Origin of the sequence: Zhengella mangrovi (assembly GCF_002727065.1) — a bacterium.
GTDB lineage: Bacteria > Pseudomonadota > Alphaproteobacteria > Rhizobiales > Rhizobiaceae > Zhengella > Zhengella mangrovi.
In genome coordinates, this window is sequence record NZ_PDVP01000015.1 from 56,339 (window position 1) to 112,507 (window position 56,169).

The 56,169-nt window shown below is 66.2% G+C and carries 52 protein-coding genes, 2 tRNA genes and 1 riboswitch (2 of these 55 only partly in view); of the genes, 18 read left to right on the forward strand and 36 right to left on the reverse strand.

What is annotated here, in order from left to right:
- The 6 genes from CSC94_RS19045 to CSC94_RS19070 form a co-directional block, all read right to left on the reverse strand.
- Positions 1–423 carry the 5' portion of an arsenate-mycothiol transferase ArsC gene (locus CSC94_RS19045; protein WP_099307964.1) on the reverse strand. The gene continues 27 nt to the left of window position 1, outside the view, so 423 of the gene's 450 nt are visible here — the first part of the coding sequence; its start codon is at positions 421–423; its stop codon lies beyond the left edge, outside the window.
- 12 nt (positions 424–435) lie between these two features.
- Positions 436–918 carry a UPF0262 family protein gene (locus CSC94_RS19050; RefSeq protein WP_099307965.1) on the reverse strand — a complete coding sequence of 161 codons (483 nt, stop codon included), beginning with the start codon at positions 916–918 and terminating at the stop codon, positions 436–438.
- Positions 918–2,222: a histidinol dehydrogenase gene (gene hisD / locus CSC94_RS19055; RefSeq protein WP_099307966.1), complete on the reverse strand. Its 1,305-nt coding sequence runs from the start codon at positions 2,220–2,222 to the stop codon at positions 918–920. The genes CSC94_RS19050 and hisD overlap by 1 nt, the downstream gene beginning before the upstream one ends.
- A 13-nt stretch (positions 2,223–2,235) precedes the next feature.
- Positions 2,236–2,685 carry a DUF2948 family protein gene (locus CSC94_RS19060; protein WP_099307967.1) on the reverse strand — a complete coding sequence of 150 codons (450 nt, stop codon included), beginning with the start codon at positions 2,683–2,685 and terminating at the stop codon, positions 2,236–2,238.
- Between the two features lie 103 nt (positions 2,686–2,788).
- Positions 2,789–4,078: a UDP-N-acetylglucosamine 1-carboxyvinyltransferase gene (gene murA, locus CSC94_RS19065; RefSeq protein WP_099307968.1), complete on the reverse strand. Its 1,290-nt coding sequence runs from the start codon at positions 4,076–4,078 to the stop codon at positions 2,789–2,791.
- A gap of 139 nt (positions 4,079–4,217) precedes the next feature.
- Entirely contained in the window at positions 4,218–4,406 is a 189-nt protein-coding gene (locus CSC94_RS19070; protein WP_099307969.1) for a hypothetical protein, read from the reverse strand.
- Positions 4,407–4,550: 144 nt separating this feature from the next.
- Here CSC94_RS19070 and CSC94_RS19075 point away from each other — a divergent pair.
- Both CSC94_RS19075 and CSC94_RS19085 read left to right on the forward strand, forming a co-directional pair.
- Positions 4,551–4,625, forward strand: a tRNA-Thr gene (locus CSC94_RS19075).
- A 491-nt stretch (positions 4,626–5,116) separates the two neighbouring features.
- A complete protein-coding gene (locus CSC94_RS19085; protein WP_099307971.1) occupies positions 5,117–5,602 on the forward strand; it encodes a hypothetical protein in 486 nt (161 codons plus the stop codon).
- A 231-nt stretch (positions 5,603–5,833) separates the two neighbouring features.
- Here the strand turns inward: CSC94_RS19085 and galE are convergent, their stop codons facing one another.
- Together galE and mscL are read right to left on the reverse strand one after the other, a co-directional pair.
- Positions 5,834–6,898 carry a UDP-glucose 4-epimerase GalE gene (gene galE / locus CSC94_RS19090; RefSeq protein ID WP_099307972.1) on the reverse strand — a complete coding sequence of 355 codons (1,065 nt, stop codon included), beginning with the start codon at positions 6,896–6,898 and terminating at the stop codon, positions 5,834–5,836.
- Between the two features lie 194 nt (positions 6,899–7,092).
- Complete coding sequence (mscL, locus tag CSC94_RS19095) at positions 7,093–7,515, reverse strand: large conductance mechanosensitive channel protein MscL (protein ID WP_099307973.1); 423 nt, start codon at positions 7,513–7,515, stop codon at positions 7,093–7,095.
- A 226-nt stretch (positions 7,516–7,741) separates the two neighbouring features.
- Between mscL and CSC94_RS19100 the strand changes: the two genes are divergently transcribed.
- Positions 7,742–11,233: a hybrid sensor histidine kinase/response regulator gene (locus CSC94_RS19100; RefSeq protein ID WP_099307974.1), complete on the forward strand. Its 3,492-nt coding sequence runs from the start codon at positions 7,742–7,744 to the stop codon at positions 11,231–11,233.
- Between the two features lie 34 nt (positions 11,234–11,267).
- Here CSC94_RS19100 and CSC94_RS19105 read toward each other — a convergent pair whose 3' ends face one another.
- Complete coding sequence (locus tag CSC94_RS19105) at positions 11,268–11,927, reverse strand: response regulator (RefSeq protein ID WP_425356535.1); 660 nt, start codon at positions 11,925–11,927, stop codon at positions 11,268–11,270.
- Between the two features lie 197 nt (positions 11,928–12,124).
- On the opposite strand from CSC94_RS19105, the gene CSC94_RS19110 reads away from it, so the two are divergent.
- From CSC94_RS19110 to CSC94_RS19120, 3 genes are read left to right on the forward strand one after another with little or no spacing between them, the layout of a single operon-like run.
- Positions 12,125–13,966: a hypothetical protein gene (locus CSC94_RS19110; protein WP_099307976.1), complete on the forward strand. Its 1,842-nt coding sequence runs from the start codon at positions 12,125–12,127 to the stop codon at positions 13,964–13,966.
- A complete protein-coding gene (locus tag CSC94_RS19115) occupies positions 13,932–14,918 on the forward strand; it encodes an alpha/beta hydrolase (RefSeq protein ID WP_099307977.1) in 987 nt (328 codons plus the stop codon). The genes CSC94_RS19110 and CSC94_RS19115 overlap by 35 nt, the downstream gene beginning before the upstream one ends.
- Positions 14,915–15,733, forward strand: coding sequence for a thioesterase family protein (locus CSC94_RS19120; RefSeq protein WP_099307978.1), 819 nt, complete (start codon positions 14,915–14,917; stop codon positions 15,731–15,733). Before CSC94_RS19115 ends, CSC94_RS19120 begins: the two co-directional genes overlap by 4 nt.
- Before the next feature lie 20 nt (positions 15,734–15,753).
- Here CSC94_RS19120 and CSC94_RS19125 read toward each other — a convergent pair whose 3' ends face one another.
- Positions 15,754–16,179 (reverse strand): hypothetical protein, encoded by a 426-nt coding sequence (locus tag CSC94_RS19125; RefSeq protein ID WP_245408412.1) that lies wholly within the window; start codon positions 16,177–16,179, stop codon positions 15,754–15,756.
- A gap of 143 nt (positions 16,180–16,322) precedes the next feature.
- Between CSC94_RS19125 and CSC94_RS19130 the strand changes: the two genes are divergently transcribed.
- Both CSC94_RS19130 and CSC94_RS19135 read left to right on the forward strand, forming a co-directional pair.
- Entirely contained in the window at positions 16,323–16,673 is a 351-nt protein-coding gene (locus CSC94_RS19130; protein WP_099307979.1) for a DUF952 domain-containing protein, read from the forward strand.
- A gap of 3 nt (positions 16,674–16,676) precedes the next feature.
- A complete protein-coding gene (locus tag CSC94_RS19135) occupies positions 16,677–17,762 on the forward strand; it encodes a quinone-dependent dihydroorotate dehydrogenase (protein WP_099307980.1) in 1,086 nt (361 codons plus the stop codon).
- Between the two features lie 4 nt (positions 17,763–17,766).
- Here the strand turns inward: CSC94_RS19135 and CSC94_RS19140 are convergent, their stop codons facing one another.
- Positions 17,767–19,104, reverse strand: a complete 1,338-nt coding sequence (locus tag CSC94_RS19140; protein WP_425356536.1) for an MATE family efflux transporter — start codon at positions 19,102–19,104, stop codon at positions 17,767–17,769.
- A gap of 191 nt (positions 19,105–19,295) precedes the next feature.
- On the opposite strand from CSC94_RS19140, the gene CSC94_RS19145 reads away from it, so the two are divergent.
- Entirely contained in the window at positions 19,296–20,222 is a 927-nt protein-coding gene (locus CSC94_RS19145; protein ID WP_099307981.1) for a histone deacetylase family protein, read from the forward strand.
- Here CSC94_RS19145 and CSC94_RS19150 read toward each other — a convergent pair.
- Positions 20,207–20,476, reverse strand: a complete 270-nt coding sequence (locus CSC94_RS19150; protein ID WP_099307982.1) for a DUF6460 domain-containing protein — start codon at positions 20,474–20,476, stop codon at positions 20,207–20,209. The two genes, CSC94_RS19145 and CSC94_RS19150, sit on opposite strands and share 16 nt — an antisense overlap.
- Positions 20,477–20,549: 73 nt before the next feature.
- On the opposite strand from CSC94_RS19150, the gene CSC94_RS19155 reads away from it, so the two are divergent.
- A complete protein-coding gene (locus tag CSC94_RS19155; protein WP_099307983.1) occupies positions 20,550–21,059 on the forward strand; it encodes a hypothetical protein in 510 nt (169 codons plus the stop codon).
- A 10-nt stretch (positions 21,060–21,069) separates the two neighbouring features.
- On the opposite strand, the gene CSC94_RS19160 is transcribed toward CSC94_RS19155, so the two are convergent.
- A tRNA-Gly gene (locus CSC94_RS19160) sits at positions 21,070–21,144 on the reverse strand.
- A 157-nt stretch (positions 21,145–21,301) separates the two neighbouring features.
- On the opposite strand from CSC94_RS19160, the gene CSC94_RS19165 reads away from it, so the two are divergent.
- A complete protein-coding gene (locus CSC94_RS19165; protein WP_099307984.1) occupies positions 21,302–21,889 on the forward strand; it encodes a YdeI/OmpD-associated family protein in 588 nt (195 codons plus the stop codon).
- 50 nt (positions 21,890–21,939) lie between these two features.
- Here the strand turns inward: CSC94_RS19165 and CSC94_RS19170 are convergent, their stop codons facing one another.
- From CSC94_RS19170 to CSC94_RS19180, 3 genes are all read right to left on the reverse strand, one after another.
- Complete coding sequence (locus tag CSC94_RS19170) at positions 21,940–22,833, reverse strand: FkbM family methyltransferase (RefSeq protein ID WP_099307985.1); 894 nt, start codon at positions 22,831–22,833, stop codon at positions 21,940–21,942.
- Positions 22,834–23,123: 290 nt separating this feature from the next.
- Positions 23,124–23,714, reverse strand: a complete 591-nt coding sequence (locus CSC94_RS19175) for a hypothetical protein (RefSeq protein WP_205853362.1) — start codon at positions 23,712–23,714, stop codon at positions 23,124–23,126.
- Positions 23,715–23,796: 82 nt separating this feature from the next.
- Positions 23,797–24,882, reverse strand: coding sequence for a 2'-deoxycytidine 5'-triphosphate deaminase (locus CSC94_RS19180; protein WP_099307986.1), 1,086 nt, complete (start codon positions 24,880–24,882; stop codon positions 23,797–23,799).
- Between the two features lie 78 nt (positions 24,883–24,960).
- A riboswitch (SAM riboswitch) is annotated at positions 24,961–25,038 on the forward strand.
- Between the two features lie 46 nt (positions 25,039–25,084).
- Here CSC94_RS19180 and CSC94_RS19185 point away from each other — a divergent pair.
- Positions 25,085–26,272: an O-succinylhomoserine sulfhydrylase gene (locus CSC94_RS19185; RefSeq protein WP_099307987.1), complete on the forward strand. Its 1,188-nt coding sequence runs from the start codon at positions 25,085–25,087 to the stop codon at positions 26,270–26,272.
- A gap of 5 nt (positions 26,273–26,277) precedes the next feature.
- On the opposite strand, the gene CSC94_RS19190 is transcribed toward CSC94_RS19185, so the two are convergent.
- Positions 26,278–26,892 (reverse strand): CDP-alcohol phosphatidyltransferase family protein, encoded by a 615-nt coding sequence (locus CSC94_RS19190; RefSeq protein WP_099307988.1) that lies wholly within the window; start codon positions 26,890–26,892, stop codon positions 26,278–26,280.
- A 276-nt stretch (positions 26,893–27,168) separates the two neighbouring features.
- On the opposite strand from CSC94_RS19190, the gene apaG reads away from it, so the two are divergent.
- Positions 27,169–27,561: a Co2+/Mg2+ efflux protein ApaG gene (gene apaG / locus CSC94_RS19195; protein WP_099307989.1), complete on the forward strand. Its 393-nt coding sequence runs from the start codon at positions 27,169–27,171 to the stop codon at positions 27,559–27,561.
- Positions 27,562–27,584: 23 nt separating this feature from the next.
- Here apaG and CSC94_RS19200 read toward each other — a convergent pair whose 3' ends face one another.
- The 3 genes from CSC94_RS19200 to CSC94_RS19210 are packed head-to-tail and all read right to left on the reverse strand — an operon-like array spanning position 27,585 to position 30,700.
- Positions 27,585–28,562 carry an Hsp33 family molecular chaperone gene (locus CSC94_RS19200; RefSeq protein WP_099308025.1) on the reverse strand — a complete coding sequence of 326 codons (978 nt, stop codon included), beginning with the start codon at positions 28,560–28,562 and terminating at the stop codon, positions 27,585–27,587.
- A gap of 2 nt (positions 28,563–28,564) precedes the next feature.
- Positions 28,565–29,488: an ornithine carbamoyltransferase gene (argF, locus tag CSC94_RS19205; RefSeq protein ID WP_099307990.1), complete on the reverse strand. Its 924-nt coding sequence runs from the start codon at positions 29,486–29,488 to the stop codon at positions 28,565–28,567.
- A gap of 33 nt (positions 29,489–29,521) precedes the next feature.
- Positions 29,522–30,700 carry an aspartate aminotransferase family protein gene (locus CSC94_RS19210; RefSeq protein WP_099307991.1) on the reverse strand — a complete coding sequence of 393 codons (1,179 nt, stop codon included), beginning with the start codon at positions 30,698–30,700 and terminating at the stop codon, positions 29,522–29,524.
- A gap of 410 nt (positions 30,701–31,110) precedes the next feature.
- Here CSC94_RS19210 and CSC94_RS19215 point away from each other — a divergent pair, with 410 nt between their 5' ends.
- Entirely contained in the window at positions 31,111–31,644 is a 534-nt protein-coding gene (locus tag CSC94_RS19215) for a GcrA family cell cycle regulator (RefSeq protein ID WP_099307992.1), read from the forward strand.
- A 300-nt stretch (positions 31,645–31,944) separates the two neighbouring features.
- On the opposite strand, the gene phoU is transcribed toward CSC94_RS19215, so the two are convergent.
- Both phoU and CSC94_RS19225 read right to left on the reverse strand, forming a co-directional pair.
- A complete protein-coding gene (gene phoU, locus CSC94_RS19220; RefSeq protein ID WP_099307993.1) occupies positions 31,945–32,658 on the reverse strand; it encodes a phosphate signaling complex protein PhoU in 714 nt (237 codons plus the stop codon).
- 96 nt (positions 32,659–32,754) lie between these two features.
- Complete coding sequence (locus tag CSC94_RS19225) at positions 32,755–33,822, reverse strand: ATP-binding protein (protein ID WP_165784510.1); 1,068 nt, start codon at positions 33,820–33,822, stop codon at positions 32,755–32,757.
- Between the two features lie 280 nt (positions 33,823–34,102).
- Between CSC94_RS19225 and ppk2 the strand changes: the two genes are divergently transcribed.
- Entirely contained in the window at positions 34,103–35,017 is a 915-nt protein-coding gene (ppk2, locus tag CSC94_RS19230) for a polyphosphate kinase 2 (protein ID WP_099307995.1), read from the forward strand.
- Here ppk2 and CSC94_RS19235 read toward each other — a convergent pair.
- Positions 34,992–37,001, reverse strand: a complete 2,010-nt coding sequence (locus CSC94_RS19235) for a glycosyltransferase (protein WP_133122936.1) — start codon at positions 36,999–37,001, stop codon at positions 34,992–34,994. The two genes, ppk2 and CSC94_RS19235, sit on opposite strands and share 26 nt — an antisense overlap.
- A gap of 55 nt (positions 37,002–37,056) precedes the next feature.
- Entirely contained in the window at positions 37,057–37,791 is a 735-nt protein-coding gene (locus CSC94_RS19240) for a helix-turn-helix transcriptional regulator (protein ID WP_099307997.1), read from the reverse strand.
- Positions 37,792–38,006: 215 nt separating this feature from the next.
- Here CSC94_RS19240 and CSC94_RS19245 point away from each other — a divergent pair, with 215 nt between their 5' ends.
- The gene (locus tag CSC94_RS19245; protein ID WP_245408413.1) at positions 38,007–38,849 is read left to right on the forward strand and encodes a transporter substrate-binding domain-containing protein; all 843 of its coding nucleotides are present in this window, start codon (positions 38,007–38,009) and stop codon (positions 38,847–38,849) included.
- Here CSC94_RS19245 and CSC94_RS19250 read toward each other — a convergent pair.
- Together CSC94_RS19250 and CSC94_RS19255 are read right to left on the reverse strand one after the other, a co-directional pair.
- Positions 38,825–39,691, reverse strand: a complete 867-nt coding sequence (locus CSC94_RS19250) for a sterol desaturase family protein (protein ID WP_099307998.1) — start codon at positions 39,689–39,691, stop codon at positions 38,825–38,827. The genes CSC94_RS19245 and CSC94_RS19250 overlap by 25 nt on opposite strands.
- Before the next feature lie 94 nt (positions 39,692–39,785).
- Positions 39,786–40,199, reverse strand: coding sequence for a tellurite resistance TerB family protein (locus CSC94_RS19255; RefSeq protein WP_099308027.1), 414 nt, complete (start codon positions 40,197–40,199; stop codon positions 39,786–39,788).
- A 161-nt stretch (positions 40,200–40,360) separates the two neighbouring features.
- On the opposite strand from CSC94_RS19255, the gene CSC94_RS19260 reads away from it, so the two are divergent.
- Positions 40,361–42,016, forward strand: coding sequence for a lysine--tRNA ligase (locus CSC94_RS19260; RefSeq protein ID WP_099307999.1), 1,656 nt, complete (start codon positions 40,361–40,363; stop codon positions 42,014–42,016).
- 9 nt (positions 42,017–42,025) lie between these two features.
- On the opposite strand, the gene CSC94_RS19265 is transcribed toward CSC94_RS19260, so the two are convergent.
- The 10 genes from CSC94_RS19265 to CSC94_RS19310 form a co-directional block, all read right to left on the reverse strand.
- Positions 42,026–42,334, reverse strand: a complete 309-nt coding sequence (locus CSC94_RS19265; RefSeq protein ID WP_099308000.1) for a polyhydroxyalkanoic acid system family protein — start codon at positions 42,332–42,334, stop codon at positions 42,026–42,028.
- A gap of 48 nt (positions 42,335–42,382) precedes the next feature.
- Positions 42,383–43,123, reverse strand: coding sequence for a thermonuclease family protein (locus tag CSC94_RS19270; RefSeq protein WP_099308001.1), 741 nt, complete (start codon positions 43,121–43,123; stop codon positions 42,383–42,385).
- A 7-nt stretch (positions 43,124–43,130) separates the two neighbouring features.
- On the reverse strand, positions 43,131–43,763 hold the full coding sequence (locus tag CSC94_RS19275; RefSeq protein WP_099308002.1) for a S24 family peptidase: 633 nt from the start codon (positions 43,761–43,763) through the stop codon (positions 43,131–43,133).
- Between the two features lie 118 nt (positions 43,764–43,881).
- Positions 43,882–44,508, reverse strand: a complete 627-nt coding sequence (locus tag CSC94_RS19280; protein WP_099308003.1) for a 2-hydroxychromene-2-carboxylate isomerase — start codon at positions 44,506–44,508, stop codon at positions 43,882–43,884.
- 79 nt (positions 44,509–44,587) lie between these two features.
- The gene (locus tag CSC94_RS19285) at positions 44,588–45,142 is read right to left on the reverse strand and encodes a thioesterase family protein (RefSeq protein ID WP_099308004.1); all 555 of its coding nucleotides are present in this window, start codon (positions 45,140–45,142) and stop codon (positions 44,588–44,590) included.
- A 21-nt stretch (positions 45,143–45,163) separates the two neighbouring features.
- Positions 45,164–47,383, reverse strand: a complete 2,220-nt coding sequence (locus CSC94_RS19290) for a 3-hydroxyacyl-CoA dehydrogenase NAD-binding domain-containing protein (protein WP_099308005.1) — start codon at positions 47,381–47,383, stop codon at positions 45,164–45,166.
- A 16-nt stretch (positions 47,384–47,399) separates the two neighbouring features.
- Entirely contained in the window at positions 47,400–48,608 is a 1,209-nt protein-coding gene (locus tag CSC94_RS19295) for an acetyl-CoA C-acetyltransferase (RefSeq protein WP_099308006.1), read from the reverse strand.
- A 26-nt stretch (positions 48,609–48,634) separates the two neighbouring features.
- Positions 48,635–49,807: an acyl-CoA dehydrogenase family protein gene (locus CSC94_RS19300; RefSeq protein WP_099308007.1), complete on the reverse strand. Its 1,173-nt coding sequence runs from the start codon at positions 49,805–49,807 to the stop codon at positions 48,635–48,637.
- Between the two features lie 79 nt (positions 49,808–49,886).
- A complete protein-coding gene (locus CSC94_RS19305) occupies positions 49,887–51,683 on the reverse strand; it encodes an acyl-CoA dehydrogenase C-terminal domain-containing protein (RefSeq protein ID WP_099308008.1) in 1,797 nt (598 codons plus the stop codon).
- A 197-nt stretch (positions 51,684–51,880) separates the two neighbouring features.
- Positions 51,881–52,345 (reverse strand): MerR family transcriptional regulator, encoded by a 465-nt coding sequence (locus CSC94_RS19310; RefSeq protein ID WP_099308009.1) that lies wholly within the window; start codon positions 52,343–52,345, stop codon positions 51,881–51,883.
- A 424-nt stretch (positions 52,346–52,769) separates the two neighbouring features.
- On the opposite strand from CSC94_RS19310, the gene CSC94_RS19315 reads away from it, so the two are divergent.
- A protein-coding gene (locus CSC94_RS19315; RefSeq protein WP_133122937.1) for a peptidoglycan-binding protein crosses the window boundary here: on the forward strand, positions 52,770–56,169 show its 5' portion. Its footprint extends 488 nt past the window's final position; 3,400 of the gene's 3,888 nt are visible here — the first part of the coding sequence; it begins with the start codon at positions 52,770–52,772; its stop codon lies off the right edge, out of view.

The following is a 56,169-nucleotide window of genomic DNA, read 5'->3' on the forward strand; positions in this document are numbered from 1 at the left end:
CAAGCCGAAGCGCTGCCTGATCTTGTCTTCCAGCAGGTTGCGCACATCGCGGTATGCACCCAGGATCTGCTCCCGCGTTCCCCGGGTGTCGCTCGGATCATGCAGCGGCCAGTACTCCAGGTCGCCGGCATGGGTCCGCATCATGTCAACGGCCGTGTGGTGGGCCTGCGGCGAGAGCGACACCACCAGGTCGAAGTAGTCGTCCTCCAGTTCGTCCAGCGTCTGGGGAAGCCGCTGCCCGAGCGACAATCCCTTTTCCGCCAGGACCGCATCGACGAACGGATCGCGTTCGCCCCTGCGCACGCCGGCTGACGCTATGTAGGTGCCGGGCGGCAAAAGGGAACGGGCCATCTGCTCGGCCATCGGCGAGCGAATGGCGTTCAGGGAGCACAGGAAGAGGATCGAGCCGGGCCGCGCCGTCATCCGCCTCTCCGCCTATCCACGCCAATGCAGCACGCAAACCAGCGTAAACAGGCGGCGCGCGGTATCGAAATCGACCTCGATCTTGCCGGCAAGCCGCTCCATGAGCGTCTGCGAGCCCTCGTTGTGCAGGCCGCGACGGCCCATGTCGATGGCTTCGATCTGGGTCGGAGACGCCGTGCGGATAGCCTCGTAATAGCTCTCGCAGATCATGTAGTAGTCCTTCACGATCCTGCGGAAGGGCGTCAGCGAGAGGATATGCGTGATGACCGGATCGCCGCCTTCGCGGGTGACCTCGAAGACCAGCCGCGACTCGACCAGCGAAAGCCTGAGCTTGTAGGGCCCCTCGCCCGTATCGCCGACGGGCTGGAAGCTGTTCTCCTCGACCAGGTCGAAGATCGCCACGGCGCGCTCGTGCTCGACGTCCGGCGTCGACCGGCCGATCGATTCGTCGAGCACGACGTCGACGAGCCGCGCCGTCTCGCCGGCGGCGCCCATCAGGCAGCGCCCGCCCGGTTCATGCGGATGGCGACGGACCGGCCATGGGCATCGAGCCCTTCCGCCTTCGCCAGGGCAATCGCCGCCGGGCCCAGTTCGGCCAGCTGGTCGGGGCCGAGCTTCAGGATGGAGGTGCGCTTGACGAAATCGAGCACCGACAGGCCCGAGGAAAAGCGCGCCGAGCGAGCCGTCGGCAGGACGTGGTTGGAGCCGCCGACATAATCGCCAATGACTTCCGGCGTGTGGCGGCCAAGGAAGATGGCGCCGGCGTTGCGCACGCGATCGGCCAGCGCCTCGGGATCGGCGGTGGCGATCTCCAGGTGCTCGGCGGCGATGCGATTGGCCAGGGGCACGGCATCGTCGAGGCTGCCGACGACGATGACGGCGCCGAAATCGCGCCAGGAGGCCGCCGCCGTCTCGCTGCGGCCAAGCAGTTTCAACTGGCGCTCGACGGCCTGTTCCACCGCCTCGCCGAAGGCGGCGTCGTCGGTGACCAGGATCGACTGGGCAGCCGTGTCGTGCTCGGCCTGGGCCAGCAGATCGGCGGCGATCCAGTCCGGATCGTTCTCGCCATCGGCGATGACGAGAACCTCGGACGGGCCGGCGATCATGTCGATGCCGACCGTGCCGAAGACCTGCCGCTTGGCCGCGGCGACATAGGCATTGCCCGGGCCGACGATCTTGGAAACGGGCCGGATCGTCTCGGTGCCATAGGCGAGCGCGGCCACCGCCTGGGCGCCGCCGACACGGTATATTTCCGAGACGCCGGCAAGGCGCGCGGCGGCGAGCACCAGCGGATTGATGCGGCCATCGGGCGACGGCACGACCATGACGATGCGCTCGACACCGGCGACCTTGGCCGGCACGGCGTTCATCAGCACGGAACTGGGGTAGCTGGCGGTGCCGCCGGGCACGTAGAGGCCGACGGCCTCGACGGCAGTCCAGCGCGAGCCAAGCTCCACGCCGATGGCATCGCGGTAGCGGTCGTCCTTCGGCATCTGGCGCTCATGATGGGAGCGGATGCGATCGCGCGCCAGTTCCAGCGCGGCCATGGTGCCGGCATCGACGGCCGCGGCCGCCGCGTCGATCTCGGCCGCGGTGACGGCGAGACCGGTTGCGGACAGGTCGGTGCGGTCGAAACGGCGGGTGAAGTCGATCACGGCGGCGTCGCCGTCGCGGCGCACGGCAGCGATGATGTCGCGGACCGCGGCGTCCACGTCGGCGGAGACTTCCCGCTTGGTGGCCAGAAAGGCGGAAAACCGGGTTTCGAAATCCGGTTCCGACTGTCTCAAGGTAATGGCCATCGCCGTGCCTGTCCTACTGCTCGTTGCGGCTGTTGTCGTGATCGGGTCGAGACAGCGTTTCCCATGCCGCGCCGATATCCGTCAACTGGACTTCGATGCATTCGACCTCGAGGCGAACGGCCGCGCCGCCGGAGAAGGTCAGCTCGATGGCGCCGGCCGGATCCTCGCCGCGATGAAAGGTGACGGAGAGGAGGTTGAGAATGTCCTCGCCCTTCGAGCGGTCGATCCCCGAGGAGCGGACGCCGGTGACCCGCTTGATCGCCAGGACCGAGCGGCGGCGCTCGCCGCGCCGGTCGAACAGGCCGCGCCGCTTTTCCCAGACGAAGCGGTTCATCTCCAGCGTGAAAGTCCGGCTGCGCGGATCCGGAACGAGGTCGGCGACGCGCATGACCGCGTCCTGCACGTGGGCGGAGACGATCCGCAGGTCTTCGCTGTCGAAAGCGATCAGTCTGAGGGGATTCATGATCCGGTCACGCCTCGCTGGTTGATGTCGGACCCGCCCGGCCGGCGAAGGGCCCTCCCCTAGTTAGGCCGTGCGCGGCCCGTGTGCAACTGCACAAAAGGGATCATCCGGAGACGCGCTCGATCGCCGCCCCGCACCGCGACAGCTTTTCCTCCAGCCGCTCGAAGCCGCGGTCGAGGTGGTAGACGCGGTTGACCTCGGTCACGCCCTCGGCGGCGAGGCCCGCGATGACCAGCGCCGAGGAAGCCCGCAGGTCGGTCGCCATGACCGGCGCGCCCTTCAGCCGGGGCACGCCCTCGACGCGGGCCACCTGGCCGGACAGCGATATCTTCGCGCCCAGGCGCGCCAGTTCCTGGACGTGCATGAAGCGGTTCTCGAAGATCGTCTCGGTGATGTGCGACACGCCGCCGGCACGCGTCATCAGGCCCATGAACTGCGCCTGCAGATCGGTGGGGAAGCCGGGATAGACCTCGGTCGCGACATCGACCGGGCGGATGCCCCCGCCGGCGCGCGCGACGCGGATGCCGCCATCAACGGCTTCCACCGTGGCGCCGGTGTCGCGGATCTTGTCCAGCGCGGTCTCCAGCAGGTCGGCGCGGGCGCCCTCCAGCAGGACGTCGCCGCCGGTCATGGCCACGGCCATGGCATAGGTGCCGGTCTCGATGCGATCGGGAATGACGGACACGCGGGCACCGGACAGCGCCGTGACGCCATCGATGCGGATGGTCGGCGTGCCCGCGCCCTCGATGCGCGCGCCCATGGCATTGAGGCTTTCGGCCAGGTTGACGATTTCCGGCTCGCAGGCCGCGTTCTCGATCAGCGTCTCGCCGCGGGCCAGGCTGGCGGCCATGAGCATGACGTGGGTGGCGCCGACGGAGACCTTCGGGAAGGTGAAGCGATTGCCGCGCAGGCCACCAGGCGCGCGCGCCTGCACGTAACCGTTCTCGATGTTGATCTCGGCGCCGAGCGCCGTCAGGCCGCTGATGAAGAGATCGACCGGCCGAGTGCCAATGGCGCAGCCGCCCGGCAGCGAGACATTGGCCTCGTGCATGCGTGCCAGCAGCGGGCCGATGACCCAGAAGCTCGCCCGCATCTTGGACACCAGTTCATAGGGCGCGGTGGTGTCGACGATGTTGCGGGCGGTGAAATGGATTGTGCGGGAATAGCCCTCGTCCTGGCGTTCGCGCCGTCCGTTGACCGAATAGTCGACGCCGTGATTGCCCAGGATGCGGATCAGCTGCTCGACATCGGCCAGGTGCGGGACGTTCTCGAGCGTCAGCGTGTCGTCGGTCATCAGCGCGGCGATCATCAGCGGCAGGGCCGCGTTCTTGGCGCCGGAGATCGGAATCACGCCGCGCAGTTCGTTGCCACCCTTGATGCGTATCCTGTCCATGGGCTCCCGCCATTCGGTTCGGTCGGTGCCGGGCGCCCCGGCAAAGCGGATGCTCTAGACCATAGGCCGAAACGGTTCAAGAACATGGTGCATGCAATGTTGATTGCTCGCCGGATGCGGGCCGCCGGGCGGACCCGGCCTAGCCCCCGTCTCCGGTGTCCGAATCCCCGTCCGCCGCGAGGCCGGCCGGGCGCGTGTCGGGCTCGCCGGATCGCCGCGCCCGCGACTGCGCCTTGCGGCGCTGCAGGTTGGCGCGCAACTGGTCGGCCAGCCGCTTCCTGCGGGCTTCCTCGGCCGTCTTCGCTGCCGGCTGCCTGTCCTTGTCCATCCGCTTCAAATCCCGTTGCGCGAGGCACGGCCAAGGAGATGCCGCGTCACCGGCGGGCTGGCAAGTGCGGAAGAGAAAAAAATGCGGCCGCGAGTGCTTGCGCCCCGGGCATCGATGTGGCAGAAGTCCGCCGCATTCCAGAGCGCTGCCGTAGCTCAGGGGTAGAGCACTCCCTTGGTAAGGGAGAGGTCGAGAGTTCAAATCTCTCCGGCAGCACCAGGGACATTCCAGAAAAACCAGAAGCCTGATGCCCAAAACCAGCGTTTTGGCTGGCATGTATCCCGCAGAAATCCGCTGCAGAAATGGGCATCTGCGGAAAAGCGGGGTATCCACCCCCTCCAGACCAGCCCTATCCTGTCGACATCGACCAGACCAGGACGTTGGCCGAGCCAGCCGACATGCGCATCGACGCCACCGCCCAGTGGAACACGTTTCTCGCGCCGAAAGAGCTTCCGGACAAGCACACTTGGTACAGAACCCAACCGGTTCTGTAGTTTCTCCCATCAACATGCATCGTACAAAACACGCTTGCAGATTCCGAAGCCTGGCTACTTTCACAAATGCGGATATTTTCTGTCGGTGGCCGGAATGCATCCATGAAATGTACAAGCTTGGAAAACTGAGACAAAAATGCCAATCTCATTTCATCACAATATTCGATCCCGGAGAATGCCAGTTCAGATTTGACTCACAAAAAAGGAGAGAAACAGATGAAACGTTATTTCAGTTATAGTTTCAGCATCGGGACTATTTTCCTCGCAGCGATAACTTTTTTCCTGATTTCTTTCCTCGCCTCGCCGGAACAGGCGCGCGCGGAATGGGTGAAATGCGCGGACGAGAACGGATACTGCTATTTGGAGCAAGGGACCGATGTGAGATACGGTGCAAGGGGCACCTTCGCCATGGACTATTTCGGCGCCGGCAGAATGCACTGCAGCAACAATACGTTCGGCGATCCCTTGTACGGTGTCCGAAAGGCCTGCTTCAAATGGGTGAACGAGCGCTCGAACCGCTGGGTTCATTGCGCAAAGGAGAACGATGTTTGCCGCTTCCGCGGCGGTAGTCGCCAGGTTCGCTACGGAGCCAGGGGCGAGTACGCCTATGTCACGGCCAGAAGTCCGGTAGCCTGTAACAACCAGACCTTCGGCGATCCATTGTACGGCGTGGTCAAAGATTGCTGGGTCTTAGAGCACTAAACTGATCGATCAGCATCCAATGCGGTCCAACTGACCTCCATACAGCATCGACCGGACCCTACCGGAAAAGGAAGGCGGCCCGAGCCTTGTGACCGCCTTCTTCGTTGTCGGTGATCGTCCCATGGGGTCTTCCTCCTTCCCGAAAATCGCAAGGAAAGAAGGTTACGCGGGCATTCAAATCGCTCAGGCAGCACCAGCCCGGCAATCCATCGCCGATGATTTGACCGCCGGTCAGCCGCTCGGGGCGACGTGCAGCCGCGTGCCCACCCATTCGTCCAGTTCCGGCGGCTCGATGCCCGGTCCGTCGGCGACCTTGCGGCGGCGGGTGAGCGTGCGTTCCCAGTCCAGCGCGCTGGAAACGATCTCGCGCAGCGACTCATGGGCCGGTTTCCAGCCCAGGACGCGGCGGGCGCGTCCTGCTTCGGCGATCACCGTGTGCAGGTCTCCCGGGCGGCGCGGCTCCATCCGGACGTCGAACTCACGGCCCGAGACCTCGCGCACGCAATCGATCACCTCGCGGACCGTGAAGCCGTTGCCATAGCCGAGGTTGGCGACGAGGCTGTCGCCGCCGGCGCGCAGGTGGCGCAGCGCCAGCCAGTGCGCCTCGACAAGGTCGGTCACGTGGATGAGGTCGCGGATGCAGGTGCCGTCGCGCGTCGGGTAGTCGTCGCCGAACACCCGCATGACCGGATGCCGGCCCACGGCCGTCTCGCAGGCGACCTTCAGCAGGTGGGTCGCGCCCGGGGTCGACTGCCCCGTCCGGCCTGCCGGATCGGCGCCGGACACGTTGAAGTAGCGCAGCGCCGCATACCGGAAATCATGGGCCGCGGCGGCGTCGGCAAGCATCATCTCGCTCATCAGCTTGGAGCGGCCATAGGGGGTCGCCGGATCCAGCCGGCCGTCCTCGCGGACCGGCGTTCCGTCGCCCTCGCCATAGACGGCCGCCGTGGAGGAGAAAACGAAATTGCGCACGCCCGCCGCGATGGCGACCTCGATCAGCGCGCGCGTGGCGCAGGTGTTGTTGTCGTAGTAGCCGAGCGGGTTGGCAATCGAGTCCGGCACGACGACCGACCCGGCGAAATGCAGGATGGCATCGACCTTTTCCTCTCGCAGGACCCGGCGGACCATCATGGTATCGGCAATGTCGCCGACGACGAGACGGGCTGCCGGCGCAACCGCCCATGCATGGCCCGTCGACAGGCGGTCGATGACGACCACGCGTTCGCCGGCATCGATCAGCCGCCAGACCATGTGACTGCCGATGTAGCCCGCACCACCCGTGACCAGAATTGCCATCACCCTACCTCCTTGCGGATGCGGGGCGGCGCCGGTCACGATGCCGGTTCCGCCCCATCTGTCCGCACAGCTTAGGGAAGATGTTTTGAGATCCGGCGAGTTCCCGGCATGGCATTTTAGCCATCCGTGCAAGGAATGGTTTACCCCGACGGGACGGGGCACCCCGCAGCCGCCTGGCTGCGGGGCGGAACGACCTACTTGCGGACGAGCGCGTCGCGGATTTCCGTCAGCAGCCGGATGTCTGCCGGCGGCGGCGCGTCGGGGGCCGGTGCCTGCGGCTCCTCGAAGGACCGGCGGACCTTGTTGACCGCCCGGACCATCATGAAAATGATGAAGGCGAGGATCACAAAATTGATGATCACCGTCACGAAGTGACCGTAGGCCAGCACCGCGCCCTGCTCCCTGGCCGCGTCGAGCGTGCTCGCCGTGACGCCGGAAGCCAGCGGGAGGAAGTAGTTGGAGAAATCGAAGCCGCCGAAAATGGCGCCGACGATCGGCATGATGATGTCGTCGGTCAGCGACTTGACGATCAGGGCGAACGCGCCGCCGATGATCACGCCGACGGCCAGATCCATGACATTGCCCTTGGCAATGAATTCCTTGAATTCTTTCAGCATCGGTTTGTCCTCATGTCCCGGTTGCCCCACGGATTTGCCTTCAGGCAAGCCCGGTACAATCGGTAGCACGTTTCCCGCCGAACACCACGCCGGTTACGGTTACATGCCGCGCCGGCAGGTGACGTGCCGTCAAACCAATTGGCTATAGCCGCCCGGGCCCGGGTGACTCGCGGTTTTCCCGTCAATCCAGTATCACTGGAACAACAAACGGGAGGATGCCGGCGGGATGAACAACTGGGTGATCATTTTCACCGCTCTCGCCTACCTGTCGCTTCTCTTCGCGATCGCGAGCTGGGGCGACAAGCAGCGCAAGATGAACGCCAGCCAGTACCGCCCGATGGTCTACTCGCTGAGCCTGGCGGTCTATTGCACGTCGTGGACGTTCTTCGGATCGGTCGGGCTGGCCTCCGAACGCGGGCTGGAGTTTCTCACCATCTACATCGGCCCGGTGCTGGTCTACCTGTTCGGGCACCGGATGCTCAGGCGCATCCTGCGGGTCTCCAAGGCCGAACGCATCACCTCGATCGCCGACTTCCTGGCGGCGCGCTACGGCAAGAGCTTCTCGGTTGCGGCGCTGGCCACGGTGATCGCGGTGGTGGGCACGGTTCCCTACATCGCGCTGCAGCTCAAGGCCGTTGCCGGCTCGATCGAACTGATGATCACCCATGAAAGCAGCGGCACGGGCAACCCGTTCCCCGGCGACATGGCGATGATGGTCGCGGCGCTGCTGGCCCTGTTCGCCATCCTGTTCGGCACGCGCCATGCCGATGCGACGGAACACCAGGACGGCATGGTCATGGCCATCGCCGTGGAATCGGTGATCAAGCTGGTCGCCTTCCTGACCATCGGCGTGGCGGTCACCTTCTTCATGTTCGACACGCCGGCGACGCTGATGGACGCGATCCGCGCGAACGAGCGGGTGCAGGCGGCGCTCAGCTACCAGACCAGCCCGACCACCTGGATCGTCATGACCATGCTCAGCGGCATGGCCATCCTGATGCTGCCGCGCCAGTTCTACATCTCGGTGGTGGAAAACCGGTCGGAGCGGGAACTGGAGACTGCTACCTGGCTGTTTCCGCTCTACCTGCTGGCGATCAACATCTTCGTCCTGCCAATCGCCTTCGCCGGGATCACCACCATCGGCAGCCAGGCCAGCGCCGACCTCTACGTGGTCGCCATCCCGCTCCTGAAGGGCGACGACCTGCTGGCGCTGGTCTCGCTGATCGGCGGCATGTCGGCCGCCACGGCGATGGTCATCGTCGCCAGCGTGGCGCTGTCGATCATGATATCCAACGACCTGGTGATCCCGGTCCTGCTGAAGCGGGCGAAGATCCCGACGGCGGGCGAAAAGGAGGACTGGTCGCGCATCATCCTCAACGTGCGCCGGGCGTCGATCTGCCTCATCCTCGTCGCCGCGCTCTTCTACCACCAGGAAATCGCGGACAACATACGGCTGGCCTCGATCGGCCTGCTGTCCTTCGCGGCCCTGGCACAATTCGCCCCGGCCTTCATCGGCGCGCTTGTCTGGCGCAATGCCAATGCTCGCGGCGCGGTGCTGGGCATGACCGCCGGCATCCTGTTCTGGGGCTACACGCTGCTGCTGCCCTCGTTCCTGCCGGACGACGCCACGCTGCTGACCGACGGCCTGTGGGGCTTTGCCGCGCTGCGGCCGCAGGCGCTGTTCGGCTCGATCGCGGAACCGCTGAACCACGGCGTGCTGTGGAGCCTGGCGGCCAACACGCTGTTCTTCGTCATCGGCAGCCTGTCACGCGCGGCTACGCCGCGCGAGCGCATCCAGGCGGCCATTTTCGTGCCGCGCGAAAGCGCCCAGATCGCCGGTCTGCGCCGTTTCCGCACGGCCGTCACCAACAGCGAACTGAAGGACACGATCTCGCGCTACCTCGGCGCGGAGCGCACCGAGCGCTCGTTCCAGACGTTCGAACAGTCAGAAGGCCGCAAGTTCACCGGGTCGCAACTGGCCGATGCCGGGACCATCCGGTTTGCCGAGCAGTTGCTGGCGAGCGCCGTCGGATCGTCGTCGGCCCGGCTCGTGCTGTCGCTGCTGTTCCAGCGGGTCGACGCCAATTCGCGCAATGCCTACCGGCTGCTCGACGACGCCTCGGAAGCCCTGCAGCAGAACCGCGACCTGCTGCAGATCGCGCTCGACCAGATGGAAGACGGCATCACGGTCTACGACCAGGACTTCCGGCTGTCGTGCTGGAACCGCCAGTTCCGCACCCTGTTCGACCTGCCGGACGAACTGGGCCAGGTGGGCACGTCCATATCCCGGGTGATCGAACACCTCGCCCAGCGCGGCGACATCGCCAAGGGTGACGAGGAAACGATCCTGGAGCGCATGACGGTCACGCACCTGACCTGGCAGATCGAGCTGATGAGCAGCGGGCGGGTGATCGAGGTCAGGTCCAACCCGATGCCGAGCGGCGGCGTGGTGGCCAGCTACGCCGACATCACCGACCGGGTGAAGGCGGATCTCGCGCTCAAGCGGGCCAACGAAACGCTGGAACAGCGCGTCGCCGCGCGCACGGCCGAACTGATGGAACTCAACGAGGAACTGGGGCAGGCGCAACGGCTGGCGGAAGAGGCGAACCTCGGCAAGACGCGTTTCCTGGCCGGCGCGGGCCACGACATCCTGCAGCCGCTGAACGCCGCGCGGCTCTATTGCTCGGCGCTGAAGGAATCCATCGCCGACGACCCGACGCGATCGGCCCTGTCCAACATCGATTCCTCGCTGGATTCGGTCGAGACGATCCTCGGCGCCGTGCTCGACATCTCGCGCCTCGACACGGGCGCGCTGAAGCCGAAGGAGACCACCTTCCGGCTCGATTCGATGCTCGAGCAAATCCGCAACGACTTCCAGCCGTCGGCGCGCGAAAAGGGGCTCGCGCTGCGGATCGTGCCGTCCGCCCTGCATGTCGAGACGGATCGAAACCTGTTCCGCCGGCTGCTGCAGAACCTGGTCTCGAACGCCATCAAGTATACCCGGACCGGCAAGGTCGTCGTGGGTGTGCGGCGACGCGGACCGCTGTGCGAAATCCAGGTCTTCGACACGGGCATCGGCATCCGCGAGGACAAGCTGGATACGGTCTTCCGCGAGTTCACCCGCCTCGACGAAGGCGCGCGGGAAGCCGAGGGGCTGGGCCTCGGCCTGTCCATCGTCGACAGGATCGCCCGCGTGCTGCGGCTGGAGATCCGCATCTCGTCGCAGCCGGGCAAGGGCACCTGCTTTTCGGTGCTCATCCCGGTGACGCAGGCCAATCCGCTGGAGATCGTCGCCCCGTCCGGGCCGGGCAAGGCCTCGCGGGGATCGCTGGCCGGCACGCGGGTTCTGTGCATCGACAACGACGCGCGCATCCTGGACGGGATGCGGATGCTGCTGGAAAACTGGGGATGCGAGGTGCTTGCCTATACCGGGGCGGCGGAGTTCGCCGACGCGTTCGCGCGCGACGGGCAGGTGCCGGACGTCCTGGTGGCCGACTACCACCTCGACGGCGCCACCGGCTTCGAGGCGATCAGCGCGATCCACCAGGTCCTTGGCCAACCGGTGCCGTCGATCATGCTGACGGCCAACCGCTCCGACGAGGTGAAGGCGGCGGCGGAAGAACGGCAGATCCCGCTGCTCTACAAGCCGGTCAAGCCGGCAGCGCTTCGCACCGCGCTGACGCGCAGCCGGCGAATCGTGACCCGGGCGGCGGAATGACAATGGCCGGAAGCGGATTTGGCTCGCGGAACGATCAGTTGCCCATGGACAGGGGTTCGGTGCCGATCCGGGACAGCCGGATGACCGCCTGCGTCCGGCTATCGACGCCGAGCTTCTGCAGCACGGCCGAGACATGGGCCTTGATCGTGGCTTCCGAGACGTTGAGCTCGTAGGCGATCTGCTTGTTGAGCAGGCCTTCGGCGAGCATGGACAGCACCCGGGTCTGCTGCGGGGTCAGCGTCTGGATGCGCGCGATCAGGTCGGAGATCTCCGGATCGTGCTCCTCGCCAAGATCGATATTGGCCGGCGTGACGATCTCGCCTTCGAGGACCGCTTCGACCGCGCCGCGGATCTCGTCCATGCTGGCGGACTTGGAAATGAAGCCCGACGCGCCCAGCTCGAGCGAACGGCGGATGGTTTCCGGATCGTCGGTGGCCGAAACGACGATCACCGGCACGGCGGCCTGGAGCCCGCGCATGCCAACGAGGGCGGACAGGCCGCTGGCGCCGGGCATCGACAGGTCGAGAAGGATGAGATCGAGATCGTCGTGGCTTCCCGCGAGGGTCTTGGCCATGTCGAAATCGCCCGCTTCGACGATCTCGATATCCGCGATGGCACCCATGATGGCCTGCTTGAGGGCGCCGCGAAACAAGGGGTGATCATCCGCCACGAGGACTTTCGTTCCAGCCGTCAAATCACCCTCCCCTTCGCAACGGGCACGCTCCGGATGCATGCTCCATGCTTGCGTTTGGATTATCCGATGTTACCAGTTGTTTTCAAGTTGAAGTTTTCGGCACGCACACCAGGGGGCAAGGGGCGCATGCCGATCGGACAGACGCGGCGGGGCCGGAAGCGGCAGCGCCGGCACACGGGACCGCAGGACAGACGACGTTGCACAGACAAGAAAGCGACATTCCGGCGCCGGTTCTGATAGGCACGCTGGGCACGGGATACGCAGCGGTTCTGCTTGGCGGGGCTCTCCTGGAGCGGCTGGGCGTTCCCGCCGGCGTCATTCACTGGATCGTCGTCATCGCGGCATTCACACCGTTCGTGGCCCTCGGGGTCTTTTCGGGTTCGATGCGCCAGCGCGTCTTCACGGGCGCGGACGGCCAGGGCGGAAGCCTGTTCATGGCCGGCGGTCTCAGCGCGGCGGCCGTGACGGGCGGCCTGTTCTTCTTCGTCTCGGTGCTGACCATCCGGTACACGGGCGCAATGTTTGCGGCCGTGGCCGGACTGGCGGCCGGTCTGCTGCTGTCCGGTCTCGCGGTGCCGCGCCCGGGCGAGCGCACGGCTCAGCCCGCAACGGGATCAGCCCGCCTGTACCAACAGACCGGAAGCCAGACGGTCCGGCGGATCGCCGGGCTGTTCCTCGGCCTTCTCGCCCTGGGGGTGCTCGTCGCCCAGAGCAGCGCGCTCCACCTGCTGCTCGATACGCTGGCGCCGGGCCTGATGCCCCTTCCCTGGCTGCTGACCAGCGTGATCATCCTGGCCGGCGCCTGGACCGGCGGGTTCAACAGCGCCGGACGCAGCCTCGCCTTCTCCCTGGTGGTGACCATGCTCGGCGTCATCACTCCGCTCTTCATCCTGTTTTACCGGACCAGCGACCTGACCTGGACGGACCTGCTGGCCGGGCCCGTCGACATTGCCAGCGCCGCTCCCGACCCGGCGCAACTGCCCCTGGCGCTTGCTACGCTGGAATGGCCCCTCTCCCTTCCCGGGGACTGGGCCGGCCTCGGCACCCTGTTTGCCAGCATGATGCTTGCCGGATTCGTGTTCGCCAGCCTCTACCCATCCCTGGCGGTGGTCCGTGGCCGGGTCACGTCGCGCCGCGGCTCCCTGATCGCCGCGCTGCTGTTCCTGGTCGCCGCGCTGGCCGCAGCCCTGAACGCCCGCCTGTCCGGGATCGTAATCGCGGGTTCCCTGCCGGACCTGGCCGCCGGCCAGATCGGCACCGATGCGGCCTGGCTGTTCAAGCCGGGAACCGGGCTCCTGTCCGGCCTGGTGGACATCTGCGGCATGCCGGCGGACACGCCGTTCGTCGTGCAGGCGGCTTGCGGGTCTGCCGCGCACAGCATCGACCTGGCCGACATCCGCGTGAACCCGGCGACGGCCTTCCTCATTCCCGCCGCTGCCTACGGCATGCCGGTGGCAGTCTGGCCGGCAATGATCGCCGGTGTTGCGCTGGCTGCCGCCGGAACGGCGGCTGCCATGCTCGCAGCCCTCGGCAACCTGTTCGCGGAAGGACCGGCAGCGCAGTTCGCAGGGCAGAAGGGACGGCCGGTTTCGGGCCGGCTCGCCACGGCCCGCGCAGCCATGCTGGCCGCTGCCTTCGGGGCCCCCTGGATCGCCGCTCACGGCGGCATCGCGCCGCTGGGCCTGCTGATCTGGCCCGGCGCGCTGGCCGTGGCGGCACTGGCCGTCCCCCTTGCCCTGCCCGGGTGGAAGACCGCCGCGCGGCGCGGCCCCGTGATCGCCGGCATGCTGACCGGCGCGCTGGCCCCGGCCGCAGTGATGGCCTGCCAGGGCGCGGAATTCGTCATTCGCGCCGGCGATCCGGGCGAAGACCTCATTCACCTTCTCGCTGCCATCCCGGTGCCACTGGCGACCCTGGCGGGCGTTGCGGCCAACCTTTTGGCGATGGCCCTTGCGGGCATGGTGTGGAAAGAAGACAAGAACAGGACGCGGAGGATCCAAGACCATGAGCGCGGACAACCTGGCGGCATTGGGGCTTGACCCGACGCTTCTCGACGAGACCCGGATTCCCGGCGAGGTCAAGGACCTGAACGCCGACATCCTGAAACGGCTCGGCGACACACCCGACATGTGGCTGTTTCCGCCGTCGCTGCTGCGCGAATTCCGGCTCGACGGGCGCGGCCCGTTTCCGCTCTGCCCGGAGGACGAGGCCGCCGAGGCCCTTGCCGTTCCCGGACCCGCCGGGGATATCCCGGCGCGTGTCTACCGCCCGGCCGGCGGCGGATCCCGTGGCGTCTACCTGCACATTCATGGCGGCGGATGGGTGCTTGGCAGCGCGCGCGAGAACGATTCGCGCAACCGGCGGCTCGCCGATGCCTCCGGGCTGACGGTGATCTCGCTCGACTACCGGCTGGCGCCGGAGCATCCGTATCCCGCCGGTCCGGACGATTGCGAGGCGGCGGCGCTGTGGCTGGCGACGGGCGACCACGGCTTCGAGACGGGGCGGCTGGTGATCGGCGGCGAATCCGCCGGTGCGCATCTTTCGGTCATGACGCTGCTGCGTCTGCGCGACCGGCACGGCCTGCGCCCGTTCCAGGCGGCCAACCTCAACGCGGGATGCTACGATCTCGCCGGCACGCCGAGCGTGCGACGCTGGGGCGACGAGAAGCTCATTCTCAACACCCGCGACATGGACAGGTTCGTCGCGCATTTCCTGTCGGCAGGCGGCGAGACCGCGTCACCGGACGTTTCTCCCCTGCATGCCGACCTTGCCGGCCTGCCACCGGCGCTTTTCACCTGCGGTACACGCGACCTGCTGCTCGATGACACGCTGCTCATGGCGGCCCGCTGGCGCGCGGCCGGCAACACGGCGCAGGTCTCGATCTGGCCCGGCGGCTGCCACGTGTTCCAGGCCTTCGCGACGGACCAGGCCGACCGCAGCCTTGCCGAGATCGAGGCCTTCGCCGGCGGTGTGCCGGAGGACCGCGCGTGAGCCTTCTGATCGAGACGCATCGCTCCTTCGTCAACACGTGGGAATGCGACGAGAACGTTCACCTGAACGTCCAGTTCTACCTCAAGCGGTTCGACGAGGCGGCGCGGTTCTTTGCGCTTGCGCACGGCCGGGACCATGCGGGGCCGCTGCCCGCCGTGCGGCACGTGCGCTACCATTCCGAACTGGCCGGCGCGCAATCCGCGGTCATCCGTTCCGGCGTCGTAGGCGACGGGCCACTTGTCGGCTGGACCGTCCACCGGATGGAGGAGAACAGCACCGGGCGCCTGTGCGCCACGGCCGTGGACGCGCCGGCCGGCTTCGGGAGCGCAGCGCTTGCCAGCGAGGACGAAGCAGCGCCGGCCCTGCCGCGCAGCGTCGATCCGACCCCGCGGCCGGGCAGAAGTGAGGCGGACATGCTCGACGGCGGTGGCCTCGTCGTACACCGCTGCATCGTCGCGCCATCGGAATGCGACGCGAAAGGCCGGCTGATGCAGCAGTTCCACATCGCGCGGTTCACCGACGGCGCGCCCCACCTCTGGGATCACGCGGGCATCAGCACGCGCTGGCTCATCGACAACGGGCTTGGCCGCGTGGCCGTCGAAATGCAGATCCGCCATCACAACCCGGCCATGGCCGGCGATGCGCTGAAGCTGGTTTCGCGGGCGGAAACCGGCGGCGGAAAAACGATCCGGCTGCACCACGAACTGATCCGAGCGACCGACGGCCTGCCCATTGCCAGCGGCGAAGTGATCGGGCTGGTCATGGACCTGACGACGCGCAAGTCGGTCCGGCTGGACCTCGAAGCCTTCGGCTAGGGCCCAGTCAGGCCTGGCGTTCAGGTGCGGTCGGGCGGCGTCCGGCCGTTCTCCTTCTCGAGGTCCTTCGCGATGCCCATGAAACGGCGCATGAACTTTTCCATGAAGCCGAGGGTCTTCTCGAACTCCTCGTCGCTGGGCAGGCCATCGTTGCCCGTAGCCGCCGGGCGGCCCTCCAGGTCGGCGAGGCGCTTTTCCAGCGCCTCGACCCGGGTGCGCAGGTCCGCGACCTCCGTGTCCCAGGCCTGGCGCTCGTCGGCGCTCATGCGGCAGACGAGGCCGCCTTCCTCGTCCCGGCATACCGAGATCGCGCCAGTCTGGCGGTCGAGACGGACATAGCGGTCGCCGTCCCGTTGAAGGTCGAAGCGCATTTCCTGGGCGCTCGCGGGAGCGGCCGCCCCGATGGCAAGGGCAAGGCCTGCCGCGGCAATCCTGGGGTTCATCATGGCGTTCGTCCTCTGGCTGGTTGTCATCGATCGTCTCTTTCACAAGCGATGATAGCGGCGGAAATGGCCGGAAATGGGGACAGGTCCCGGATTGGCACCGCTCCTTCTTTCGCTTTGCGACAGAAGAGACTATAGGCCAAACCATGGACCGGATCATTTACAAGATTGCGACGCGCGCCCAATGGGCCGAGGCCGAAGCCAAGGGCCGGTTCGACGGCGCCCCCGTCGATCTCGCCGACGGCTTCATCCATTTTTCCACAGCGCAACAGGTGAGGGAAACGGCGGCAAAGCATTTTGCCGGGCAGCACGACCTGCTGCTGGTTTCCGTCGATGCCGGCGCGCTGGGCGACGCACTGCGATACGAGGTTTCGCGCGGCGGCGCGCTGTTCCCGCACCTCTATGCCCTGCTCGACCTTTCGGCCGTGCGCTCGGTCGCGCCGCTTCCGCTCGGGCCGGACGGGCAGCACGTGTTCCCGGACCTGGAGGCGGACTGAGCCATGATTGGCGACACGCTTGGCCTCGCCCTGTTGTTCCGCTTCCAGCCGGAAACGGCGCACGGGCTTTCCATCGCGGCGCTGAAAGCGGGGCTGGGCGGCCGGTTCGATGCCGGCTTCGACCCGCGGTTGGCAACCACGGTGGCGGGCCTCGCCTTTCCCAATCCGCTGGGCATGGCCGCTGGCTATGACAAGAACGCGGAAGTTCCCGATGCGCTGCTCCGGCTCGGCTTCGGGTTCGCGGAGGTGGGGACCGTGACGCCGCGGCCGCAGCCGGGCAATCCCAAGCCGCGCATCTTCCGGCTTCCCGAGGACCGGGGCGTGATCAACCGGCTTGGCTTCAACAACGAGGGCCACGCGGCGGCGCTGGCGCGGATCAGGGCGCGGGCTGCCCGGGCCGGCATCGTCGGCGTCAACATCGGCGCCAACAAGGACAGCAGCGACCGCGTGGCCGATTACGTGGCGGGCGTGAAGACCTTTGCCGCGCACGCCTCCTACCTGACGGTCAACGTGTCGTCGCCGAACACGCCGGGCCTGCGCAACCTGCAGAGCCGGGAAAGCCTGGCGGAACTGCTGACGCAGGTGATGGCGGCGCGCGATGCCTGTGCCCGCGACACCGGCAAGAGGCCCCCGGTCTTTCTCAAGGTTGCGCCGGACCTCTCGGAGGAGGAGATGGACGACATCGCCGAAGAGGTGCTCGACAAGGGCACCGACGGGCTGATCGTCTCCAACACCACGCTTTCGCGCGCCGGCCTGACCGATACGGCGACGGGACAGGAAGCGGGCGGGCTTTCCGGACGGCCGGTGTTCCAGCGCTCGACGGCGGTGCTGGCGAAACTGCGCAAGCGCGTCGGTCCGGACCTGCCGATCATCGGCGTCGGCGGCGTGGAAGACGCCGAAACCGCGCTGGAGAAGATCCGGGCGGGCGCCGACCTCGTGCAGCTCTATTCCTGCATGATCTACGCCGGGCCGGGTCTGCCGGCGACGATCCTCAAGGGCCTTGCCGCCTTCATGGACCGGGAGGGGCTCACCGGCCTCGGCGACATCCGCTCCGCCAGCCTGGAGCGATGGGCCGCGACCCGGCTCTGACCCGTCAGGCGGCGAAGACCTGGCGGCGCCGGGTGAGGAGAATGGCGCCAAGGCTGACACCCCGGGCGACGAGGAAGACGTGCAGCGCCGCCCACAGGCCGGCATTGCCATAGAGCGGCACCAGACCCCAGACCGCGGCAAAATAGAGCGCAAGCGACACCAGCATCATGTTGCGCATGTCGCGCGACCAGGTGGCGCCGATGAAGATGCCGTCCATCTGGAAGGCCAGCACTCCCGTCAGCGTGCAGAGCGCCGCGAGCGCCAGGTGATCGGCCGCTTCCGCCCGCACGGCCGGAGCCGTGGTCATGGCGTCGATGAGCCAGTCGCCGGTCACCAGGAAGATCGCCAGCAGCGCCGCCGCCAGGCCGAGACCCCACCAGAGCGTCAGCGTCACCGCCCGGTCGAAGGCGGGGCGGAAGCGGGCGCCGATGGCGCGGCCGACGAGCTGTTCGGCGGCGGTTGCGAACCCGTCGAGGAAATAGCCGGCCAGCATGAAGAAGTTGAGCAGGATGGCATTGGCGGCCAGCGTGACCGTTCCAAGCTGGGCGCCGACGCGCGTCAGCCAGGCAAAGGCCATGAGCAGCGCGAAGGAGCGGATCATGATGTCGCCGCTCAGGCCGAACAGGCGCCTCAGCGCGACCGGGTCGATGACCGAGCGCCAGGGCACCCGCCAGGTGTGGCGGAACCGGCGGGCCAGCAGGGCAAGGCCGACGGCCAGGGTCAGCGTCTCACCGAACACGGTTCCCCAGGCCACGCCTTCCAGGCCCCAGCCGAGCCAGAGGCCGAGCGCGATCGAAAGGGCGATATTGGTGCCGTTGAGCAGGATCTGCAGGGCAAGGCCCGTGCGCCCCTCGCCACGGCCCAGCACATAGCCGAGGATGACGTAGTTGCCGAGCGCGGCCGGCGTCGAGAGGACGCGGATGAGGATGTAGACCACCATGGCCTCGGCTGCTCGGGGGCCCGGATCGACAAAGGCCTTCCCGGCGGCGGCGATCAGCGGGCCGGCCAGGAGCACGAGCAGGCCGGAGACGAGCGCGACGAACAGGGCCCGGTAGAGGACGAGACGTTCGCCGGCCGCGTCGCCTCTCCCGGTCGCCTGGGCGACGAGACCGGTGGTGGCGGCGCGCAGGAAATTGAAGGTGGTGAAGACGACATCGAAGACGATGGCACCGGCCGCCAGCCCGCCCTGCAGCGCGGGATCGCCGAAACGCCCGACAACGGCCGTGTCGGTCAGGCCGAGCAGCGGCGTCGACAGGTAGGCCAGCGTCATCGGCACCGCGATGGCGAGCACGAGGCGGTTGTTGACCTCGAAAGGCCGGCCGCCGGCAGGGTCTGCGTTCACAACGGCCAAGGCGGCCACTCCTGTCAATTCGCGCGCTTCAGCCCGTCCAGGCCTTCCGGCGCCACCGGACAGGCTGTCCGGGATTGCTGCGATTCATCAATGCGCCACAATCCCGGGCCGTTCCGGAGTTGCGCAATTGCGGACGCAACACCGGTGTCCACTTTTGCTGGAATTGCCCTACAACACGATTCATGGCGCTGCATATCGTTCACCACCCCGATTACGACGCAAGGTTCTCGCCTGTCCATCGCTTTCCGATGAGCAAGTACACGCTGCTCATGACAGCGCTGCGGCAGCGCGGACTGATCCGCCCGGAGACCCTGCACGTTCCCGGGGAAGCGCCGCGCAGCTGGCTGATGATGGCCCACGACGCGGTTTACGTGGACCAGGTGATCGGCCTGGCGGTACCGGAGCGCATCGAGAAAGAGATCGGCTTTCCGGTGGATGCGGCCGTCTCGCGGCGTGCGCGGCTGGCCTCGGCGGGCACGGTGATGGCGGCACGGCTGGCGCTGGAGCACGGCGTGGCCTGCAACACGGCCGGCGGCAGCCACCATGCCAGGCGCGCCCAGGGGGCCGGCTTCTGCACCTTCAACGATGTCGGGGTGGCGGCCAGCGTGCTGCTGGCCACGGGAGAGGCGGAACGGATCCTCGTGGTCGATTGCGACGTGCACCAGGGCGACGGCACGGCGGATGTCTTTCGCGACCAGGCGCGCGTCTTCACCTTCTCGCTGCACGGCGCGCGGAACTACCCGGCGCGCAAGATACCAGGCGACCTGGACATGGAACTGCCGGACGGGACCGGGGACGACGCTTACCTGTCGGCACTTTCGGAGGCGCTTGGCCGGATCGAGACGCGGTTCCTGCCCGACCTCGTCTTCTACAATGCCGGCGTCGATCCGCACCGGGCGGACCGGCTCGGACGGCTTGCGCTGAGCGACGACGGGCTCAGGGCGCGCGACCGGATGGTCTTCTACCATTTCCGGGAACGGGGCATCCCGGTCTGCGGCGTCATCGGGGGCGGCTATGCGCGCGAGATGACAGGTCTCGGCGAGCGCCACGCCATCCTGTTCGACGTGGCCGCTCAGTTCGCCGGCCCCTTGGTTCAGCCCCTGCGGTAGTTGAGCAGGCGCAGGACGAAGAAGGCAGGAACCACGATGACGGCGCCGAGCAGGAAATAGCCGAAGAAGCGGTCGATCGCCTGGAAACCCATCTCCCAGATCGCGTGGAAAAAGTCGCGTGCGGCGAAGATCACGTCCCAGGGCGTCCAGTCCAGCCCGGCCAAGACAAGGCCGACCAAGAAGGACACGACGATGAGCTTGAAGACGACGCGCACCGGCGAATCGCCCAGAAACCTGACCAGTCCATTGCTCATGCTGTTGTCCTCGCACGCAGTTGACGATGGTCAGATACGGTCTCATCATGTCGACTTCAAGGGACGGTGCGCCATGGCAGCTTCGGTTCGACACGAGATTTCCCTTCAGGCCGCCGGGCTCGCGGCGCTGGCCGGGTGTGCCCTTCTGTTCGGCCTGGCGCGGCTGGTGGACGATACGCCGCACAGCGCCGACCCGGTGACCATCGCCGGCGGCGGGTTCGTGGCCAACTACCGCGTTTCGGAGATTTTCGCCGGTTTTACCGCTTTCGTCGTCAAGCCGGTGGCCTCCGGCTCCATCCTGGAAGCCACGTTCGAGGACCCGGCCGGCGGACCGCCGATCACGGTCAGCGAGCGCTTCCGGGTGAAATCGCCGCGCATCGTTCTGCGGACGCCGGCGCTGCATGACGTGGTCAGGGACAGGCCCTATGCCGTCGACGTGCGGCTGCTCTCCTATGACCGTTCGGAGGAATTCTGGCACACGTCCATGACCTTTCGCAGCCAGGTCGGCTCGGACATGATCGCCGACAAGCCGCTGACCGTCGGCCCGGGCTACATGCCGAACCCGGAGCTGAAGCAACCATGAGAGGGACGGCTGGAGCGGGCGATGGGGATCGAACCCACGACATCAAGCTTGGGAAGCTTGCGTTCTACCACTGAACTACACCCGCGCAGCGGAGGCCTAGATTGACCGTGGCAAGCGAGATGTCAAGCGGATAGACACCGCGACGCGGGCTGTTGCCAGTGGCACGGTGGCGGCCTGTCGCTGACGGGACGGGTTGCCGGCCACCATCCCGCGTCCAACCGAAAAACGGAAGCACGATCGCCATGAACGGACCGACCAAGGCCATCGAAGCCCTGCTGGAACGGGAGCAGTGGAAGCCGGAACGCCTGGAACTGCGCCGGATCATCCTTGAGAGCGGGCTGCTGGAGGACATCAAGTGGGGCAAGCTCTGCTACCGGTTCGACGGCCGGAACGTGGCCATCATCTACGGCATGAAGGCCTGTTGCGCCGTCGGCTTCCTCAAGGGTGCGCTGCTCGCGGATCCGGACCGGCTGCTTGTCGCCCCGGGGCCGCACTCGCAGGCCATGCGGCAGATGCGGTTCAACAGCGTCGACGACATCCTGGCGCGCGCGCCGGCGCTTTCAGCCTTTCTGGCGGAAGCGATCACGCTGGAGCAGGAGGGGCGGCAGATCGATTTCAAGGCATCGTCGGCGCCCGCCTATCCCGAGGCCCTGAAAGAGGCGTTCGAACGCGACCCGGCTTTCGCAAGCGCGTTCCATGCGCTCACGCCCGGGCGGCAACGGGGCTATCTCATCCATTTCACCGGCGCCCGGCAGGCCGAGACCCGGCGGCGGCGCGTCGAGGCCTGCCGGCCGGCCATCCTGGAGGGCAAGGGGTTCAACGACCGCTGAGCCGGAAGCGCCCGGGCGCGTTCGCAGCCGCCGGATCCGCGGAGGGCGTCTCAGTAAGCGCAGACCAGCGCCGAATTGACGATGCTGTCGGGCGACAGCTTGCGCAGTTGCAGCGCCGTTCTCGGCGGCAGCCTGTCCAGCCCGAGAACCCGCTCGAACAGGCAGAAATCCTCGTAGCCGCATTCCTTCAGGATGGCATCGACCTCCTGGCCGTCCGATGCGCCGGTGCGTTCGTACAGGATGACAGGGCGATCGCGCCGGATGGTTTTCCTGGCGCCGCGCAGAACATGGGCCTCATATCCTTCCACGTCCACCTTGATCAGATCCACGCGGCGGCCCGGCGCCCGGGCTTCGACGAGGCTGTCGAGCGGTTCCAGCCGGACCGGAACATTGAGCACGCCATCTGCCGCCCGCGCGCAGGGCCGCGCAATCGATGCGCCGCCGAGATTGCCTTCCTCGCGGATGGTGATCACGCCTTCGCCACTCGTGTCCGACGCCCCGATGCAGACCGGCGTCACCCTGGACGTGTCCTGCAGCATGAGGTTGGCTTCCAGCAGCTTGAAGGTGACGGGGTTCGCCTCGACCGCGATCGTCTCCTCGAAGAAGTCCGAATAGCGGGTCGCGTAAATGCCGATGTTCGCGCCGACATCGACGAACAGGTCCATCCGGTCCAGGTCGCGGCCAAGATCGGCGAACCGGTTGCGGACCAGGTGGTCCAGTGTCTCCAGTTGCGAACTCTCGAAAATGCCGGTCGAGATGATCCTTCGGGCGATCAGGTCGTTCGAAGACACGCAAACGGATGGAATGCGCCCCGTGCGCCGCGTCGCGCGCTTTGCCATGCGGTCCAGTGCCCGGGAGAGGAGCTCATCCACGACAAGGCGTGACAGGCTTCTTTCGCTGGCGACGACAGTGCCTGTTTCGTCCCCCGGCCAGACAATTCTCATCGGTTCCACCCTGCTGGTCTGAAATGCATTGACGTTCCGGTTCCGCCATGCCGGGGCGGGCCCGGGACCACCGCCATGAACCGCGCCTTCCTCCGGGCACACGTCCGGCCGGCGTTTCGCTACAGCATGTTTTCCATACGAGCCGTTACCAGAGGACGAATCGAACGCCAATACTTTGGTGAATCGCTATTTCCGTGGTTAATATTCGTTTCTTGAAACTATGTTTTATATATTATCATATTATATTTGTATTTTGTATGACCTTACCTCCATCCCGGCACATCGCGGGATCACGTCGGGTCGCCTTTTGCCTGCCCAGCTGCAACCTTGCCCTTGCGGGCCTGATAGGCACTGGCATCGCCGAAATCGGCAAAGCCGGCGTGGACCGGATGGGTTCCCCTGGCCGTCCGTGCGTGCTTGATCGGGCACCAGCGGGTTTCCGTGCGCGCGGCGATCTCGCGGACATAGGCAAGCAGGCCGTTGGCATAGGAACAGTACCAGCAGTTGAGTTTCTCCAGCCCGTTCAGGTAGGCCAGCTTGTAGCGGTCGAAGACGATGTAGTCGGCGCGCCTGACCTTCTGCAGGCCGTAGGCGGGGAAACAGACCGCCTGGTAGAGCGAGACGAAGAGATCGAGCAGCACCAGCGGAATGATCACCGCGTAGATGAAGGGCGCCGTCAGCGCCACGGACAGCCGCCCGCCCGCGATATACCTGAGCAGATGCGTCCGCATCTCGCGGTGGAGACGCACCGCCTCGGCCTCGAAGACAGCCCTGCCGCGCTCCATGCGGTAATTCAGTTTCTCGCGGCGCTCGGCGATCGCCTTTTCCAGGTCGTCCTGCAGCTTTTCGAACCTGTCCGCCAGTTCCCGGTCGATCGACATGGCCTTCCTCCGCGCATGCATGCAGGCTTTTGCTTGCGGACATGGGAGACCGCCAGGCCGTCGCAAGTCAAGCGCGATCGCCTCAGCGGAAATGCTTGGACAGCTTCAGGCCCTGCGCCTGGTAGTTGGATTTCAGGTCGGCGCCATAAAGCGCGCCCGGGCGCGCCAGCATGTGCTCGTAGACGAGGCGGCCGACGATCTGGCCATGCTCGAGAATGAAGGGAACCTCGTGGCTGCGCACCTCCAGAACGGCGCGCGCGCCCCTGCCCCCGGCGCCGGCATGGCCGAAACCGGGATCGAAGAAGCCGGCATAGTGGACGCGGAATTCGCCGACCAGCGGATCGAACGGGGTCATCTCGGCAGCGAAATCGGGCGGCACGTGCACCGCCTCGCGGCTGACGAGGATGTAGAACTCGTCCGGGTCCAGCACCAGTTCGCCAAGGCCGCGGCCCTGCAGCGGCTCCCAGAAGTCGAGGACGTCGTGGGCGGCCTTCCGGTCGACATCGACCAGGCCGGTGTGATGCTTGCCGCGATAGCCGATCAGGCCGCCCTCGCCGCCCATCAGGTCGATGGAAAGCGCCAGTCCGCCGCCGGAGATATGCGGCTCGCCCTCGTCCACCAGCGCCTCGGAACGGTGCAGCAGCATGAGCTCGCCTTCCGAAAGCAGGGCATGACCCTTGCGGAAACGGATCTGGCTCAGGCGCGAGCCGGTCCGTACCACGATGGGAAAGGTGCGCGGGCTGACCTCCATGTAAAGCGGGCCGGTGTAGCCCGGCGCGATCTTGTCGAACTCGCGGCCGTGGTCCGTCATCACCCGGGTGAAGATGTCGAGGCGGCCGGTCGAGCTCTTCGGATTGGCGGAGGCGGAGATCGCCTCGGGCAGATCGAGGCTTTCCAGCAGCGGGATGATGTAGACGCAGCCGGTTTCCAGCACCGCACCCTCGGTCAGGTCGATCTCGTGCAGGCGAAGCCGGTCCAGCTTGGCCTCGACGGTCGACGTGGGGCCGGGCAGGAAGGACGCGCGGACGCGGTAGGCGGTGTGGCCCAGGCGCAGGTCCAGGCTGGCCGGCTGGACCTGGTCTTCATCCAGCGGCCGGGCGCTTTTCAGGCTGCCTGTCCGAAAAAGGTCGGTGATGTCCCGGTCGGGCAGAATGCCGGTCTGGCGCACGTGTCCCACTCCTCCTGTCTGACCGGACAGCTTTATCGTCACGGTGCGTTGACGCAAGGGAGCGGCGGCCGTATAAGCCCGTTATCCCGTGGTGATTTGGCCGGCCGGCTTGCAGCCACGTAAAATAAGTCGCTAAAGGGCCGAGTGGGAACCCGGCTTGCGACTTTCGCGGCCGGTTTTTTTGTTTTTGAAAGCTGACACGATGGCCGAGACAAAACGCCCTCTCCACCCGCAAACCACCCTCGTTCATGGCGGCACGCTGCGTTCGCAGTTCGGCGAGACGTCCGAGGCGATGTACCTGACGCAGGGTTTTGTCTACGACAGCGCCGAGGCGGCCGAGGCCCGTTTCAAGGGCGAGGAGCCGGGCTTCATCTACTCGCGCTATGCCAATCCCACCGTCGACATGTTCGAAAAGCGCATGATCGCGCTTGAGGGGGCGGAAGACGCGCGGGCGATGGCCTCGGGCATGGCCGCCGTCTCGGCCGCGCTCCTGTGCCAGTTGAAGGCCGGCGACCACATCGTGGCGGCCAAGCAGTTGTTCGGGTCATGCCGCTGGGTGGCCGAGACGCTGTGCCCGAAGTATGGCATCGAGGTCTCGATCATCGACGGCACGAAGCTGGAGGAATGGGACGCGGCGCGGCGGCCGAACACCCGGGTCTTCTTCCTGGAAAGCCCGACCAACCCGACGCTTGCCGTCATCGACATCGCCGCGGTGGCCGGCATCGCCAATGATCACGGCATCACGGTGGTGGTCGACAACGTCTTCGCGACACCGCTCTACCAGAAGCCGCTGGAACTGGGCGCCCATGTCGTCGTCTACTCGGCCACCAAGCACATCGACGGCCAGGGCCGCTGCCTTGGCGGCATCGTGCTGTCGTCGAAGGAGTGGATCGACGAGAACCTGCACGACTATTTCCGTCACACGGGCCCAAGCCTGTCGCCGTTCAACGCCTGGACGCTCCTGAAGGGGCTGGAAACGCTGCCGCTGCGCGTCACCCAGCAGACGCAGACGGCCGGCCGGATCGCCGACTTCCTGGCTGACCACGGCAAGGTCGCGCAGGTCATCTACCCGGGGCGTTCCGACCATCCGCAAGCCGGGATCATCGCCCGGCAGATGGCCGGCGGGTCGACCATGGTGTGCCTGGAACTGAAGGGCGGAAAGGACGCGGCCTTCGCCTTCGAGAACGCGCTGGAGATCATCGCGATCTCCAACAATCTCGGCGACGCCAAGAGCCTCGTCACCCACCCGACGACGACCACGCACAAGAACCTGACCGAGGACGCCCGGCTGGAGCAGGGCATCCGCCCCGGCACGGTGCGGCTCTCGGTGGGGCTGGAGCACGCCGACGACCTGATCGCAGACATCGAGCAGGCGCTGGCCAGGGCCTGACAGGCTCAGTCGCGGCCGGCGAAAGCCCGCCGCGCCAGCATGATACGGACAGCCGCCGTGTAGAGGCACACGGCGGCAAAACCCCAGGCCAGCAACGTGAACCAGCCGGGGAACAGGCACATCGCCACGAATACGCCGATGGTCTCGGTAGCCTCGGCAAGGCCGGTGGTGAAGTAGATCGACTTCTCGCCACGCGCCACCGTCTCCATGGAATGGCGCTCGGCAAGCACGGCATAGGCCAGGAAGCTCGCGCCATTGGCATAGAAGGTGAAGATCAGCGCCGCCGCAGCCAGGGCATTGGCGGACGGATCCAGCACCGCGAAGGCCAGCGGAACGGCACCGTAAAAGACGAAATCCAGAACGATATCCAGGTAGCCGCCGTAGCCGGTCCTGCCGTTGATGGCCGCGACCGCACCGTCGAGGCCGTCGGCCAGGCGGCTGGCAAGCAGAAGGACCAGGCCGGTTCCCAGCCATCCGGCGGCAATGGCGGCCGCGGCGGCCATGCCGACGGCCCAGCCGGTCCACGTCACGGCATTGGCCGAGACGCCGAGAGCGGCAAGCGAGCGCGCCATGGCTCTCAGCCCGGGGTCGATGCGTTGACGCATCCATCCGTCCAGCATTGGGCGCCTCCCTTGTTTCCTGACCATGGCCGTCAGGACGCTATTTCGACGCGGCGTTTCTGTTTATCGAACAAATAGCTCAATTTTTCCGCGAGCCATAAATCAAAAACAATCATTTCCCCGTGTTTACGTCGCTACGATTGACGGTTGAAAACGTCCCTTGCCTACAACACGTTCATTCGTCAGTATTACACCCAACTACTGAAACACACATTTGCGGGACTGTCGGTTTTGAAAGCGATTACTGGAGACAGAGATTCCGTCACGGAGCCGTCCATGTACAGCGTTCGAACTGGAAACATCGAGGTCAGTGTCGAGCCGGTCTACCTGGAAGAGGAGTCCGAGCCGGACGACAACCGGTTCTTCTGGGCCTACCAGGTTCACATCGCGAACGACGGCGACACGGCGGTTCAACTGCTGTCGCGATACTGGCGGATCACCGATGGCCTCGGGCGCGTGGAAGAGGTGCGCGGTCCCGGCGTGGTCGGCGAGCAACCGATCATCGCACCCGGCGGGCAGTACGAGTACACGTCAGGCTGTCCCCTGCCGACGCCTTCCGGGATCATGCAGGGCTATTACACGATGAGCGATCCCGAAGGCCATCACTTCGAGGTCCACATCCCGGCGTTCTCTCTGGACATCCCCGGAACCCTGCGCACGGTCAACTGAGCGCCCGACAACCGGCCTGACGGCTACTTGCCTTCGAATTCCTTCGGATCAAAGGTGTAGTGCGTCGAGCAGAACTCGCAGGTCACCTTGATCTCGCCGTCCTCGATGCTCTCGGTGATTTCCTCGGCGGTGAAGCCTTCGAGGATAGAGCCGATTTTCTCGCGCGTGCAGGAACACTTGTCGAAGACCGGGGCCGGTTCGTAGACGGTCGCGCCGTGTTCGTGGAACAGCCGGTAGAGCAGCCGCTCGGCACCGACGCTCGGATCCCACAGCTCGGTCGGCTCGATGGTCGCCAGCAGTGCCTCCGTCTCGCGCCAGGCATTGTCGACGGACATGTGGCCGCTGCCGTCGTCGCCGTCGCCGCCGTGGAGGTCCGGCATGCGCATCCGCTCGGGCGCTTCCGGGAGGAACTGGGCAACGATGCCGCCGGCACGCCATTGCTCGTGGCCACCCGGCAGGATCTGGCGCCCCGCGGCCAGGCGAACGGCTGTCGGGATCTGTTCCGACTGCCTGAAATACTTCTGCGCGACGGTTTCCAGGCTGGAGCCGTCGAGTTCGACGATGCCCTGGTAGCGCTGCATGTGCACGCCCTGGTCGATGGTCAGCGCGAGGATGCCCGTGCCGAGCAGGTCCTCCGGCGCCGTCCGGCCCGCCGCGACCGCTTCCGCCAGACGCTCCTCGTCATAGCGGGCATAGGCGCGAATGCCGTCAGGTGTCGTGAAATCGGCGACCAGCATGTCCACCGGACCGTCGGACTGGGTCTGGAAGATGAACTTGCCATCGAACTTCAGCGACGTTCCGAGCAGGACGGCCAGCGTCGTCGCCTCGGCGAGGAGCAGGCACACGTCCGGCGGATAGGCATGGCGGGCGAGGATCGAGTCGAGCGCCGGCCCGAGCTGGACTATGCGCCCGCGCGCGTCCAGCGGCTCCACCTGGAACGGCACCACGGCGTCATCGCCGGCGTGGCCGATCTCGCCAAGTTCCCTGTCGGACCCCGCCACGTTCAATGCCCCGCTGCAAAGCACCAGTTGATGATGGCCTTTTGCGCATGGAGGCGGTTTTCGGCCTCGTCGAAGACCACCGAATGCGGACCGTCGATCACGGCGTCCGTCACCTCCTCGCCGCGGTGCGCAGGGAGACAGTGCATGAAAAGCGCATCCGGCCTGGCGTGCGCCATCAGCTTCTCGTTGACCTGGTAAGGCAGGAAGACGTTGTGACCGCGCGCGCGGTGCTCCTGTCCCATCGAAACCCAGGTGTCCGTGACGACGCAGTCGGCGCCGGTGACCGCTTCGACAGCATCGCTGGTGACCGTGATGGATGCGCCGTTGGCGCGCGCCCAGTCGACGTATTTCTGCTCCGGCGCGCTGCCCTCGGGGTGGGCGATCGCCAGGTCGAAACGGAACCGGGCGGCCGCCTCCATCAGCGAATGCAGCACGTTGTTGCCGTCGCCCGTCCAGGCGAAACGCTTGCCGGCGACCGGGCCGCGATGCTCCTCGAAGGTGAGGAGATCGGCCATGATCTGGCAAGGGTGGGTGTCATCGGTCAGGCCGTTGATCACCGGAACCGTTGCCGCGTCGGCCAGTTCCAGCAGCCGCGCATGCTCGGTCGTGCGGATCATGATCGCGTCGACATAGCGCGACAGAACCTTGGCGGTGTCGGCAATGGTCTCGGATCGGCCGAGCTGCATCTCGGCGCCCGTCAGCATGACGGTTTCGCCGCCGAGCTGGCGCATGCCGACATCGAAGGACACGCGGGTGCGGGTGGAGGGTTTCTCGAAGATCATCGCGAGAACCTTGCCTTCCAGCGGCCGCGGGCCGTGGCCGGCCTTGGTGGCCGTCTTGATCTCGCGCGCACTGTCCAGCATCTGGCGCAATTCCGAGGCGCTGACGGCGGAAAGATCGAGGAAATGGCGCATGGTGTCGGCCATGGCTTGGCTCCACTCCGGTTGCTTGTGTTCTGGTTACGGTGTCGAAAGGCTGGCGGAGGCTTCGCGCAGCCAATCAACCGCAAGGCGGATCTCGTCGTCGGTCGCGGTCAGGGGCGGCAGGAAGCGCAGCACGTTGTCGCCGGCGGGGACTGCGAGCAGCTTCGCCGCGCGCAGCGCCGCGTTGACCGTTGCATTCGGCATTACGCACTTGACGCCCAGCATCAGGCCGGAGCCGCGCACTTCCGACAGGACATCGGGGAACTCGTCGACCACGGAGGCGAGCCCCTGCTTGAAGAGCAGCGCCTTGCGCGACACCTCGTCGAGAAAGCCGTCTTCCAGCACGACATCGAGCACGGCATTGGCGACCGCCATGGCGAGCGGATTGCCGCCGAAGGTGGTGCCATGGGTGCCGGCGACCATGCCGCTGGCCGCGTCCTCGGTCGCCAGGCAGGCGCCCACGGGGAAGCCGCCGCCGATGCCCTTGGCAATGGCCATGATGTCCGGGGTGACGTCCGACCACTCGTGGGCGAACAGCCGGCCGGTCCGGCCAACGCCGCTCTGCACCTCGTCGAGGATCAGCAGGGCGCCGGTGCGGTCGCACAGTTCGCGCAGGTCGCGCATGGCCTCGCCTGAGACCGGGCGGATGCCGCCTTCACCCTGGACCGGTTCGATCAGGATCGCGGCGGTCGTGTCGCCGACGGCAGCCAGCAGCGCCTCGCGATCGCCGAAGGGCACCTGGATGAAGCCTGGCGCCTTGGGGCCGAAGCCCTCCAGGTACTTGGCCTGGCCGCCGGCCGCGATGGTGGCCAGCGTGCGCCCGTGGAACGCGCCTTCGAACGTGATGATGTCGATGCGCTCCGGCGCGCCCTTCTGGTAGTGGTAGCGCCGGGCGGTCTTGATGGCGCATTCCAGCGCCTCGGCACCGGAATTGGTGAAGAAAACCCGGTCGGCGAAGGTATGCTCGGCCAGGCGCTCGGCCAGCCGGCGCTGTCCAGGCACCTCGAACAGGTTCGACGTGTGCCACAGCTTGCCCGCCTGCTCGGTGAGCGCGGCGACCAGGTGCGGATGGCAGTGGCCCAGGGAGTTCACCGCGATGCCACCGGAAAAATCGAGGTATCGGTCGCCGTCGCTCATGATGAGCCAGGACCCCTCACCGCGTTCCGGGGAAACCGGAATGCGCGCGTAGGTATCGAACAGCGCAGACCCAGGCATTGCAGTCAAACTCCAAAGACAGGCGCCCAGAGCCTTCCGTTTCCGGCCGTCACGGGGCAAGGAAAATCAAAAAAGCCGCCTCTCCGGGCGGCCTTTCCGTAATATTCCCAATTCATGACATGAAGTCAATCTTTGCTCTGGCCTTGCCCTGCGCAGGGGCCCGCAAACCGGGTCCGAAACAGGGACTGTCGCATTTCGGACTCACCGCGGGAGCAAATTTGGGGAAAACCCGGAAAAGGCAAACCGGCGGCAGGGCGGACTCTTGTCACCGAGTCACCCGGTATTGTAGTTTCCGGTCAATCAGAGACTACATCTCGTGCGGCGAACCCTAAATGTTGCGTAACAGGGCGCCCGGTCATCCGGGCGAGCGCGGACGGATTCATTGAAATGCGGCGACCGGAGCAACAAACATGAACTGGACCGATGAGCGAGTTGAACTCCTCAAGAAACTTTGGGCGGAAGGCCTGAGCGCCAGCCAGATCGCGTCCCAGCTTGGCGGCGTGAGCCGCAACGCGGTGATCGGCAAGGTGCACCGGCTCAAGCTGTCCGGCCGGGGCCGCCCGACCGCCAGCCCGCAGCGCCAGAAGAAGTCGGCCCGTCCGGCCGCAGCCGCCGGAAAGCCGGCCACGCAGCGCCCGTCCACATCGGTTCCGCGTTCGGCGCCGATGACATCGGGCGCCAACGCGCTCAAGGCCGACTACGACATGGACGTGATGGTGGAAGAACTCCCCGTGATCCGTTCTTCGGAGGTCGTGGTGCCGATCTCGCGCAAGCTGGAACTGACCGAACTAACCGAGCGGACCTGCAAGTGGCCGATCGGCGATCCGCTGGCCGAGGATTTCCATTTCTGCGGCAACGACTCCGGCGAGAGCGGCCCCTATTGCGCCTACCACGCCCGGCTGGCCTTTCAGCCGGCATCCGACCGGAAGCGCAACCGCCGCTGACCGCCTATGCCGCGGGGCCTCCAGCCTGGCCCCGCCGGCGCGGCTCGTGGAGCATTCCCGCCTATCGGTCGAATGCCCTGATGCCCGCGCTTCCCTGCCGGACCCCGATCACCGGACCGCCAGGGCAAGGAGGCGCAGGCGAGCGCCTTCCCCATTCAAGAAAATCGAAACGCAATACCGGGTCCCGCCTTCGCGGGAGCCGCCCGGAGCACTTGCAGCGACGATGGCGGCCGGTTTCTCGTCCGCAATTGCGTCAAGACAACGCGACCGCGCAGCGCTTCAACGAAAAGCCGATCTGCCCTAGGTCTCGTAGACAACCTTGTGACTGTCGTCGTCCTTCGGCCGTTCCGCGTCGAGCTGGCGGCCGGTGGCGATGAAATAGACCGTCTCGGCCACGTTCGTCGCGTGGTCGCCGATGCGCTCGATGTTCTTGGCGCAGAACAGCAGGTGGGTGCAGGGCGAGATGTTGCGCGGGTCTTCCATCATGTAGGTCAGGAGTTCGCGGAACAACGACGTGTACATGCTGTCGATCTCCTCGTCGCGATCGCGCATCGCCGGTATGCGTTCAACCGAACGGGAGGCGTAGGAATCCAGCACGTCCTTCAACTGGCTCAGCGCCAGCTCGGCGAGGGCTTCCAGGCCGCGGTAGAAGGAACGCGGCTGGCTGTCGCGGGAGATCGCGGAAACACGCTTGGCAATGCTCTTGCCGAGGTCGCCGACGCGTTCCAGGTCGGCGGCAATCCGCATGGCACCGATGATCTCGCGCAGGTCCTGCGCCATGGGCTGGCGCCGGGCGATGATCAGGACGGCCTTCTCGTCGATCTCGCGCTGCAGCCGGTCGAGAACGGCGTCGCGTTCGCGGACCTCGTCGACGAAGCTCTCGTCCGCCCGCACGAGCGCGGAGACGGCATCGAAGACCATGGATTCCGCCATGCCCCCCATCTGGGCAATCTTGTCCGACAGGGCATGGAGATCCGTGTCGAAGGCGCGCACGGTATGGTTTGAATCCGGCATGGTCGCTTTCAACTCCTCCCTCTGTTGCGGCTTCCCGAAGCAAGCCGATCTCACTAACCGGCTAACATGTTTTCCGGTCCTTGTCGCCTGCAACCCCTACGGGTTCTGACCGAGCGGAAGGATCACCGTGAAGACCGAACCCTTGCCCGGTTCCGATTCAATGCGAAGCTGGCCACGATGGCGCGCCACGATGTGCTTGACGATGGCCAGGCCCAGCCCCGTTCCCTTGCGAAGCCGGCTTTCGTCGGCGTCGACGCGGTAAAAGCGCTCGGTGATGCGCGGCAGGTGCTCTTTGGGGATGCCCTTGCCATAATCGCGAACGGCGACGGCGAGCGATCGCTGGCCGTCGATCTCGACCGGGCGGGCGTCGATGTCCACGCGGCCGCCCGCGCTTCCATACTTGCAGGCATTGGCGATCAGGTTCTCGAAGACCTGGAACAATTCATCCTCCTCGCCGGCGACCAGCCGGGGCGATTCGTGCCAGTCGCAATGGATTTCGACGCTGTTGTCGCCGGCCAGGTGGGCCAGCGAGCCAATCAACCGATCCATCAGTGCCTGCAAATCAACCGATTGACGACGCCGCAACACTGGCTTCATTTCAAGACGCGACAATGACAGGAGATCATCGATCAGACGGGCCATCCGGTCGGCCTGGTCCTGCATGATGCCAAGGAAGCGGTCGCGCGCCTTCGGGTCATCCTTCGCCGGGCCGCGCAGGGTCTCGATGAAGCCGGAGACGGAGGCCAGCGGGGTGCGCAGTTCGTGGCTGGCATTGGCGATGAAGTCGGAGCGCATCCGCTCCATGCGCCAGACCTCGGTTCGATCGGAAAAGGTGGCGAGGTAGTGACCCGGTGCGCCCGGCAACGGCGTGGCCGTCACGCGGTAGCGCCGCTCCAGCGGCGAGCGCTCGGCATAGTCGGCGGAATGCGTGCGCCCGTCCCTCAGGACGGCATCCACCAGGTCCATCATCTCCGCGGTCCGGAAGCGCAGGCGGAACGAGGCCCCCTGCCGGAACTCGCCGAAGATCTCGCGCGCCGCGAGGTTGGCGAACCGGACCTCCGCGTTGCGGCCGAAGATCACCAGGGGGTCCGGAAAGGCATCGGCGAAGACGTGGGCGGCCTCGTCGTTGGCAGGATCGGGCAGGAAATCCGTCTTGTCAGGCACCTCCTCATTCCGGGACAGGCGCCAGATCTGAACAGCTCCGACCACAAGCAAGAGAATGACCGAGGCTGGCGCGAACGGCGACCCGGTGAGAGCCAGCAGCAGGGCCGGAACAGCTGCCAGGACCACGAACAAAAGGGAGCGCCAGGGGCCGGGAGGAAACAACATGGAGCCTTTCGGAGTTGAGGCGCATGGCGCCGGACTTGCTGCCCCGGTTTTCATTGCGACGCGTTTGGGGCAAAGATCAGCTTCCATGTTTTGTTTGAATGAAGGTTTGATGACAATGGGAAAGCGCGTCAGTCACATCGGCGAAACCGAGTTGAAGCCGATTTCCATCGAGGTCGACGGCCACCAGCGGGTGTTCGACATCGGCGATCCGGACCTGCCGGACTGGGTCAAGGACCACGTGATGACTGCCGGCGGCTACCCTTACGACGACAAGATGGACCGCAAGGACTACGACAAGACGCTCGAGGACCTGCAGGAGGAACTGGTCAAGCTGCAGACCTGGATGCAGAAGACCGGGCACCGCGCCATGCTGCTGTTCGAAGGCCGCGACGCGGCGGGCAAGGGGGGCTCCATCGCCGCCTTCCGGCAGTTTCTCAACCCGCGCAACGCGCGCAACGTGGCCCTGTCCAAGCCGACGGAGATCGAGCGGCAGCAATGGTATTTCCAGCGCTACGTGCTGCATTTCCCGACCGCCGGCGAACTCGTCACCTTCGACCGCTCCTGGTACAACCGGGCCGTCGTCGAGCCGGTCATGGGGTTCTGCACCACACCGGAATATCTGAAGTTCGTCGATGACGTTCCGGATTTCGAACGGATGATCGTCGACGAAGGCATTCACCTGTTCAAGTTCTGGCTGAACATCGGCCAGGAGACGCAGCTCAAGCGGTTCCACGACCGGGTCCACAGCAGCCTGAAATACTGGAAGTTTTCGCCCATCGACATCGCCGGCATCACCAAGTGGGACGCCTATACCCAGCACCGCGACGCCATGCTGGAAAAGACGCATTCAAAACACGCGCCATGGACCGTCGTCCGGGCCAACGACAAGCGCCGGGCGCGCATCGAGATCATCCGTCACGTGCTGAGAACCATCGATTTCCCCGAGAGGGACGCTGAGAAAATCGGCGAACCGGACGAGAAGATCATCTGCTCGGGCGCGGAGTTCATCGAACGGCTGGATAACGCCTGAGCGAAGACGGGCGGTGCGGCGTCTTGTGCCAGTAGTGCGGCGAGCGGACGAGACTGGCGAGCGCGCGCCAGGCCGCCCAGGACTGCAGCAGCCAGTAGAGCGGCAGGACCGGGAGGAAGCGCCATTGCCGGGCGCGTTCCAGCCGCGACATGGCCTTCAACCCCAGCGCGGCCTGCGTGAGATAGGCCGCCGCCATCACCGCCAGGTCGCCATACCAGAGGGCCAATGCCGGACCTTCCGGCGGCTTGAGGGCACCCGTCCAGTAGAGCGCGGCGAGGACGTAGGCGGCGGGATGCACCAGGGCGCAGAACACGATGCCGAGCAGGAAGACCTGGATGACGAGGAAATCGGCCAGGCCTGTTTCTCTGACGAGACGCAGCGGCGCGCGGGTGTGGACGAGCCAGCATTGCATCCAGCCTTTCAGCCAGCGGGTGCGCTGCCCCAGCCAGTCGCCGAGCCGGTCCGGCGCGTCCTCCAGCGTCGGCCGCGCGATGACGCCGATACGGTAGCCGAGCCGGACAAGACGAACGGCGAGATCCGCATCCTCGGTCACGTTGTAGGGATCCCAGCCGAGGGCAGCGTCGAGGACCCTGCGGCGGAAATGGTTCGAGGTTCCGCCGAGCGGCAGGAACCGGTGACGGCGGGCCAGCGCGACAAGGAGGCCGCGAAACAGTGATGCATATTCCAGGGCAAACATGGCCGTCAGCCATGTGTCCGCGGAATTGCGAACGAAGAGCGGCGCCTGGAGACAGGCAAGCCGGTCGTCGGCCATATCGAAGGCCTGCCAGGCTTCCAGCAACTGGTCCGGATGGGGCCGGTCCTCCGCATCGTAGAGAACCACGAAGTCGCCCCGGGTCAGCGGCAGGGCGTAGGACAGCGCGTTGGGCTTGGTTCGCGGCCCGCCGGGCGGAACCTCGATCACCTCCACCAAGGCGGCCAGCGCATGGGCATGGACCGCCTCGATCGTTGGACGGTCGTCGGCCTCGCAGACGATCTTGATCTCCAGCTTGGACCTGGGCCAGCGCAACTGGCCGAGGTGGACCAGCAGTTCGCCGATCACCGGCGCTTCCCGGTAGGCCGCGACGAGGACCGTGTAGCGGGGAAGATCGCACGGCCTGGAAGGCAGCAAGGGCGCCGGGCGCCGTGTCCCCGCGGCTGGAAGCGCGAGAACCCGCAGCACAAGGCAGGACAGGAAGAAGAGGCTGGCGAGACCATGCAGGAGCGCAAGAGTCGATTGGCTGGCGACGAAGAGGCCCGCGGGAATGGCGACCAGGAGCATGCCGGCGACAAGGCTTTGCCAGGTGTTGGCCACGAGCCGCGCGGACAGGTCCGGACGGCGGACGAAGAGCCTGCCGGCGCTGTCGCCGACCCGGCTCCCGGCCTGGCATTGCAGGAGCGCGCCGCGCAGGACATGGGGCGAAACCACGGTGAGATGCTCCACTGTCCCTTGCCGGGCGCCCTGCAGGCGCTGCATCACCTGCAGGTCGGAAATATCGGGCGAGACCAGCCGTTCAGGGCGTCCGCCCGGTTGCTGGTAGATCAGCTGCGGCCTGTCGCCGGTTGTGGCCGCAACGTGGCGATGATCGATGACCGCGCGGAAGCGCAGGCCGAATTCCCGGGCAAGGCAGCGGAAGTAGCGCGCCGTGTCAGTGCCCGGCAGGGCCAGGAGTTCCTCCTGGACACTGGTGCCGTTTTCCCGGGCCCTGCGGATCAGTTGCAGCGTGCGTTGCGGCGGTATGCCGGCGTCCGCGAAGACCCGGACCAGGCGGCGGGATTCCGCATGGAGCAAATCCGGTGACGCGGGCCCGGCCGCCGGCTGATCCCGTTCCCGAGTGCCGGTTGGCGGCGGGTCGAGGCCCGAGGCATCGCCGGGTTGCGGATACCGCCTGGCCTCCGTCCGGGCCACGACATGGCCCCTGCCCGGCAGTGCCGGCGCGCCTGCTTCCTTCCCGCGATCCTGGCCCTGCAACAAAACGATCCGCACCCTTGCTCCTGCCCGGTCCAGTGTAAGGACCGGCGGGCTGGGACGAATGGTGCGATCACGTAATGTAACCCTGCCGGATGGCTTCGGCGACGGCATGGGTGCGGTTTGCCGCGCCAAGCTTCATCTTGGCGCTGAGCAGGTGCTTCTCGGAGGTGTGTTCCGAAATGCCGAGGATGCGGGAGATCTCCCATTCGCTCTTTCCTGCAGCGGCCCAGCGCATGCACTCGGCCTCCCGGCGCGTAAGGCGAATGGGGCGGCTGGCGTCATCGGCGACAACCAGTTGCATAGCCCGTTCTATCGCATAGGTTGAAACGAGGGTGACCATGCCGAAGTCCTCCGGCGACAGGTCCATGTCCTCGCCGCCGAGCGACAGAAGCGCCAACGCGCCATCGCCGGTGATGAGCGGGATGGAAATCCCCATCCGGATGCCGAACTCGGCGATTTCATGCAGCACGACCTGGCCCGGATGGCCCTCTCCGGCCGCGGCGGCCGCTTCGCGCCAGTCGAAGGGGCGCATGTGCGTCTTGACGTAGTGAACCACCGGGCTGATCCGCGCATAGTCGCGCAGGATATAGCGTTCAACCCAAGGTTCCGGCCATCCGCGCAGCAGGATGTGCTCACGCTCGTATCGCGGCTCGGCATGCGGATTGGCCTGCGAACCGATGATCATGCGATCGAGACCGAAACGGCCGGTGATGCCGAGCAGGGTGTCACAGACTTCCTGTGCACAGTTCGTCCGGCCGATCCGGCCAACGTGATCGAGGGTATCCTCGAAGATGCTCTTGTTCATATCCATTGCCCCCGCAAAGATATATGTCGGCGCCACACACTAGCGCAGGTTGATTAAACCAAGGTGCGCACACGCTTTCCATAAATCACGGGTTGTGATCGCGTTTATCGTTATCGCCGGTCGCGCCGCTGCCGCGGTCATGGTATGCACGGCATCTGACGACGTCCCCCGGACCGGTGCCCGCCGGCCGGAATCCCCAAGGAGGCCCAGCGGCGGTGCGGACCATTCGATACCTGCTCACCCTCGTTCTCGCGTCCGTCTCCATGGCGGCGGCGGCCGCCGAGACCGGTCCGCGGTCCTTCCCGATGGTATGGGACCCGCACGAGCGGCTTCCCGTGGTCAAGCTTACCGACATCCAGCGGGTGCGCTTCCTGGTGACGCTGGACTACCCGCCGTTCAGCTTCCTGGATTCGGGCGGCAAGCTGGCCGGGTTTCACGTCGACCTGGCCCAGAGCCTCTGCCGCGAACTGGACATCCTCGACGCGTGCCAGATCCAGGCGCTGCCTTGGGACGAACTGGCCGGGGCGCTGCGGTCCGGCCAGGCGGAAGCGGTGCTGAGCGGCCTGCCGGCAGGCGCCGACCTTTCGGATATCGTGCTGACGCGTCCGTATTTCCCGCTTCCCGCGCGTTTCGTGACCCGGCGCAAGGCGCCGCTGGAGGAGCCGCTCACCCGCTCGCTCGCCGGCCACAGAACCGGCGTGATGGCCGGATCCCGCCACGAGGCGATGCTGCGCGCCTGGTTCCCCGAGGCACAGGTGGTGACCTACTCGCGGGAAGACTGGATGCTGAGCGACGTGAAGGAGGGCAAGACCGACGCCGCGTTCTCCGACGGCATGCGCCTGTCCTTCTGGCTGGGCGGCAAGGAGGCCGACGCCTGCTGCATGTTTTCCGGCGGCGCCTATTACGCGCCGGCGTTGCTCGGCCCCGGGCACCGGATCGCGGTCACCGCGAAGATCGCCAGGCTGGCGCCGGCACTGGACCAGGCGCTCAAGCAACTGGCGATAAAAGGCGTGATGGAAGAACTCTACCTGCGCTATTTCCCGGTCGGCTTCTTCTGACCCGCCGCGTCCGCGCCATCGTTGACGCGGTAGCCGGCCACCCTGAAGGGAAGCGCCAGCGTCCACGGCAGGCTCGCCGTCACGGGACCGCGAAAATCATCTAGGCCGATGGTCATGGCGTCATGACCCGCCTTCGGCTGGTCGCGGTAGGTCCGGAACAGGCGGTCCCAGACCGGCAGGTTGAAGCCGTAGTTTGAATCGGTCTCGGGCTGCCAGGACGAGTGGTGCACGCGGTGCATGTCGGGCGTCACGAGGACCAGACGCAGGATCCGGTCCAGCCGGTCCGGCAGGCGGGCATTGGCATGGTTGAACATGGCCGTCGCGTTCAGCACGATCTCGAAGACCAGGACAGAGACGGCAGGCGGGCCCAGCAGGATGACGATGGCGGCCTTCCAGAGCATGGACAGCAGGATTTCCAGCGGATGGAAGCGCAGCGCGGTCGTCAGGTCGAAGCCGGTGTCGGCGTGGTGCATCCGGTGGATCCGCCACAGAAGCGGGATCTTGTGGCTGGCCACGTGCTCCAGCCAGACCGCGAAATCCAGAATGACGAAAGCCAGGATGCCCGCAACGACGGGCGGAATGCCGGCCTGGCGGAAGAGCCCCCAGCCGTTGGCCTCGGCCCACAGCGCCATGCCGACGGCGGCGGCGGGAAACACCAGGCGGAGCAGCACGGTGGAGAGGACGACCATGGACAGGTTGGTGAACCAGCGCCGACCCTTCCAGCTTCCCGCCATTTCCGGCCGCGCCAGACGCGGCGAGACAAGTTCGAACAGCGCCATGACGGCAAAGACCGCGGCAAAGGCGGCAAAGCGGATCAGGGGTTCGGGAAATGGCAGGGTCATGGGCGGCCTTCATCCTGGATCAGGGCATGTCCGACCTGCCATCCCGCAGCGCGTCCGCACGGGCAAGTCACATTCGCTTGACCCGGTCGGCCGCTCACTCGCTGGTGCGGAAACGGGCCTGGGCCCCGCGCTCGATGGCGGCCACCGTCAGCTTGTCGAGGCCGAGCCGGTCGCGAAGCATCTGGAGGAAGCGCAGTTCCTCCTGCTCGACGTGGAGATCGGCGGCAGCAACCTCGACGGCAACGGCATAGGCCGTGTCGTAGAGACGCGGCGGCACCGATTCCAGAACGATATCGAAGATACGGTCGAGGCCGTCGTCGCCCTGGAGCAGTTCCTGGCAGACCCGCGCAGCGTCCATCAGGCGGTCCTCGCCATAGCCGCGGAACACCGGAAGCGTGTTGATGAGATTGCCGATCCGTTCCAGTTCGTCATCGGACATGGAGCGATCCACCGCCGACATCACCACCATCACATAGACCAGGGCATCCTGTTTCGCGAGCAAGCTCATCGGCAACTCCAGTTCAATCGAATCCGCCGCATAGGTAGGAAGTGCGCCGGCATCGCGCAAGCAAAATCGCAGCGGCCAATTGACCACCGTGCGGCAGTTCAATATCAGGGTCCGCGCGCCAATCGACACCTCCAGCAGCCTTTCCGGAGCGCCACCGCCCCATGACCGCGTCTTCCCTTCCGTCCCTCGGCATCACCCCCGGCCTCACCCATGCCGCCCAGGCCAGCAAGGCGTGGCCGTTCGAGGAAGCGCGCAAGCTGATCAAGCGGTACGAGAAAACGGGCTACCCGGCGGAGGTGCTGTTCGAGACCGGCTACGGGCCGTCCGGCCTGCCGCACATCGGCACATTCGGCGAGGTGGCGCGCACGACGATGGTGCGCAACGCGTTCCGCGTGCTGACCGGCGACAAGGTGCCGACGCGCCTGCTCTGCTTCTCCGACGACATGGACGGGATGCGCAAGATCCCGGAGAACGTGCCGGATCGCGCCGCGCTGGAGCCGTACCTGCACATGCCGCTGACCGTGGTGCCAAACCCGTTTGGCGGCGACTACCCGAGTTTCGGCCATCACAACAACGCCATGCTGCGGCGCTTTCTCGACACGTTCGGCTTCGACTACGAATTCGCCAGCGCGACGGATTATTACAAGAGCGGAAAGTTCGACGACATCCTGCTGAAGGTTCTCGACCGCTACGACGCGATCATGGACATCATGCTGCCGACGCTGGGCGAGGAACGGCGGGCGACCTATTCGCCCTTCCTGCCGATCTCGCCGAAGACCGGGCGCGTGCTCTACGTCCCGATGAAGGCGACCGACCCGGTCAACGGCACGATCACCTATGTCGACGAGGACGGCGACGAGATCACCCAGCGAGTGACCGGCGGACAGGTGAAGCTGCAGTGGAAGCCGGATTTCGGCGCACGCTGGGCGGCGCTCGACGTCGATTTCGAGATGTTCGGCAAGGACCACGGGCCGAACATGATGGTCTACGATTCCATCTGCAAGGCGCTCGGTGGCCGTCCGCCGGAGCATTTCGTCTACGAGCTGTTCCTCGACGACAAGGGGGAGAAGATCTCCAAGTCGAAGGGCAACGGGCTGACCATCGACGAGTGGCTGGCCTATGCGCCGACCGAAAGCCTGGCGCTTTACATGTTCCAGAAGCCGCGCACCGCCAAGCGGCTCTTTTTCGACGTGATCCCGCGCGCGGTGGACGAGTATTTCACCTTCCTGTCGGCCTACGAGCGGCAGGACGAGACCAACCGGCTGGCCAACCCGGTCTGGCACATCCACAACGGCAACCCGCCGGCCGGCGACATGCCGGTCAGCTTCGCCATGCTGCTCAACCTGGTGAGCGCCTCCAACGCGCATGACAAGGACGTGCTGTGGGGCTTCATCTCGCGCTATGCCCCGGGCGTGACGGCCGAAACGCATCCCAAGCTCGACGAGCTCGTCGGCTACGCGATCCGCTATTTCGACGATTTCGTGCTGCCGGCAAAGACGTTCCGGGCCCCCGACGAGGTGGAGCGCGCGGCGCTTGGCGCGCTGGAAGCCTCTCTCGGCACGCTGCCGGCGGATGCCGACGGCGCGGCGATCCAGGACGCGGCACTGGACGTGGCACGCGGGATCGAGCGCTACCAGGACCACAAGAAGACCAGCCCCGACGGTGGGCCGGGCGTCTCGGTGGTCTTCTTCCAGATGATCTACGAGGTGCTGCTCGGGCAGGAACGCGGGCCGCGCTTCGGCTCGTTCACCGCGCTCTATGGCGTGGAGGAAATGCGGGCCCTGATCCGCAAGGCGCTGGCCGGCGACCTGGCCTGACCGGCCCTGCTATTCCTTCGACAGGAGCAGGCGGCTCTGCTTGCCGAGCGTCTCCGACAGCTTGCCGGCCATGCCGGCGAGCAGCGTCGGCAGCATGAGCACGATGGTCATGTCTGTTTCGCTTACATCCACCGTGCCGGTCACGGTCTGGCCGAAAGCACCGGCTGAGAAATTGAGCTGGTCGCCGTTCCATTGCTTGTCGAGGCGCACCCCCATGCCGAGCGCTTTCTCGACCTGGTCGAAGCGGTCGCGTACGCGCTGCAGCGCCTGTTCACGGCCCAGTTCGTGGGAGACGGTGATGGTGACGGGCTTGGCCATGATCGTCGGGTCCTGACTGCTTGAGGTTCTCTGGCCCGCATATGGGCGTCATTGGCTGGCCTGTGAAGACGGCGCAGGCGAATTGATTGTCCGGAAGGCATATAATCCCCTGCCCTGCTTGCGCGCCGCGTCGAGCCTGGCGCCGAGGTCCGGTGTCAGGGCCTTCGCCACCCAGCCGTTGTCCGCCAGCCATGCCGCCATGTCCTCGCCGGCCAGCGTGCAGGAGGTGGTGATGATCGCCGGATTGGGCTTTTGCGGCGCCCGGCACTCGATGGCCCGGGCGCGCATCCAACGGCGCAGTGCGGATCGCGCCATCATCCCGCAGGGCCGGGTTTCGCCGCCCTCGACGCTGCAGGTTGCCTGCAGCGGCAGCACCTCGATGCCTTCGAGGCGTACCCGCTGGCCCTCGGCCTCGATCAGGTTGGTCTCCGCGGCGACCGGCTGATGCAGGAGGCGCTTCTTCCAGCCTGTCCTGTCCGACGGATCGGGCGGCGGGGCCGGTGTCGCCGGTGCGCCGAGCGGCCCGAGCGGCGGACGCGGCGCGACGCGCTCGTAGCCCGGCAGGGCCGCGGGAGCCGGTCCCTCGTTCGGGCGCGCCTGCTTGGGCGCCGGTTCTGCCTCCGGCAGGCGTGTGGCAACCGGTTCCGGCGCGGCCGCGGCGGGGCCGGCGGCATCCGACTGCGGCGGCAGCTTGGCCACCGCCTGGCGCTCGTCGCGCGGCCAGTACTCCATCACGGCAAGGAGGGCCGCGACGAGGACGACAGGCAGGAGGAGATAGCGCAGGCGCACGGCGGGCCTACTGGCTGGCCCACAGGATGCGGGCGATCCAGTCGACCTGATCCAGCGGCAGCGTGCGCGGCGGATGTTCCGGATTGAGGGAGGCCAGTTCCAGTTCGCCGTCCCCCTGCCTGGCGAGCACCTTGGCCATGACCTCGCCGCCCGACGTGCGGACCACGACGCGGTCGCCCTTGCGGACGCGGGCACCGGGCTGGACGATCAGGCGATCACCGTCGCGATAAACCGGCAACATGGAATCGCCCGTCACTTCCAGCGCATAGACGCCTTCACCCGGAGACACCGGGAAATCGACGATATCCAGCCCCTGGCCGACCGGGAAACCGGCATCGTCGAAGAAACCGCCGGCACCGGCCTGCGCCACGCCGAGCAGCGGCACGCGGGCGGGCGCTGTGCCGCCGGCGCCGGCGTGCAGCAATTTCATGAAAACATCCAGCGGCGTGGCGGTGGCGACCAGAACCTTGGAGATGGATTCGGTGGACGGCCAGCGCGGGCGGCCATCCGCCGACTGGCGCTTCGACCGGTTGAACGCGGTGGAGTCGAGCCCGGCCTTCTTCGCCAGCCCGGAGGCCGACAGACCGTTTTTCTCGGCAAGAGCATCCAGCGCTGCCCAGACGCCTGCATGGGAAAGCATGATCGGCCCCTTCCGGTCAGAGGAAAATTTACCTTATGCCAGCGGTCCCTTGGCTGTCCATAGCGCATGCCCGGATGTGGAACCGATGCCCGGTTTCGCTGCGGTGGCGCTGAAGGCCTCAGGCCATGTCTGCGGAGAAGGGCTTGCGTCCGGTTTCCAGTGCGCGATCGAGGTAGTCGATCCGGTCCTGCCCCCAGAAGACCTCGCCGTTCAGCACATAGGAGGGACTGCCCAGCGCGCCAGCCGCGATGGCCTCTTCGGTGTTGACGTCGATGATCCCGGTGACCAGCCCGCTGCGGGCCTGGGCGATGACGCCTGCAGCATCGAAGCCGGCCTTGCCCAGCCGATCGGCGATCACCGCCTCGTCCGCGATATCGGCCTCGTCCACCCAGACCACGCGGTAGAGGCTCTCGACATAGTCGAAGGGATCGCGCCCGTCCGCCACGAGGGCGGCGACCGTGGCATCGGCCAGCGACGGATCGGCCGGGAAATGCTTCGGTTTCAGGTTCACCGGCAGGCCACGCATCTCGGAAATGCGCTGGAGTTCGAGCATGCGGTAGCGCCGGCGCGAAACGGGACGCTGGCCCAGCGGCAGCGCGCCCGATGTCTGGAACACGGCGCCGAGCCGGAACGGCTTCAGGTTCAGCGTGGCGCCATGGCGGGCGGCAACCGCGCCGATGGCACGGTGACCGAAATAGCTGAACGGCGAAATGCAAGTGAAATAGTAGTCGATTGCGGTGGTCATGGTCCCTCCCTCGCCGGCCCGTTTGCCGGACGGGTTGGAGACTAGTGCACCGCGGGGAAAAGAACAGGGAGGATGGCGATCATCCCGGCGACCCGGCCTGCTTGGCAAAGGCGCGCAGGTTGGCATGGGAGGCCATGAAGGCACGCTCGGCCTCGGTCGGCGGGCGCGGCCGGTCCTCGTAGCCGAGCGCCTCGATCACATCGCCGGCGCGGACGAACTGCCGGTTGGCAAAGTCATAGATGCCCGCGGTGGTCATCACCATGGCCGCGGTCGTGCCGTCTTCCAGCAGGAAGCGGTGGCGGCCGATGATCTGGCTCTCTTCCCAGGTCTCGATGGTGGAAACGACCTCGAAGCGCCGCCACAGGCGTATCTCGCGGACATAAACCGCCTGGACCCCGCCCATCAGCGGCCCCCAGTTGCGCGAGCGCGTCAGCTTGAGCAGGCCGGAGCGGAAGAAGATGTCGAGCCGGCCGCAATCGGCGAGCATCATGTAGCGCGCGTTGTTGAGATGCAGGTTGGGATCGATGTCCGTCGGCAGGCAACGGAAGGTGAGCCGGCTCTGATCGCCGGCCCGAAAGGGACCGCGGCGGCGTTGCGTCGCCGCGATCCGGATCATGCGGGCCCAGACATACATGGGATGCGAGCCCTTTCAGCCTCAGGCGGCCTGCTTTTCTTCGGCCCTGGCGCCGTAGCGCTGGTAGAAGGTCTCGCCCTTCTCCGCCATGTCGACCAGGCCCTTCGGCGCCTTGAACTGCTTGCCGTACTTCTTCTGCAGCTTCTTCGCCAGGTCGACGAATTCGGCCACGCCCATGCCATCGATGTAGGACAGCGCGCCGCCCGTGTAGGGCGCAAAACCGAAGGCGAGGATGGAGCCGACGTCTGCCTCGCGCGGGTCGGTGACGATGCCCTCTTCCATGACGCGGGCCGCTTCGAGCGCGATGGTGACGAGGAAACGCTGCTTTAGTTCCTCGACGTCCACCTTTTCCGGCTTCTGCTGCGGATAGAGATCCTTCAGGCCCGGCCAGAGGTGCTTCTTCGCCGGCTTGGCCGGGTAGTCGTAGAAGCCCTTGCCGTTCTTGCGGCCAAGGCGCCCGTGGGTGTCGACCATGGCGTCGATGAGTTCGACGTGGCGCATGTCGACCGCCTTCTCGCCCATGTCGCGGATGGTCTGCTTGAGGATCTTCTGCGACAGGTCGACGGCCGTCTCGTCGTTGAGGGCCAGCGGCCCGACCGGCATGCCGGCCATCTTGGCGGCATTCTCGACCATGGCCGGCGGCACGCCCTCGATGAGCATGTTGTAGGCTTCCGACATATAGCGCAGCACGCAGCGGTTGACGTAGAAACCGCGGGTGTCGTTGACGACGATCGGCGTCTTCCTGATGGCCCGGACATAGTCGATGGCCGTGGCCAGTGCCTTGTCGCCGGTCTTCTTGCCCATGATGATCTCCACGAGCATCATCTTGTCGACGGGCGAGAAGAAGTGGATGCCGATGAAGTTCTTCGGACGCGCCGAGTTTTTCGCGAGCCCGGTGATCGGGATGGTCGAGGTGTTGGACGCGAAGATGCCGGTGGACTTCAGCACGGCTTCCGCCTTTTCCGTCACGCCCCGCTTGACCTCGGAATCCTCGAACACGGCCTCGATGACGAGGTCGGCGCCGTCGAGTTCGGCATAGTCCGGCGTGGCGGTGATGAGCGACAGGAGCTTTTCCTTGTCCTCGGCCGTGGCGCGGCCCTTCTTGATGAGCCCGTCCATCAGGCTGGCGGAATGTGCCTTGCCCTTGTCGGCGGCTTCCTGGTCACGGTCGACGAGGACCACGGGGATGCCGGCCTTCGCCGTGACGAAGGCAATGCCAGCGCCCATGAAGCCCGCGCCGAGCACGCCGACCTTCTTGAACTTCGTCGGCTTGACGCCCTCGGGGCGGCGGGCGCCCTTGTTCAGTTCCTGCAGCGAGACGAAAAGCGAGCGGATCATCATGCCCGCCTCGGTCGTCTGGAGGATTTCGGCGAAATAACGCTGCTCGATGCGAAGCGCGGTGTCAAAGGGCACGAGAAGGCCTTCGTAGATGCACTTCAGGATCGCCGTCGCCGCCGGGTAGTTGCCGTAGGTCTGCTTGCGCAGGTGGGCGATGGCCGGCGGGAAGAGGTTGGCGCCGGCGGCGGAATAGACCGGGCCGCCGGGCAGCTTGAAGCCCTTCTTGTCCCACGGCTGGACCGGTTCGAGACCGTCCCTGATCAGCTTCTTCGCCTCGTCGACGAGCTTCTTCGCCGGGACAACCGCCGTCACCAGGCCCATCTTCAGGGCCTTGGCCGGCGACAGGGTCTGGCCGGAGGTCATCATCTGCATGGCCGACTGGGTGTCGGTCAGGCGCGGCACGCGCTGGGTGCCACCGGCGCCCGGGAAGATGCCGACCTTGACTTCCGGCAGGGCCATCTTCACCGCGTCACTGTCGGCGACCACGCGGGCATGGCAGGCCAGCGACAGTTCGAAGGCGCCGCCCATGCAGGTGCCGTTGATAGCGGAAACCCAGGGCTTGCCGCAGGTTTCAAGCTTGCGCCAGAGCCAGTTCATGCGGCCGGCGGCCTCGAAGACCAGTTCGGCAGCCTTCTTCGGGTCCCTGGCCTTGGCGTCGCGGATGGTGTCGAATATCCCGCGCAGCATGGTCAGGTCGGCACCGCCGGAGAAGCTGTCCTTCTTGCCGGAGGTGAAGACGGCGCCCTTGACGGCCTCGTCTGCGACGACCTGATCGACGATGGCGTCGATCTCGTCCATGACCTCCTGGGTGAAGACGTTCATCGACTTGTCGGGCATGTCCCAGGTGACAAGCGCAATGCCGTCGGCGTCCACGTCGACCGTGAAATTCTTGTAGTCAGCCATTTTCTTTTTCTCCCGATCAGACGCGTTCGATGATGGTGGCGGTGCCCATGCCGGCGCCGATGCACAGGGTGACGAGCGCGGTGTTGAGGTCGCGACGCTCCAGTTCATCGAGAACGGTGCCGAAGATCATGGCGCCGGTGGCGCCGAGCGGATGACCCATGGCGATGGCGCCGCCGTTCACGTTCATGCGGTCGTGGGGGATGTCGAAGGCCTGCATGTAGCGCAGAACGACGGAGGCGAAGGCCTCGTTCAGCTCGAACAGATCGATGTCCGACAGCTTCATCTTCGCGCGCTTCAGCAGCTTCTCGGTCACGTCCACCGGGCCGGTCAGCATGATGGCGGGCTCGGAGCCGATGTTGGTGAAGGCACGGATGCGCGCCCGCGGCTTCAGGCCCATGGTCTTGCCGGCCTTCTTCGAGCCCAGCAGGACAGCGGCCGCCCCGTCGACGATGCCGGAGGAATTGCCGGCATGGTGGACGTAGTTGATGTTCTCGATTTCCGGGTAACGCTGGATGGCGACGGCCTCGAAGCCGCCCATCTCGCCCGGCATGACGAAGGACGGGTTGAGCGAGGCGAGCGACTGCATGTCGGTGCCGGGACGCATGTGCTCGTCACGGTCGAGGATGGTCAGGCCGTTCTGGTCCTTGACCGGCACGACGGAGTTCTTGAACCAGCCCTTCTCCCAGGCGTGGGCGGCACGCTTCTGGCTTTCCACGGCATAGGCATCGACATCGTCGCGCGAGAAGCCGTACTTGGTGGCGATCAGGTCGGCGGAGACGCCCTGCGGCACGAAATAGGACGGCAGGCCGACCGACGGGTCCATGAACCAGGCGCCGCCGGACATGCCCATGCCGACGCGCGACATGCTTTCCACGCCGCCGGCGATGACGATATCGTCGGAACCCTGGGCGATCTTGGCCGCGCCCATGTTGATGGCGTCGAGACCCGAGGCGCAGAAGCGCGAGAGCTGAAGGCCCGGGGCCTTGATGTCATAGCCGGCCTCGAACGCGGAGGCGCGGGGAATGACCGAACCGGCCTCGCCGACCGGATCGACGCAGCCGAAAATGATGTCGTCGACGTTGCCGGTGTCGAGGCCGTTGCGATCGCGCACGGCTTCCAGCACCTTGGCGCCAAGGCGAACCGCCGGCACCTCGTGCAGGCTGCCGTCCTTCTTGCCGCGGCCGCGCGGCGTGCGCACGGCGTCATATACAAAAGCGTCTGCCATGGAATGTCTCCTTCTTCCGCCGCGGCTCAGAGGCTGCGGGCAATCAAAAGCTTCATGATTTCGTTGGTGCCGCCGTAGATGCGCTGCACGCGGGCATCGCGGAACATGCGGGCGATGGGGTATTCGTTCATGTAGCCGTAGCCGCCATGCAGCTGCAGGCATTCGTCGATGATCTTGTTCTGCAGGTCGCTCAGCCAGTACTTGGCCATGGAGGCCAGTTCGGCGCTCAGCCGGCCTTCCAGGTGCTCGGCCACGCAGTGATTGTAGAAGGCGCGGCCGACCGTCGCCTCGGTCTTGGCCTCGGCCAGCTTGAACTGGGTGTTCTGGAACTCCAGCACCGATTTGCCGAAGGCCTTGCGCTCCTTGACGTAGTCGATGGTCAGCGCCAGCGCCCGCTCGATCATGGAAATGGCCGTCGCGCCGATCATCAGGCGCTCCTGCGGCAATTGCTGCATGAGCTGGATGAAGCCCTGGCCCTCGTCGGCGCCAAGCAGGTTCGAGGTCGGCACGCGCACGTCGTTGAAGAAGAGCTCGGAGGTGTCGTTGGACTTCAGGCCGACCTTGTCGAGATTGCGGCCGCGCTCGAAGCCTTCCACCTCGTCGGTCTCGACCACGATCAGCGACGTGCCCCTGGCGCCCGCCGAGGGATCGGTCTTGGTGACGACGATGATCAGGTTGGCGTTCTGGCCGTTGGTGATGAAGGTCTTGGAGCCGTTGATCGAATAGTGGTTGCCGTCGCGCTTCGCCGAGGTCTTGATGCCCTGCAGGTCCGAGCCGGCCGCCGGTTCGGTCATGGCGATGGCGCCGATGAGCTCGCCGGACACCATGCGCGGCAGCCACTTGCGCTTCTGCTCTTCCGAGCCGTAGTGGACGATGTAGGGCGCGACGATGGAATTGTGCAGGCCGATGCCGAAGCCGTCGACGCCGACATGGCTGATCGCCTCGATGATGGCGGTCTCGTGGGCGTAGGTGCCGCCGGCGCCGCCGTATTCTTCCGGAACGGCCGGGCAGAGGAGACCCGCCTCGCCGGCCTTGAGCCAGTGCTCACGTCCGACGATCTCGTTCTTCTCGAATTCCTCGTAGTGGGGCGCGATCTCGGCCTCGAGCCATTTCGTCGCCATGTCCTTGAGCATGGAGACGTCCTCGGTCTCCCATTCGGGCCTGGTCACGCCCAGTACATCGGCCGGATTTGCAGCCATCGGTATCCTCCCGGATCTGCTGTTCCTGAAACTGGAGCGGGCCGGTTCGTCCCGGCCCGTTCCTTTCTCCTGCGGCAGCTTAGAACGCCTCGGCGGACAGCGCCATCATGGAATCGGCGCCGGCCTGGACGCGGGCGAGCCGCAGGGCCGTCTCGGGCAACAGCCGCTCCATGAAGAAGGTGGCGGTCACCAGCTTGTTTTCAAGGAACGGCCTTGCATCGCTGGCGCCGCTATCAAGCTGCTCCTGCGCGCTCTTGGCCGTCAAGGCCCACATGTAGCCCAGCGCGACGAGGCCGAAGAGATGCATGTAGTCGGTCGACCCGGCGCCGGCGTTGTCCGGCTTGGCCATGGCATTCTGGACAAACCACATGGTGGCGGCCTGAAGGTCGTTGAGCCCTTTCTTCAGCGCCTTGGTGTAGCCCTTCATCTGCTCGTTGTCGCGATGGCTCTCGCAGAACTCGCCGACTTCCTTGAAGAAGGCCTGCACGGCCCGGCCGCCGTTGGAGGGCAGCTTGCGGCCGACGAGATCGAGCGCCTGGATGCCGTTGGCACCCTCGTAGATCATGGCAATGCGGGCATCGCGCACGTACTGGCTCATGCCCCATTCCTCGATGTAGCCGTGGCCGCCATACATCTGCTGGGCATTGACCGCGTTCTCGAAGCCCTTGTCGGTCAGCACACCCTTGATGATCGGCGTCAGCAGGCCCATCACGTCATCGGCTTCCTGGCGTTCCTTCTCGTCGCCGGACCGGTGGGCGACGTCCGACTTCAGCGCGCTCCAGAGGATGAAGGCGCGGCCGCCCTCGTTGAAGGCGCGGATGGTCATCAGCGTGCGGCGGACGTCCGGGTGGACGATGATCGGGTCGGCCTTCTTGTCCGGGGCCTTGGGACCGGTCAGGGCGCGGCCCTGGATGCGCTCACGGGCATAGTCGGCGGCGTTCTGGTAGGCGATCTCGGAGATGGAGAGGCCCTGCAGGCCGACACCCAGGCGCGCCTCGTTCATCATCGTGAACATGGCCTTGAGGCCCTTGTGCGCCTCGCCGATCAGGTAGCCGGTGGCCTCGTCATAGTTCATGACGCAGGTGGCATTGCCGTGGATGCCCATTTTCTCCTCGATGGACCCGCAGGACACGCCGTTGCGCTCGCCGGGGTTGCCATCGGCATCCAGCGTGAACTTGGGCACGATGAAGAGCGAAATGCCCTTGACGCCCTCGGGCGCGCCCTCGATGCGGGCCAGCACCAGGTGGATGATGTTTTCCGACAGGTCATGCTCGCCGGCGGAGATGAATATCTTCTGCCCGGAAATGCGGTAGGAACCGTCCTCCTGCGGCACCGCCTTGGTGCGCAGCAGGCCCAGGTCCGTGCCGCAATGGGGCTCGGTCAGGTTCATGGTGCCGGTCCAGACACCTTCGGCCATCCTGGGAATGTAGGCCTGCTTCTGCTCGTCCGACCCATGGGCCAGGATGGCCGCCATGGCGCCCTGGGTGAGACCCGGGTACATCATGAAGGCCATGTTGGCGGAGGACATGTACTCGCCGACGGCGGTATGCAGCACGTAGGGCAGGTTCTGGCCACCGAATTCCTCGGGCAGCGCGAGACCCATCCAGCCACCCTCGCGATACTGCGCGTAGGCATCCTTGAAACCGTCGGGCGTGGTGACCGAGCCATCGTCGTGGCGGGTGCAGCCCTGCTGGTCGCCGACCTGGTTGAGCGGGAACATGACGTTCTCCGCCAGCTTGGCGCCCTCCTCCAGGATCGCCTCGATGACATCCAGGGATGCATCGGAGAAGCCGGGAAGATTGCTGAAGCGCTCGTAGCCCAGGACGTCCCTGAGTACGAAAAGCGTGTCCTGCACCGGAGCGGTATAGGTCGGCATGAAAGTCCTCCAGAGAGATGATTGTTGCTTGCGCCGGGCCAGCCGGCGGTCATGGTCAATTCAGCACAAAATGATTTACGTTTACGCAAACGTCAATAGCGGGCGAAAATTTTTGGCGCAGCTTTTTTGCCCTGCGCCATTTCCCTGCCCCCGGAAAAGCAAGACCCCCTCGCACCCGGTGGTGGAGGGGGTCCGTGTCACTGGCCCGTGGCGCTGCCGGCGGCCCTGTGTTCGAGCATGGAGCGCACCGCGCCGATGGCATCGGACAATTCGCCGATCGCCTCGTCGATGGCGACGCGCTGCGATTGCAGCCTGGCCATCTGCTTCTCGGATTTCTCCAGGGTGACCTTCAACTGGCGGACATTGGACCCGTCCGGTTCGTAGAGATCCATCATCTGCTTCACTTCACGCAGCGAGAAGCCGACCTTGCGCCCCATCAGGACCAGCTTGAGGCGGACCTGGTCGCGGTGGGTGTAGAGGCGCATGTTGCCGTCGCGAATCGGGTTGAGCAGACCCTTGTCCTCGTAGAAGCGCAGGGTGCGCAGCGTCACGCCGAATTCCTCGGCCAGTTCGCCGATACGCTTGCAGGCAAGGGCGGCGGCATCACCCGTCACGTTGCCGTCCACGGAGAGACCGTGGTCGACCGCAGTGTTCATGTTCATCCTGTTCTCAACTTTCCATGCACAAAAGCCCCGGAAGCGGCCAGCCAATCCTGGCGGCAATCTCATCCGGCATGGTTCCGGACAAGGCTCCCTGTCGGGCTTACGTTAAGTTATGACGTTTACGTAAGCGCCATATACCGACCCCGAAGCCCCGTTTCAAGGGGCAATTCGTCGCTGCCGGCATTTTTTTGACCAACCGATCAAATTAACGAATCCGTGAGCGGTTAACGCGTTGTTTACCATGATCGGATGAATGTGGGCCGTCGGTGATCCGTGCCACCTGTTCCGCGTTTTCATGGCCCACCACCCCGGCGCTTCCGCCAGCCAGAGCAATTCCAGCCATTCGGCTGTTCCGGCGGCAACCGCGCCAGGCCAGACAAGGCAGGCACCCTTGAGCGGTGCCGATTTGCAAGCGGGCGTTTCGATGAACGAGAAGAAATCCTACCTCGGCACCCTGAACGCGGGACGGGAACGCCGTTCGGGCGCGATCCTCGATGACATCACCGAGAAGCTCGACGCCCTCGAGCGCCGGATTTCGGGCGAGCGCGTGGCGCGCAACCAGAAGCCCGTCCAGGCCCGCCACGCCGAACTGCCAAGCCGTGACTATCGCGACGAACGCCCGATGCGCGGCGCCGGCACGGCGAATCACGATTACCGCGACCAGCGCCAGGCGCGGGGCGGGTCCTACTGCGACCTCGCCCGCGATCTCGACCGGGCACGCGAGCGGTCCGACGAGTTTGGATCGATCAGCCGCATCTCGTCTGATCTGCAGGCGCTGCGCGAAGAGCTGCGCCAGGAAATGGGCCAGGGCATACGCCAGGAATTCGAAACCCTGCGCCGCCAGATGGCCAGCATCTACGACGATGTGCGCTCGGGCCTGAGCAGCCGCGAACTGGCGCCGGAACTGGACCGCATTTCCCAGGCCGTGGCGGCGCTGTCGGAGCGCAGCGGCAACCGCGACGTGGCTGCCCTGCGGCACGAGGTGGAAGACCTGCGCGAAACCGTCGCCGACCTGGCGCGCGAGGAAACGCTGCGCACGGTGAGCAACCGCTGGGACGATTTCGACCGCCGCTGGGACCGCATCGCCAATCACATCGAGGGCGGCGCGGCGGCTTCCGACCGTGCCGACGCCCTGTTCGGCCGGCTGTCGGAGCGCATGGAAGCGATCTATGACGCGCTGGAGCAGGTTCCCTCGCGCGGCGCGATGTCGTCGCTGGAGGACAAGGTGCGGGTGCTGACCGAAGCGGTCGGCCAGATCGCGGATGCCCAGAACCGCATTTCGCCGGACCTGTTCCGCATGGTCGAGGACCGGCTCGACGAGATTTCGCGCGCCATCGTCGCCTCGTCTGTGTCGGCGCAGCCGGTGCAGCTGGATACGGAGCCGCTGGAGCGCATCGAGGCGCGAATCTCGTCGCTGGCGAACCAGATCAACGAGGTGGCCGCGCGGGATTCCTCCGAACTGGTCGCCCAGATCAACGCGCTGTCGCAGCGTGTCGATTCGCTCGCTCAGGACCGCGATCTGCCGTCCGAGGACCTGGAGCGGATCGCCCACCAGCTCGGCTCGATCACGCGGATCCTCGCGGAGACGCCGCCGCCGCCGGACATGGCGGTGATCCTCGACGGCATCGAGCAGCGCATCAACGCGCTCGGCACGACGCTGGAAAACAAGACGCATGACGCCTCGCGCCAGAGCCTGTCGCTGTTCAAGGACCTGGAAGGCCGGCTGTCCGACCTGACCCACAAGATCGAGGCAATGCCGCGCGGCAACGGCGACACGATCGCGGCGGCCTATTCGCAGGACATCGAGGCCCGGTTCCACGACCTGACGGCCCGGCTCGACGAGAGCACCCGGCGCCAGAGCAAGAGCGAGAAGGCCCTGCTCAATACGCTGGACGAACGGCTGCGCGGCTTCCAGAAGGAACTGGAGACCCGCCAGGCGCCGCAGATCGACACGCAGGCCATCGCGGGCATCGAAACCCGGCTGGCCGCCATTTCGAGCCACCTGGACGAGGCGAGCCGCGCGATCGCGCCGGAAATCGACGCGTCGATGATGGAAACGCTGGAGAGCCGCCTGGAGGAAATCGCCGGCCGTCTCTACGAGACCAGCCGCTCCGCCCGGGAGGCCGACCGCAGCCTCATCGAGAACCTGGAGAACCAGGTGTCCGACATGGCGCGGTTCATGTCGAACCCCGGCCCTGCCCTGCCGGAGCTGGAAAACCTGGCGCCGCGGCTGGAAGAAATCGAACGCGCGCTGGCGGCGAACCACGACACGATCCTGCAGACGGCGCAACGCGCCGCCGAGGACGCGCTGCGGTCTGCCGCCAAGACGAGCGACGCGCACCACGAGACGATCGCGGGCCTTGCCGCCGATCTCAAGGCCCTCGACAGCCTGGCGCGCCGGACCGAAGAGCGCAGCTCCAAGACATTCGAAGCGATTCACGAGACGCTGCTGAAGATCGTCGACCGTCTCGCCGCGCTCGAAAACCCGGCTTCGCAGTCCCGACCGGCGGCGCCGCAGGCGAAGGCGCCGGTGCAGAAGGCGGCGAAGCGCGCCGTTGCCGAGGCTCCCTCGCTGGACATGTCAGAGGATTTCCCCGAACCGGAACTCGAGCGGGAGCCGGCCCGTGCAGAAGCCGCGCCGGCAGCCTCCGTGTCGCCGTCGCAGGCCGCAGCCGCTGCCGCCTTTGCTGCGCTTGCGGATGACGAGCGCGAGGAACAGCCGGAGAGCGACAAGCGGCCGTCGATGCTCGGCGGACTGACGCGCGCCCTGCGCGGCAAGAAGGAGACGACCTCCCGCGAGCCCGACCTGGACGGCGCACCGATCCTCGACGACAGCATGGATGACGAGCCGCTCGCACCCGGCGAAGGCGCGCCCGATCTCACCGCCATCATGAACAAGGTGCGTGCCGAGCGCGACGGTGGCCAGGCAACCGATCCGGACGTCGCCAAGGCCGATTTCATCGCTGCCGCGCGCCGTGCTGCCCAGGCGGCCGCCGCCGAGGCGGAAATGCTGAAGGGCAAGGCGACTTCCGGCGGCGCGGCCAAGGCCAAGAGCGGTGTCGGCAGCGTGCTGCAGAAGAACCGCAAGCCGCTGCTGATGGGCGTCGGCGCGGTCCTGGTCCTGCTCGCCGGCCTGCAGGTCGGCAAGATGGTGCTGTTCAACGGAACCGACGAGGCCCCGGTGGAGAACACCGCCGCCATCTCCGAACCGGCGCAGACCGAGGACATCCAGGCGCGGCAGGTGATGCCGACAGCGGACGACAGCAACACCGCCGGCATGGCGTCGGACCCGTCGTCCATGGACCTGCCGGCGGACGAGACGACCGACAGCGCCTCGACCTTCGACGCGACCGGCGAACAGACCGCATCCACCGCGCCGGACATGGCCGCGGACGAGACGATGGCAACCGACCAGGCCGCTCCGGAAGCCATGGCCTCCACCGACACCGCGCCGGAAGCGACCGGCGCCTCCATCGACTTCGGTCCGGCCGACCTGCGCGAGGCAGTGGCCAGCGGCAATGCGAAGGCCTTCTTCGAGGTCGGCAACCGCTATTCGGAAGGCCGCGGCATCGCGGCGTCGCCGGAAGAGGCCACCAAGTGGTACAAGCGCTCGGCGGAAGCAGGCTTCGCGCCCGGGCAGTACCGCTATGCCAACATGCTGGAAAAGGGGATCGGCACCGACCGCGACCTCGAGGGCGCCAAGACCTGGTACCAGATGGCCGCGCAGCAGGGCAACGCCGGCGCGATGCACAACCTGGCCGTCCTGTTCGCCACCGGCGTCGACGGCGTGGTCGACAATACCTCGGCCGTGCGCTGGTTCCTCG

What these genes read in the sequence shown, in the direction of transcription:
- CSC94_RS19100 (WP_099307974.1), top strand. Translation starts at nt 7,742, where the DNA reads ATGAACAACTGGGTGATCATTTTCACCGCTCTCGCCTACCTGTCGCTT.
- CSC94_RS19175 (WP_205853362.1), bottom strand. Translation starts at nt 23,714, where the DNA reads ATGTCGATCGACCGGGAACTGGCGGACAGGTTCGAAAAGCTGCAGGAC.
- murA (WP_099307968.1), bottom strand. Translation starts at nt 4,078, where the DNA reads ATGGACAGGATACGCATCAAGGGTGGCAACGAACTGCGCGGCGTGATT.
- CSC94_RS19170 (WP_099307985.1), bottom strand. Translation starts at nt 22,833, where the DNA reads ATGAGAATTGTCTGGCCGGGGGACGAAACAGGCACTGTCGTCGCCAGC.
- apaG (WP_099307989.1), top strand. Translation starts at nt 27,169, where the DNA reads ATGTACAGCGTTCGAACTGGAAACATCGAGGTCAGTGTCGAGCCGGTC.
- CSC94_RS19115 (WP_099307977.1), top strand. Translation starts at nt 13,932, where the DNA reads ATGAGCGCGGACAACCTGGCGGCATTGGGGCTTGACCCGACGCTTCTC.
- CSC94_RS19125 (WP_245408412.1), bottom strand. Translation starts at nt 16,179, where the DNA reads ATGATGAACCCCAGGATTGCCGCGGCAGGCCTTGCCCTTGCCATCGGG.
- CSC94_RS19070 (WP_099307969.1), bottom strand. Translation starts at nt 4,406, where the DNA reads ATGGACAAGGACAGGCAGCCGGCAGCGAAGACGGCCGAGGAAGCCCGC.
- CSC94_RS19165 (WP_099307984.1), top strand. Translation starts at nt 21,302, where the DNA reads ATGAACGGACCGACCAAGGCCATCGAAGCCCTGCTGGAACGGGAGCAG.
- hisD (WP_099307966.1), bottom strand. Translation starts at nt 2,222, where the DNA reads ATGGCCATTACCTTGAGACAGTCGGAACCGGATTTCGAAACCCGGTTT.
- CSC94_RS19300 (WP_099308007.1), bottom strand. Translation starts at nt 49,807, where the DNA reads ATGGCTGCAAATCCGGCCGATGTACTGGGCGTGACCAGGCCCGAATGG.
- CSC94_RS19290 (WP_099308005.1), bottom strand. Translation starts at nt 47,383, where the DNA reads ATGGCTGACTACAAGAATTTCACGGTCGACGTGGACGCCGACGGCATT.
- CSC94_RS19185 (WP_099307987.1), top strand. Translation starts at nt 25,085, where the DNA reads ATGGCCGAGACAAAACGCCCTCTCCACCCGCAAACCACCCTCGTTCAT.
- mscL (WP_099307973.1), bottom strand. Translation starts at nt 7,515, where the DNA reads ATGCTGAAAGAATTCAAGGAATTCATTGCCAAGGGCAATGTCATGGAT.
- CSC94_RS19305 (WP_099308008.1), bottom strand. Translation starts at nt 51,683, where the DNA reads ATGCCGACCTATACCGCTCCGGTGCAGGACACGCTTTTCGTACTCAGG.
- ppk2 (WP_099307995.1), top strand. Translation starts at nt 34,103, where the DNA reads ATGGGAAAGCGCGTCAGTCACATCGGCGAAACCGAGTTGAAGCCGATT.
- CSC94_RS19280 (WP_099308003.1), bottom strand. Translation starts at nt 44,508, where the DNA reads ATGACCACCGCAATCGACTACTATTTCACTTGCATTTCGCCGTTCAGC.
- CSC94_RS19085 (WP_099307971.1), top strand. Translation starts at nt 5,117, where the DNA reads ATGAAACGTTATTTCAGTTATAGTTTCAGCATCGGGACTATTTTCCTC.
- argF (WP_099307990.1), bottom strand. Translation starts at nt 29,488, where the DNA reads ATGGCCGACACCATGCGCCATTTCCTCGATCTTTCCGCCGTCAGCGCC.
- CSC94_RS19150 (WP_099307982.1), bottom strand. Translation starts at nt 20,476, where the DNA reads ATGAGCAATGGACTGGTCAGGTTTCTGGGCGATTCGCCGGTGCGCGTC.
- CSC94_RS19135 (WP_099307980.1), top strand. Translation starts at nt 16,677, where the DNA reads ATGATTGGCGACACGCTTGGCCTCGCCCTGTTGTTCCGCTTCCAGCCG.
- CSC94_RS19130 (WP_099307979.1), top strand. Translation starts at nt 16,323, where the DNA reads ATGGACCGGATCATTTACAAGATTGCGACGCGCGCCCAATGGGCCGAG.
- CSC94_RS19250 (WP_099307998.1), bottom strand. Translation starts at nt 39,691, where the DNA reads ATGACCCTGCCATTTCCCGAACCCCTGATCCGCTTTGCCGCCTTTGCC.
- CSC94_RS19265 (WP_099308000.1), bottom strand. Translation starts at nt 42,334, where the DNA reads ATGGCCAAGCCCGTCACCATCACCGTCTCCCACGAACTGGGCCGTGAA.
- CSC94_RS19190 (WP_099307988.1), bottom strand. Translation starts at nt 26,892, where the DNA reads ATGCTGGACGGATGGATGCGTCAACGCATCGACCCCGGGCTGAGAGCC.
- CSC94_RS19240 (WP_099307997.1), bottom strand. Translation starts at nt 37,791, where the DNA reads ATGAACAAGAGCATCTTCGAGGATACCCTCGATCACGTTGGCCGGATC.
- CSC94_RS19295 (WP_099308006.1), bottom strand. Translation starts at nt 48,608, where the DNA reads ATGGCAGACGCTTTTGTATATGACGCCGTGCGCACGCCGCGCGGCCGC.
- galE (WP_099307972.1), bottom strand. Translation starts at nt 6,898, where the DNA reads ATGGCAATTCTGGTCACGGGTGGTGCGGGCTACATCGGCAGTCACATG.
- CSC94_RS19050 (WP_099307965.1), bottom strand. Translation starts at nt 918, where the DNA reads ATGGGCGCCGCCGGCGAGACGGCGCGGCTCGTCGACGTCGTGCTCGAC.
- phoU (WP_099307993.1), bottom strand. Translation starts at nt 32,658, where the DNA reads ATGCCGGATTCAAACCATACCGTGCGCGCCTTCGACACGGATCTCCAT.
- CSC94_RS19255 (WP_099308027.1), bottom strand. Translation starts at nt 40,199, where the DNA reads ATGAGCTTGCTCGCGAAACAGGATGCCCTGGTCTATGTGATGGTGGTG.
- CSC94_RS19285 (WP_099308004.1), bottom strand. Translation starts at nt 45,142, where the DNA reads ATGTATGTCTGGGCCCGCATGATCCGGATCGCGGCGACGCAACGCCGC.
- CSC94_RS19210 (WP_099307991.1), bottom strand. Translation starts at nt 30,700, where the DNA reads ATGCCTGGGTCTGCGCTGTTCGATACCTACGCGCGCATTCCGGTTTCC.
- CSC94_RS19260 (WP_099307999.1), top strand. Translation starts at nt 40,361, where the DNA reads ATGACCGCGTCTTCCCTTCCGTCCCTCGGCATCACCCCCGGCCTCACC.
- CSC94_RS19310 (WP_099308009.1), bottom strand. Translation starts at nt 52,345, where the DNA reads ATGAACATGAACACTGCGGTCGACCACGGTCTCTCCGTGGACGGCAAC.
- CSC94_RS19275 (WP_099308002.1), bottom strand. Translation starts at nt 43,763, where the DNA reads ATGCTTTCCCATGCAGGCGTCTGGGCAGCGCTGGATGCTCTTGCCGAG.
- CSC94_RS19145 (WP_099307981.1), top strand. Translation starts at nt 19,296, where the DNA reads ATGGCGCTGCATATCGTTCACCACCCCGATTACGACGCAAGGTTCTCG.
- CSC94_RS19155 (WP_099307983.1), top strand. Translation starts at nt 20,550, where the DNA reads ATGGCAGCTTCGGTTCGACACGAGATTTCCCTTCAGGCCGCCGGGCTC.
- CSC94_RS19215 (WP_099307992.1), top strand. Translation starts at nt 31,111, where the DNA reads ATGAACTGGACCGATGAGCGAGTTGAACTCCTCAAGAAACTTTGGGCG.
- CSC94_RS19060 (WP_099307967.1), bottom strand. Translation starts at nt 2,685, where the DNA reads ATGAATCCCCTCAGACTGATCGCTTTCGACAGCGAAGACCTGCGGATC.